Raw genomic sequence first — 54,220 nt, 5'->3', positions numbered from 1 at the left:
TTCGGCGCGGGGCGCCGCGAGCGTGCCACCGGCTGAAGGATCATGGCCGACTGGCCGTCCCGTGTGGCCGGTCGGCACAAGCGTGCGGATCGCGCTGTCCCTAGCGTCGAGCGCATGGCGTGGACACCCTCCTGGCAGGTTTTGAAGGTGCTGGCCGACGCGGTGCGGCAGGCGTCGCGGCTCGAGTCCGGCGTCGTCGGCACCGAGCACCTGCTGATCGCACTGGCGGACTCGATCGGACGGGGGCGCAGGCTGGGCGTCAAGTCGGTGCGGGCACAGGCGATGGCTGGGGACTGGACCGGTGACGAGGGTGGCGCGGCCGAGTCCGATCCGGACGTCATCGCCCTGATGCGCACCGCCCACCACCACACTCACCTCGAGTCCGTGCTGCCGGTGAGTCGTGCCTTGGACGGGTGTGTGCGAGCGGCGATCGCCGAGGCCGGCGACGGCGTGCTGACCACGACCCATCTCGCGGTGGCGTTGCTGTCGCTGCCGTCCGGACGCGCCGCCGACCTGTTCGGCGTTCTGCGCGTGGACGTCGAGGCCACGATCGAAGCCGTGCGGAAGGCCGCGGAACCGGAAGACGCTCCGGCGGTGTGGCTGCTGCGCCAGGCAGGGGCGTTGGTGGGCGAGTCCGGCAGCGGCACCCTGCGGTGGCTCACGCGGTTCTTCCTGCGTCGCCAGAGCACGGGCGGACCGGTGCTGAACGTCGTGCGCATGGAGGCGAAGCGGCTCGCGGTGGCCGCCGGACGTCAGGAAACGGCGGCGGACCTGGTGGCGGCGGTGCTCGCCGTCGACCACCAGCTGACCGCTGCCGGACGACGGTTGCGGCCGGAGTTCTCCTCCGGTGGGGCGGCGGCGCTGCGGGCGGCCGGAGTGGACCCGGCCGCGTTGCCGGCCGCGACCGGCGCCGGGATCGAGCGGTTCATCGAGGGCGCCAAGCTCGTCGCCGCCCGGCGCGGCGACGACGTGGTGGGCACCGCGCACCTCGTGGTCGCGGTGCGCGACGACCTGCTGGACCCCGTCGGCAGGGCACTGCGCGGTCTCGCGGTTGAGACGTAGGTCGCGTCCCTGGGGACTAGGCGGGCCACCTGCGGGTATCCTTCGCGGGTAGTCGCTGAACTCAGGCGGGAGAGACCGGGTTTCGAGCCCGGCGCCGAAGGAGCAAATCCCTCCCCGGGAACCTCTCAGGCATCCAGGACCGCGTGAGTGAGACGCCTCTGGAAAGTGGATCCTCCGGGATCCCGCCGACGGTGAAAGCCCTGGTTCGCACTGGGGTGAACCTCTCAGGCGCCCGTGTAGCGGGTACGGACAGAGTGGGGAGGGCACAGGACACGTGTGCCCGCAGCCCCCCGGAGGCGTTTGATGACGCAGGACCGCATTCCGCTCGCCGCTCTCGAGCACGGCACCCCGTTCGCCGACCGCCACGTCGGTCCGCGCCCCGCCGAACTCGCGCGCATCCTCGACGTCATCGGCGTCGGATCGCTGGAGGAGCTGGCGCAGCACGCGGTGCCGTCGTCCATCCACGAGCGCGATCTCGTGCTGGACCTGCCCGCGCCGGCCACCGAGACCGAGGCGCTCGCCGAGCTGCGCGAGCTCGCGTCCAGGAACCGGCCGATGACGCAGATGATCGGCCTCGGCTACTACGACACCGTGACGCCGGGCGTGATCCTGCGCAACGTCCTCGAAAGCCCGGCCTGGTACACCGCGTACACGCCGTACCAGCCGGAGATCTCGCAGGGCCGGCTGGAGGCGCTGCTGAACTTCCAGACCATGGTCGGCGACCTGACCGGCCTGCCGGTGGCGAACGCGTCCATGCTGGACGAGTCGACCGCCGCCGCCGAGGCGATGACGCTGGTGCGCCGCGCCGGCCGCTCCAAGTCGAACAAGTTCGTGGTCGACGCCGACACGCTGCCGCAGACGCTGGCCGTCATCGAGACGCGCGCCGAGCCGCTCGGCATCGAGATCGTCGTCGCCGACCTGTCGCAGGGCATCGAGGGCCTCGGCCTGGGCGGTGACTTCTTCGGCGTGCTGCTGTCGTACCCCGGCGCGTCCGGTGTCGTGCGCGACCAGGCCGCGTTGATCGAGGAGATCCACGCCGCCGGTGCGCAGGCCGTCGTCGCCGCCGACCTGCTCGCGCTCACGCTGCTGCGCCCGCCCGGTGAGATCGGCGCGGACGTCGTCGTCGGCACCACGCAGCGCTTCGGTGTGCCGATCGGCTTCGGTGGCCCGCACGCCGGGTACATGGCCGTCCGGTCCGGTTTGGAGCGTCAGCTGCCCGGCCGTCTCGTCGGTGTCTCCGTCGACGCCGACGGCTCGCTGGCCTACCGCCTCGCGCTGCAGACGCGCGAGCAGCACATCCGCCGCGAGAAGGCCACGTCGAACATCTGCACCGCGCAGGTCCTGCTGGCCGTGATCGCGTCCATGTACGCCGTCTACCACGGACCCGAGGGTCTGCGGGCGATCGCGACCCGCGTGCACCGCCTGGCCACCGTGCTCGCCACGGGCCTGTGCGAGGCCGGTCTAGACGTCGTGCACGGCGAGTTCTTCGACACCGTCCAGGTGCGCGTTCCCGGTGAGGCCGCCGCTGTCGTCGCGAAGGCCCGTGAGGCCGGCATCAACCTGCGCCTGGTCGACGCCGACGTCGTGGCCATCGCCTGCGACGAGAAGACCACCCGCGCGCACATCGTCGCGGTGTGGGAGGCCTTCGGTGTCACCGGGTCCGATGTGGACGCCATCGACGCCGACACCGCCGACGGCATCCCGGCCGACCTGCGCCGCACGTCGGACTACCTGACCCACCCGGTCTTCCACGCGCACCGCTCCGAGACCGCGCTGCTGCGCTACCTGCGTGCGTTGTCGGACAAGGACGTCGCGCTCGACCGCAGCATGATCCCGCTCGGCTCCTGCACGATGAAGCTGAACGCCACCGCGGAGATGGAGCCCATCACGTGGCCGGAGTTCTCTGGCCTGCACCCGTTCGCGCCCGTCGAGGACGCCGCCGGGCTGCTCAAGATCGTCTCTGACCTCGAGGCCTGGCTGGCAGAGGTCACCGGCTACGACGCCGTGTCGCTGCAGCCCAACGCCGGTTCGCAGGGCGAGTTCGCGGGCCTGCTCGCGATCCGCGCGTACCACCGCGCCAACGGCAACGCCGACCGCGACGTCTGCCTGATCCCGTCGTCCGCCCACGGCACCAACGCCGCGTCCGCCGTCATGGCCGGCATGCGCGTCGTCGTCGTGAAGTGCGACGACAAGGGCAACATCGACATGGGTCACCTGCGCTCCACGATCGCGGAGCACGCGGACGACCTCGCCGCCATCATGATCACCTACCCGTCGACCCACGGCGTGTACGAGGACACCGTCCGCGAGGTCTGCGGCCTGGTCCACGACGCGGGCGGCCAGGTGTACGTCGACGGCGCGAACCTCAACGCGCTGATCGGCCTCGCCCGCTACGGCAAGTTCGGCTCGGACGTCTCGCACCTGAACCTGCACAAGACGTTCTGCATCCCGCACGGCGGCGGCGGCCCCGGCGTCGGCCCGATCGGCGTCCGCGCGCACCTCGCGCCGTTCCTGCCGAACCACCCGCTGCAGCCCACCGCGGGCCCGGAGACGGGCGTTGGCCCGATTTCGGCGGCCCCGTGGGGTTCCGCGTCGATCCTGCCGATCTCGTGGGCCTACGTGCGCATGATGGGCGGCGACGGCCTGCGCCGCGCGACCCTGACCGCCGTGGCGGCCGCGAACTACGTGGCCCGTCGCCTCGACGAGCACTACCCGGTCCTCTACACCGGTGAGGGCGGCTTCGTGGCCCACGAGTGCATCCTCGACCTGCGCCCGATCACCAAGGCCACCGGCGTGACGGTCGACGACGTGGCGAAGAGGCTGGCCGACTACGGCCTGCACGCCCCGACGATGTCGTTCCCGGTCGCCGGCACCCTGATGGTCGAGCCCACCGAGTCCGAGGACCTGGGCGAGATCGACAGGTTCATCGACGCCATGATCGCCATCAAGCGCGAGATCGACCGCGTCGGTGCCGGCGAGTGGCCCGTCGAGGACAACCCGCTGCGCAACGCCCCGCACACCGCGGCCTGCGTGACGGTCGGCGAGTGGAACCACCCGTACACCCGCGAGGAGGCCGTCTACCCGGCCGGCACCTCCGCGCCGAAGATCTGGCCGCCGGTCCGCCGCATCGACGGCGCGAAGGGCGACCGCAACCTGGTCTGCTCCTGCCCGCCGCTCTCGGCCTACAACAGCTGATCCTGTTCTCGATGAAGGGCTCCTTCATCCACGTCAGGTGGATGAAGGAGCCCTTCATCGATTTTCAGGCGCCTGCAGGGCAGACGGGGTCGCCGCAGTCCTCGTCCTCGGCAGCGCCGGGCTTGTGCAGGTCGTGCTCGAACGCGAAGTGGAAGCACTCGAAGTGCATCCGCTCGAAGATCTCGTAGTCTTCCCGGCTCAGCTCGACGGTCTCGCCGCACCGCTGGCAGATCTGGTCACTCACCGGCAGATGGTCTCACCCGCGCCGGGCGAAGACGACCGCGCCGTCCTCGCCGAGCAGCCACTGCGCCTCGACGGTGAACCCGGCCTCCCGCAACCACTCCGCCACCCGTTCCGGTGGTCGCAGGTGGACGTGCACCCGCATCGGATGCCCGCCGTAGCCCTGCGTCTTCAGCCGCGTCTCGTCACCGACGTGGAAGCCGATCTGCAGCAACCCGCCCGGCCGCAACGCTTCCCGGAAGTGCCCGAACACGGTGGGCACCTCGTCGTCCGGCACGTGGATCAACGACCACCAGGCGATGATCCCGCCGACGGACTCGGCGAGCGGCTCGGTCATCGACCCCACCTCGAACCGCAGCCCGGGGTGGGTGCGCCGGGCCAGCTCGATCATCACGGGGGAGAGGTCGATCCCGAACGCGTCCACCCCGAGCTCGTGCAGGCGTGCCGTGATGGTGCCGGGACCGCACCCGACGTCGGCGACCGGCCCGCGCACCTGCTCCGCGAACAACCGCAGCGCCGCCCGCAGATGCGGCAGCCCGTCCAGCAGATCCCTTGTGCGGTCGGCGTAACTGACGGCCACGGTGTCGTAGGAGTCGCGCGTGTCGGTCAGCCAGTCGCCCACAACCGATCAAGCTACTCCTCGAACGGCTCCGGCCGATGCCGCCCGAACAAGGCGAGCGAGGAGATCCAGATGTCCGGATCGCCGTCCCAGTCCAAGGCCTTGATCTGGTCCACCGACCGCCGCCCGCCGATCGCCCGCATGAGCTCGAACGACGTGGTCCGCAACGTCCCCGCCGGTTCACCGTGCCCGAGCACCCGGTCCCCGTGCTCCAGCGAGATCCGCAACGCGGGCACGTCGTTCTCCCGCATCCGCTGATCCAGCTGCTGCAACGGTTTCGTCAGCGCCGCACGCACGGCGACGCCATCGCGATCGCCGGGCACACCGAGCGCCGCACGCAGATCGTGCTCGTGCTGCACGACCTCGGAGATCAGCACGGACCCCATCGGCGTGTCGAACAACGGCTCGGCCAGCTCCCGGTTCGCGTCCCACTCGGCGAACGCGTCGTCCAGCGAGTTGGCCCGCCGGTCGCGGACCTGCCGCTCGCCCCACTCACCCGACTCGACACCGTCGAACCGGCGGTCCACGAAGTCGCGCAGACCGCCGGCGAGGTGCGCCACCACGTCCTTGACCGACCAGCCGGGGGTCGCCGCCACCGGCGTCTGCGGATCTCTGCCCTGAACGAGCTCGGTGATCCGCTGCTTCGTCGCGTCGTAGACGGGGGCGTTGGTCATCGTCAGACCTCGTACTCCAACGTGTAGGTGGCGATGCCATCCTCCGCCCAGACGACCGTCGCCGCACCTCGCGCGCCCGCGTAGGGGCCGGTGCCGTCCAGGATCTCGATCACGGCCTCGACACCCTCGCGGTACGCGCCGACGTGCCGCAGCACGAGCGTGCCGTTGTCGGTCGTGATCTCCTCCAGGGCCGTCGTCCAGCACACGGTGTCGCCGTAGGACATGAGGTACCGGCAGTTCCCGATGCCGTTGACGTCGCCCGCGTAGGCGAACTGCACGTGCGCCTCGGTGAGCTTGCGGCCCTCGACCTCCTGGTAGGGACGGCCGTCCCAGGTGTTCTCGTCCCAGCTCTTCACTTCGATGGTTCCGGTTGCCTTCATGTGGACCACTCTGCTGGCAGATCCTGACAGTTCGTGTCAGGTTTACGAGATGAAGTCCAGCCGCCTCATCCAGGTCCTCCTGCTCCTCCAGTCGAGGGGCCGGATGACCGCGGACGAGCTCGCGAGCGAACTCGAGGTCTCGCCCCGCACGATCTACCGCGACATCGAGTCGCTCAGCGGCGCGGGCATCCCGATCTACGCCGACCGCGGTCCCACCGGCGGCTACCAGCTGATCGACGGCTACCGCACCCGCCTGACGGGCCTCACCGGCGCGGAGGCCCAGTCGCTCTTCCTGGCAGGGCTGCCGGGTCCCGCTGAGGAGCTGGGCCTGCAGGAGTTCGCCGCCGCGGCCCAGCTCAAGCTCCTCGCCGCGCTGCCGACGGAACTGCGCTCGCGGGCCGAGCAGATCCGCCAGCGCTTCCACCTCGACACCCCGACGTGGTTCCGCGGCGACGAACCCACCGGCCACCTCGCCACGATCGCCGACGCCGTCTGGGAGCAGCGCCGCGTCCGCATGACCTACGAGCGCTGGGGCAGCCAGACCGTCGAGCGCGAGGTCGACCCGTACGGCCTGGTGTTGAAGGCGGGCACCTGGTACTTCGTCGGCAGCGGCCGCACCTACCGCGTGGCCCGCGTCCAAGCCCTCCAGGTCCTCGACGACACCTTCGACCGGCCGGAGGACTTCGACCTGGCGCGGTACTGGGCCGAGTGGTCGGAGCAGTTCGAGGCCCGCATGTACGGCGAGCGCGTCATCGTCCGCATGACCCGAGCCGGCCTCGACAAGACCCAGTACCTGCTGAGCGGCCACCAGGCGCGCGTGATCAGGGAGGCCGCGCCGGAACCGGGCGAGGAGTTCGGTTTTCCCACAGAATCGACCCGTCACGCCGTTGCTGACCTGCTCAAATTCGGTGCGGACGTGGAAGTGGTCGCTCCAAACGAGTTGAGACACGACATCATCGAAACCATCAAGGCGATGCAGGACGTCTACAACGATGCCAAGCTACGCGCATGGTTCCGCTGATCTCGTTGAACAACGGAGTACGGATCCCTCAACTCGGCTTCGGCGTCTTCCAGGTGCCGGAGGACCAGGTGGCCGGTGCGGTCACGACCGCGATCGAAGCGGGCTACCGCAGCATCGACACGGCTGCCGCCTACCGCAACGAGTCCGGTGTCGGCGACGCCATCGCGGGCGTCCCCGACCTGTTCATCACGACCAAGCTGTGGAACTCCGACCAGGGCTACGACTCGACGCTGCGCGCGTTCGACGAGAGCATGCGCCGCCTGCGCCGCGACGTGCTCGACCTCTACCTCATCCACTGGCCGACCCCGCAACGCAACCTCTACACCGAGACGTGGCGCGCGTTCGAGAAGCTCTACGCCGACGGCCGAGTGCGCGCCATCGGCGTCTCGAACTTCCACACGCCACACCTGCAGCGGCTCTTCGACGAGTTCCCGACCACCCCGGCGGTGAACCAGATCGAGCTGCACCCGTTGCTGCAGCAGGAGGAGATGCGCAAGGTCCACGTCACCCACCGCATCGTCACCGAGGCGTGGTCACCGCTGGCGCAGGGCGCGTTGCTGGGCAGGGTGGAGATCACCGGCCTGGCCGAGAAGTACGGCAAGACCCCGGCCCAGATCGTGCTGCGCTGGCACATCCAGCTCGGCAACGTCGTGATCCCGAAGTCCGTCACGCCCTACCGGATCAAGGAGAACATCGACATCTTCGACTTCGAACTGGCCCCCGACGACATGACGGTCATCGCCGAACTGGACAACGGCACCCGAACCGGCCCGGACCCGGACCGCTTCAACGTCGCCTGAGCAGCTCCTCGACCAGTTCCGCAGCCCTGGCCGCGCCACCGGCAGCCCTGATCTGCCGTCCCAGCTCCTCCGCACGCTCCCGGTGGCGCGGCTCCGACAGCACCTGATCCACCGTGGTCCCGAGCCCTCTCGGCTTCCGCCTGGTGACTCCGGCTCCCGCCCGCGCCACCCGTCGCGCCACCTGAGGCTTGTCCAGCGACCCCGGCACGACGACGAGCGGCACACCCGCCTCAATAGCGGCGAGCACCCCACCCCAGCCGCCGTTGGTGATCATCACGTCGGTCCGCGGCAGCAACAGGTCGTGCGGGATGAACTCGGCCGCCCTGACGTTGTCCGGCAGCGTTCCGAGCGTGTCGACGGCCGCACCTCCGGTCGTTGCCACCACCAACGCGTCGTGCCCGGCCAGCGCCTCGATCGCGGGCTTCAGCAGGTCGTCCGCGCCGGTTTCCAGCGTCCCCTGCGTCACGTGCACGACAGTGCGGTTGTCGAGGTCCGCCCACCAGCCGGGCAGCACGGCCGCGGGTGGCGGGCTGATCAACCGCCCGACGAACCGCACCTGGTGCGGTGGGTGCACGGTCTCCAGCTCGGGAACCCCTTGCGCTATCACGAGTTCCGGTGAGTAGAAGGCCTCCAGTGCGCCGGGTTTCGGCTTCAGGCCGACTTCCGCGCGCATGCGGTTGAACATCCCGTCTGCGATCAACCCCGACACGACCCTGACCAGCGGTCTGCTGGCCACCAGAGGTGTGACGGCGATGGTCGCCCACGGCACTTGGCGTAGTTCGGCGGCCATCGCGGCCCCGAACGCCAGGTGATCCGTCACGACGAGGTCGAACTCCGCTTCCAGGACGTCCCGTGCCTGTGCGGCTCCCGTGCCGACCAGCACGTCGCGGACGTTCGCGAAGTTGGCCCGCACGCCCTTGCCGTCTTTGACGCTCGGGAACGCCTTGCCGAGCTCGGCGTCGTCGAAGTCCGGTGCGTGCTTCCACGGCAGCCACTCGGCGCTCTCGAACTTGTGGCGGTACTTCGCGCCTGTGTGCGCGATGGCGTGGTGGCCGCGCTTGACGAGTTCGTTGGACACCGCGGCCATTGCGCCGACGTGGCCTGCGAACGGCATCGACGAGACCAGGATCCGTGCATCCCCCATGTTGGGAGCAACGGCCGCCGTGGCCGCGTGGTTCCCCGGTGGCCGTGCACCACGTGTGGCGGCGGCTGGTTCACACATGCGTGGAAGCAACGCCATCCGTGGCAGCACGGTTTCTCGGTGGTCGCGCCGCACGCACGGCGGCGGCTGGGTTCCCACATGCGCGGGAGCAGCGGCCGCTGTGGCCCGCGTGGTTCCCTGCGGCTGCGCACCACACATACAGCGGCGGTCAGGTTCCCAGATGCGGGGAGCAACGGCCGCGCTGGCAGCACGTTTCCCTATTGGCCAAACGCGGTGGCGGCCGGTTGCGATGCCGCGGGGCAACGACCGTCGCAGTGGTGTGGTTCCCCCATGGCTGTGCATCACACACGGCACCTGAGTTCCGGATGCGGGAGCAACGGCCGCCGTGGCCGCGCGGTTCCCCTATGGCCACGCACCACACACACGACGGCGGCCGGGTTCCCCCAATTTCAATTCTAGGGAGCGGGTCTGACAGCGGTCAGGCCTTCGTCGACAGCACCTGCCCGAGAGCCGCATCAACCCCGTCGGCGTTCTCCACCACGGACACCGACCCACCGGTCGTCTGCGCGATGTCGTTCAACGCGTCCTTGTCCACCTCACCACCGATGGCGATGAAGCTGATCGCCAGATCCTTGCCGTGCAGCCGGCTCTTCAACGCCGCCAGGTCGATCCCACCGTCCGAAGCACCGTCGGTGATCACCACAACGCGGTTGATCCGCCCCGCCACGAACCCGTCGTGCGCCGTCTCGTAACAGGCCGCCAGCGACGTGTAGAGCTGCGACCCGTCCGCGGTCTTGAGCCCGTCGATCGACCGGCGCAGCGCATCGCGCTTCTCCGCCACCGGCCCGGTCGCGACCAGCTGCTTGTAGGGCTTGGACCCGTCCAGGTCGCGCGCGAACTCCCAGAGCCCGAACGCGCCGGACACCGATCTGTCGACCTGGCCCCGCAGCGCGGCCTTCACCTTGTCCAGCCGGGGTTTCATCGACGTCGACACGTCGGTCAGCACCGTGACGACCTGACCGCCGCGGTCCGCCGAGGCCCAGGCCGACGAGATCTGCTGCGTGGTGGTCGCATCCGCGGGGACGAGGTTCTCCGTCACGGCGGTCCAGGAGATGCCGGGGGAGGGCGACGGACGGTCCTGAGTGGACTCCACCCGCAGGCCGCCGGACGCCAGGATCTTCTGCTGCGCCGGCTGGGTCATGAACTCGCGGAACGCCTGCGCCGCGCGCACTTCCGCCTCGCCGACCTCGGGGCCGCCCAGGGCGATGTACGGGAAGTCCGCCACCGGCGCCGGTCCGACCGGGAGCACGCCCACGAGCGGCTTCGACGGCGCCTCCTTGCCGGTGTTGTGCTTGTAGAGGTCCACTTCGGACACCGGCGTGACGCTGAAGCCCGCCGCGTTCACCGTCGCGCTGTCGCCCAGGCGCCGCAACGCCTCGCGCGTGGTCGGCGGCACCTCCGGCGGCACCGTGGCCGCGAGCTTGGTCAGCTTGGCCTTCGACGCCTCGGAGCCCAGCGACTCCGCCGTCACCGGGCCCTTGCCGCCTGCCAGTGCCGACTGGATCGCCAGCGCGGAGGCCGTGTTCGCGGACGGGTCGGGCATCGCGACGCTGAACCGGCCCCACGACTGGCCGAACTTGCTCCAGTCCGTCACCTCGGGCAGGTCCGACCAGCGGAAGTCCTTCAGCACGGGTGCCGCCGCCTCCGGGGCCGCGAGCAGCACCGGTGAGGTGCCGACCGACTTGGGCGCCGCGCCGACGAGCTTCGCGTTGAGCGCGCTCAGCCGGTTCGCCCACAGCGTCGAGTCGGGCAGCCACGCGTGCGGCCGCCCACCGAGCTTGTTCGAGTCCCACGTCGTCGTCAGGCCGTCGAGCACGGCCGCCGAGTCCGCCGACGTCACCTCGATGGCGATGCAGTGGTCGTACACGACGGGCCGCGTGGCGCTCCATGCGCGCGCGACGTCCGCAACAGCCCCGGCGACACTCGGCGTGGCGGCGACGCGCAGCACCGAGTCGCCCTCGCTGCAGTTCTGAGCCAGCGCCCTCGCACGGCTGTCGAGCACTCCACCGGCCCACGAGAAGACGAGCCAGCCGAGGCCGATCAGCACGACGAACACGACGATGAGCACGGGCCACTTGGCGATCCCGCGCCGCACCTTCGCCCGCAGCGCGCGGTGTCGAGACATCGATCCCTCACAACTACTCAGCGGCCCCCGACGACCGCCAATCACGCTAACAGGTGAACTCTGTCAGCGAAGTGAAGTCACTGTAAGTATCGACTGGCAAACGAAGATGAGCCGTTCTCGCAACGGCCGCGCCCGCTCGGCGAACGCCGCCTGCCTGCGCACGTACTCCGCGCGGCCGTCCGGCGTCTCGATCGGCACCGGTTCGTACCCGAGCCGCGCCAGGTCGTACGGCGAGGCCTGCATGTCGAGTTCCCGCACGTCAACCGCCAGTTCGAAGCAGTCGGCGACCAGGTCGGACGGGGTGGCGGGCTCCATCTTGTAAGCCCACTTGAACAGGTCCATGTTCGCGTGCAGGCACCCCGGCTGCTCGTTCGCGACCTGGTCCTCACGCGTCGGCTGGATCGTGTTGCGAGGCCGCGCGGGCTGCGTGAAGAACCGGAACGCGTCGAAGTGCCCGCACTGGATCCGGCTGGCCTCCACCACCCGGTCGGTGCCGTCGCTGCCGAGCCGCAGCGGCCACGCGTTGTGCCTGATCTCCTCGGGTTCCTGCCGGTAGACCATCGCCCACTCGTGCAGCCCGAAGCACCCGAGCCGCGCCGGCCTGCTCAGCGTCGCCGTGAGCAGCGCCTGGACGAACTCCAGCGTCTTCCCGCGCTGCTTCAGGAAGCTGTCCACGTCCAGCGCGACGCCGTCCGGCGTGGCCTTGTAGTGCGGAAACTCCAGGTACTCCGCCGCGTCCTCCAGGACGACACCGGGCCCAGGATGCCACCGCTCCAGCCGCACGGGCCGATGGCTGTAGTACGTGAAGAGGAAGTCCATCACCGGATGCTTCTCCTTGCGAAGCTTCCGTTCCTGATGTGGACCCGTGAACCGGCGCATGCGGGCGACGTGTGCGTCGCGCAGTTCGTGCCATTGGGCTCGGGTCAGGACCTCCACGAGCGATTACCGTACGCGCATGGTGCAGAGCAAAGCCTCGACGGTCGCCGACTACCTCGCCGAACTGCCTGCTGAGCGGCGCGCCGAGGTCACCGCTGTGCGCGACGTCATCCTCGCCCACCTCCCCGACGGCTACGTCGAGGGCATGCTGTGGGGAATGATCACCTGGTACGTGCCGCTGGAGGTGAGCGGTCCGACCTACAACAAGCAGCCCCTCAGCTACGTCGCCCTGGCCGCCCAGAAGAACTACTACTCCGTCTACCTCACGACCGTGAACGGTCCCGGCGAGGAGTCGTTCCGCGCCAGGTACGCGGCCACGGGCAAGAAGCTCGACATGGGCAAGTCGTGCGTCCGCTTCAAACGCTCCTCCGACCTGGCTCTCGACGTGATCGGCGAGGAGATCGCCGGCACGCCGGTCAGCGAGTTCCTCGCCTGGCACCGCGCCAACAGCGGCCAGAGCGGCTAGAGCGGCGGCACCAGCCCGTTGAACGTCCGCGCCCCGTTGCAGTGCGGGCACTCCCGCCCGTTGTCCACGGTCCGCGGCGCGCCCCCGATGATCGCCAGCGTGGGCGCGGCGATGTAGCTCGCCCCGCCGCACAGGTGGCAGACCGTGCGCGGTTCGGGCGTGACGGCGAAGAGGTCGTCGGCGTCTTCCTCGTCCTCGAAGTCGTCGTCCTCGGCGAACTCGTCCTCGTCGTCCTCGCTCATGGTGGACAACCTAGTGGGTCGGCCGCCCCGCCCGTGCGCGCTCCGCCCACCGCGGGTCCAGCGAGTTCAGCAGCTCCTCCTGGCGCCGGAACGTGGTGAACCGCTGCTCCTCGCCCTCGACGGGGTGCTGCACGGCCCACGAGTACGCCATCGACCACGTGACCTCGTACGACGCCCAGTACAGGATCTCGTCGAGCTTCGTCGTCTCCTTCGCGAACACCGGCTTTCCGCGCTCGTAGGCCGTGAGCCGGTACGTCGGCCCTTCCAGCACCTCGATGAACGGATGGCCGGCGTCGAAGTTCTCGAACCCGACCATCCACGTCGCGCCGAGCCGCTGCCGCAGCGCCTCCAGCCGGGCGGCCAGGTCCTCCTTCGGCGTCACGACGCCACCGAAGCGCTGGTCAGCGACTCCGAGGTCGCTTCCTCGCCGCAGTGCGCGCACACGACGCGTGGCTCCAGCGTGCGGCCGCACGAGTGCTCCCAGACGAGCGGGAGCGGGCCTTGGGTCACGTGGGTGTCGCCCCACTCCTTGAGCATCAACAGCACGTTGTGCAGCGCACGGCCCGCATCGGTCAGGTGGTACTCGTGCCGCGGCGGGTGGTCGGAGTACTGCCGCTTCTCCAGCACCCCGGCGGCGACCAGCTTCTTCAGGCGTGCGGCGAGCACGTCGCGGGAGGCACCCGTGTTCGCCGCGATCTGGTCGAAGCGGGTGTTGCCGAAGAACACCTCGCGCAACGCCAGCAGCGACCAGCGTTCGCCGACGACCTCCAGCGCGTTCGCCACGGAGCAGGTTCGAGGGGCCATGTGGCCATCCTAGCAGTGAGTTGGCAAATCCAACTCACGTCGCTAAAGTCGGTTGGGAAATCCAACCTAGGAGGCAGTGATGGACTTCAACGGTGCGGCGGTGCTGGTGACCGGAGCCAACCGCGGGCTCGGCCGGGCGTTCGCCCAGGAGTTCGCGAGGCGTGGCGCGAAGGTCTACGCCGGTGCGCGCAACCCGGCGTCCGTGGTGGACGAGGGTGTCAACCCGGTCCAGCTGGACGTGACCGACGACGCGTCCGTGGAGGCGGCGGCGAAGGAGTTGAAGGACGTCTCGATCGTCATCAACAACGCGGGCGTGCTCGTCGGAGGCGAGGACGTTGACAGCATCCGGACAGAGTTCGAGGTCAACTTCTTCGGGATCGTCCGCACGACCGACGCGTTCGCACCCATTCTGAAAGCCAATGGCGGCGGCACCCTCGTCAACGTGCTGAGCATCCTGTCGTTCCTCGGCCGCCCGGCCTGGCGCGGCTACGCGGCGTCCAAGGCCGCGGGCTGGTCGCTGACGAAGTCGACGCGGGAAGCGTTGCGGGAGCAGGGGACCCACGTGATCGCCGTGCACGCCGGTTTCATCGACACGGACATGGCGTCGAGCGTCGACGGCCCCAAGATCTCGCCTGAGGACGTCGTTTCCCAGGTACTGCAGGCGATTGAGAACGGTGATGACGAGGTGCTCGCCGACGAGCTCACGCGCGCGGTGAAGGCAGCACTGGCCTCTTAGGACTAGGTGTTCCCCCTGGATGCCCGGCGTAGGTTTCCGCCGCATTCAGCCGTCGGGCCAAGGGGAACAGCGATGCTCAACAGACGAAGTGTGCTTGCCGCGGGAGGTCTCGCGGCAGGCGTGTTCGGTGTGCCACAACTGCTCGCGCCCGCTCAGGGTCACGAGGACTCGGCGCACGGCGAGCACACGTTCCAGGAGTCGAAGACTTTCACAGGCACAAAACCGGAAATAGTGCCGTGGACACGCCCGATGCCCGTGCCGCCCGTGCTCAGGCCACTGGTGTCCACGGCGAAACAGGAGATCTACCAGCTCTCGATCGAACGCACGACCGCCGAGATCCTGCCCGGCCTGCAGTCGCCGGTCATGGGTTTCGGCGGTCAGTTCGTCGGCCCCACGATCAGGGCGAAGACGGGCCGCAAGACCCTCATCATGGTGCACAACAAGATGGACGAGGCCGCGAACATCCACCTGCACGGCGGCCACGTGGCACCCGAGCACGACGGCCACCCCAAGGACGTGATCGAGCCCGGTCGCACCCGCCTCTACCTCTACCCGAACACCCAGCAGGGAACGACGCTGTGGTACCACGACCACAGCCACGGCACGGAAGCCGCGCACGTCTACTTGGGACTGCACGGCGCGTACGTCATCGAGGACGAGTCCGAACGCGCGCTCAACCTGCCGTCCGGCGCCTACGACATCCCGATCCTGCTGCGCGACATCCAGTTCGACGACAGCGGTAACATCGTGGTCTTCGACGACCCGTCCAAACGCACCGTGGTGCTCGCCAACGGCGTCCCGCAGCCCTACTTCGAGGTCGCCGCCCGCAAGTACCGCTTCCGCCTCGTGAACTCGGCCAACCAGCGCGTCTTCAAACTCAGGCTGACCGGCGACAAGATCACCCGCATCGGCTCCGACGGCGGCCTGCTCGCGAACGCGGTCGAAACGGAGGAACTCGTCCTCTCCTCGGCCGAACGCTCCGACGTCGTCATCGACTTCTCGAAGTACCCGATCGGCTCCAAGGTCGTCCTGACCGACGCCGTGGCAGGCGAGATCCTCCGCTTCGACGTGGTCCGCCGCGCCACCGACCAGAGCCGCGTTCCCGCGGTCCTGCGCCCGCTTCCGGCGATGCCCCTGTCCACAGTGGACCGCGAGGTCGACCTGTCGTTCGTCTTCAAGCCCAACGACCGCCCCGACGGCGTGATCAACGGCAAGGTCTTCGACATGGACCGCGTCGACTTCACCATCAAACGCGGCACCACCGAGACCTGGCTCATCAAGAGCTCCGACCCGACCGGCGTCAAGCACAACTTCCACCTGCACCTGGTCCAGTTCCGCGTCCTGGAGCGCAACGGCGGCCCGCCCCTGCCCAGCGACGCGGGCCTGAAGGACACCATCCCCATCACCGCGGGCGAGACCGTGAAGGTGCAGGCGACGTTCACCGGCTACACCGGCCGCTACGTCTACCACTGCCACTTCCTCGAACACTCGTGGATCGGCATGATGGCGCAGCTGGAGATCGTCCCTTAGCGCCCGTTTCGCGCGGCACCGGCTCGCGATGAACAGCGCATTCGTTCACCCCAGGTGGACGAATGCGCCGTTCATCGGTTGCTCGGGCCACGATGCGGCCGTCTGACTGCGCGGCCTCAGCGCGTCAGCTCCCACACGACGTCCACTCCGGACTCGTTGCCGAACGCCGGTTCGCGCGGCGGCGTGCGGCGGTCGACCTCGGTGAACCCGAGGCGCCGTGGCACTCCGCTGCTCGCGACATTGGCTTCGTCGTGCCAGATCTGCACTCTGCGCACGCCGTCGAGCGCGAACGCGAACTCGACGAGCTCGGCGGCCGCGGCGGTGGCGTGGCCGCGCCCGACGTGGGCCGGGTGCAGCCAGTAGCCGATCTCCACCGAATCGCCCGTGCGGTCCGCGCCGGCCACGCCCACGATGGCGCCGTCGACCGTGATGGCGTGGTTGAACAGCCTCCCGGCCGCCCAGCCTTCCTTCGAGTTGGCGAGGAACCCGGCGACCGACGACTCGTCGTAGTCGTCGGTCGCCCAGGACATCCAAGGCCGCAGGTGCGCGAGCGATTCCGTCACGACCCGCAACAACTCCGCCGCGTCGGCGTCACTCACCCTGCGCAGCCGCATCCCCATACTTGACTTTGTAGCGCAGGTGCGTCACCGACGTGCCCTCGATCACCGACACCGGCCCCTCCAGCTCGTACCCCTTGCCCGGCGCGAAGAACGGCGTGCCCCCGCCGAGGATCACCGGCACCAGGTCGAGGAAGATCTCGTCCACCAGCCCGGCGTCGATGGCCTGCCGGGCCACCTCGCCCGAGTTCAGCCCCACACCCTTGTCGCCGGCCTTCGCCTGAGCGATCTCGATCGCCTTCTCGATGCCGTCGCTGCAGAACGTGAAGTGCTCGGTGTCCTCCAACGGCCGATGGGTGAGCACGACGGTGTGCACGCCCATCGGGTGCTGGCCGCCCCAGCCGTTGGTGAAGTCGTAGAGCTTGCGCCCCACCACCAGCGCGCCGGTTGCCTGGATCAGCCCGCTGAAGTAGGCGGCGCTCGGCGGCGTCAGGTGGACGGTCATCGCACCCGTCGGCACCGTCAACGCCACGTCGCCCACCTGCAACCAGCGGAACAGCTTGTCGAAGCCGGAGAAGTCCGGGCCGGAGACGTAGCCGTCGATCGAGGTGCTGGCGCCCGTGTAGACCTTGCCCATTTCGTGTGCCTCCCTGTGTGTGTCCGTCACCCGTAGGTCGAACAGGGCGACACGGATTTCGACAGGGTTCGGGCGTCACATACCGGACCCGAGGTCGAACACGGCAGGCGACTTCCGGATCGCGTTGCGGTACACGTGCCACGCGATCACAAGATCCTGCATCGGCAACCCGGCCGGGCTGTACACGGTGACCTGATCCTCGCTGGTCCGGCCGGGATGCTCGCCGCGCAGCACCGCGCCTATCGTCGTGTCCGCGGTGACGTGCGCCAGCGCGGGATCGTCCACCACGACCAGCGCGCCCGCCAGCAGCTCCGGCGCGAGCTCGGCCTTGCCCGGCTCGTCGGCACCGAGGCTGGTGACGTGGGTGCCGGGCGCAACCCGGTGCAGCACGGGCTCCCGCGACCACGTGGCCGTCAGCACGATCTCCCCGGCGTCGCCCGAGGTCGTGAGGCCGAGCCGCTCCGCCCACGCCACGAACTCCGCCTCCGCCGCCGGGTTCGTGTCGCGCACCGACACCGACCCGATCGGCCGGAGCGCCGCCAGGGCCTCCAGCTGCGCCCGTCCCTGCACGCCCGCCCCGATCACCGTCACGTGCCGGGCGTCGGCACGTGCCAGCACGTGCGCTCCCAGCGCGCCGCCCAGTCCGGTGCGCACCGCGGTCAGGCCGGCGCTGTCGATCAGGGCCAGCAGGTCACCGGTGGCCAGGTCGTGCAGGCAGATCACGCCGGTGATGGCGGGGGAGCGGTTCGGGTTCTTGGCGTGCACCTTCACCGTGTAGGCGGGGATGCCGGGCGCCAGGCCCGGCACCAGCACCATGGCCGTGACGTCCTCGGTCACCGGCACCCGCACCCGCTGGCCAGGACCCGCCGGGCCTGCCCGCAGCGCCTCCGTCAGTTCCGCGGCCAGCCGGGGCAGGTCGATCTCGACGTCCCCGGCTCCGATCACCACCGCCACGGCTCAGACCCAGCGGACGTGCGTGCCGTCCCGCACGGTGCCGACGTACTCCTCCAGCAGGTCCTCCAACGCCACGACACCCAGCACCGCGCCGTCGGCACCTACCGCACGCGCGAGGTGCGACTGGGCCCGGCGCAACGCCGCCAGCGCCTCGTCCAGGCGAGCGTCCGCCGGCACCTCCGGCAGCCCGCGCACCCGAGCCCGCGGCACCAGGGTGGACGCGCCCTCCAGGTCCAGCACGTCCTTGACGTGCAGATACCCGATCAGCCCTGCATCCGACAGCACCGGGAACCGCGAGAACCCGGTCGCGGCGACCGCGGCCTCGATCTCGCCCACCGTCGGCGAGGCGGACACCGTCGTCAGCCGGTCCAACGGCACCAGGACGTCGGCCACGGTGCGCGCGGCGGAAGACAACGTCTGCGCCAGCCGCCGGTGCTCGGAGTCCTCCAGCAACCCCTCTGACCGCGACTGCCCGATCAGCAACGCCAGCTCGTCGGGCGTGTAGGCCGACTCCAGCTCGTCCACCGGCTCCACGCCGATCCGCCGCAGCACCCACCGGCCGACCGCCGTGAACAACGCCAGCACCGGCGCGATCATCCGCGAGAACCCGTAGTGCACGGGAACCAGCCACACCGCAGCCCGCTCCGGACCGGCGATCGCCAGGTTCTTCGGCACCATCTCGCCGAGGATCGTGTGCAACGCGACGACGATGACCAGCGCCACCGCGAACGCCACACCGTGCACCACGGCCAGTGGCAGCCCGACGGCGCCGAGCGGGCCCTCCAGAACCGAAGCCAGGGCGGGCTCGGCGATCGCACCCAGGCCCAGCGAGCACAGCGTGATGCCCAGCTGCGCGCCGGCGATCAGCAACGGCAACTGCTGCGACGCCTTGATCGCGGTGCGGGCGCGCGAGGAACCCTTGTCCGCCAACGCTTCCAGTCGGTCGCGCCGCGCGGTGATCACCGCGAACTCGGCACCGACGAAGAAGGCGTTGCCCGCCAGCAACAACACGACGACGAGGAAGTTCACGACGACACCACCCGCAGCTCGGCCACGCGGTGCCGGTCCATCCGCATCACGGTCACCCGCCACCCCTCGACGCGGATCTCGTCGCCGACGTCGGGGATTCGCCCGAGCCTGGCCAGCACGAGCCCCGCCAGCGTCTCGTAGTCGCCCGGCGGCATGTGGAACCCGGTCGCCTCGGCCACCTCGTCGTCGCGCAGCAGGCCGGACACGAGCCAGCTGTCCTTGCCCAGCGAGCGCACCGGCGGCGTCTCGCCGCGGTCGTGCTCGTCGCGCACGTCGCCGACGATCTCCTCGAAGACGTCCTCCAACGTCACCATGCCCGCCGTGCCGCCGTACTCGTCGACGACCAGCGCCGTCTGCAGGCCCGAAGCGCGCAAGCGGTCCAGCAGCGCGTCGCCCTCCAGCGTCTCCGGCACCGAGGTGACCGGACGCGTCAGCGCGGACAGAGGAGTCGTCCCACGCAGAGCGGCAGGCACGGCGAAGGCCTGCTTCACGTGCACCATGCCGCGCACCTCGTCCAACGAGCCGTCGTGCACGGGGAACCGGGAGAACCCGGTCTCGCGCGCTTTCAGCACCAGGTCCGCCACCGTCGCGTCGGCCCGCAGCGCCTCGACGCGCACGCGCGGCGTCATGAGCTCGCCGGCGGTCCGGTCGCCGAACCGCAGTGACCGATCGAGCAAAACCGCAGTGCCCTGGTCGAGCGTTCCGTGCTCGGCCGACGTGCGGACCAGCGCGCCCAGCTCCTCCGGCGAACGGGCGGACGCGAGCTCCTCGACCGGCTCGACGCCGAAGCGGCGGACCAGCCAGTTCGCCGAGTTGTTCATCCCGTTGATCAGCCACCGGAAGACGGTGGAGAACGCCGCCTGGAACCCCACGACCAGCCGCGCGGTCTCGAGCGGCTTGGCGATGGCGAGGTTCTTCGGGACCAGCTCGCCGAACACCATCGACAACGCCGTGGCGATCGCCAGCGCCAGTGCCAGCGACAAGCCGCCGGCCACCGCGTGCGGCACGCCCAGCCCGGCGAGGCCAGGCTCGATCAGCGCCGCGATCGCGGGCTCCGCGATGTAGCCGGTGATCAGCGTGGTCAGCGTGATGGCGAGCTGTGCGCCGGAGAGCTGGAAGGACAACGTCCGGTGCGCGCGGTCGATGGTCCGCGCCTTCGCGTCCCCCACCTCCGCGACGTGTCGTTCGACGGTGCTGCGCTCCAGCGCGGTCAGCGAGAACTCCGCCGCCACCGCGATGAACGTGCCCGCGGTCAGCGCCACGACGGCGAGCAGGCCGAGCACGCTCAGAAGGATTCCGGTCACCTCCGCGCTCCGCAGCAGCTAGGGACCGGATTGGTATGCCAGCCTGGGCCAGACCCCATGGGGACGGCTCAACTCCTCATGACTCGGTACGGGGACGGACGAGTCTAATTGTGGGCAGTCGACGCCCTCAGCACCACCTCGCCCGCCACGCGGACGGTGCGGGGCTCGTCACCACCGGCATCCAGCACGAGACCTGCGGCGATCTCGCCCATCTCCTCCAACGGCAGCCGCACGGTCGACAGCGCGGGGACGGTGTCCCGCAGCGTCGGGATGTCGTCGAACCCGGCGATCGACATGTCCTCCGGCACCCGCACGCCACGTTCCCGCAGCGCCGCCATCGCGCCCATCGCCATCACGTCGGTCACGGCGAACACGCAGGTGGCACGCGTCTTCGACGCCAACAGTTCCAACGCGGCCTCGTACCCGCCGTCACGGGTGAACGCGCCGTTGATCACCACGGGCGGCGCGATCCCGGCGTCCGCGAGCCCCGCCTTGAACCCGGCGAGCCGGTCCCTCGCCACGAAGAGGTCGGAAGGTCCACCCAGAACGGCGAACTTCTTGTGCCCGAGCTCGGTCAGGGCACGCGCCAGCGCTCGCCCTCCCGCCCGGTTGCCCGGCACGACAGTGTCGGTGCCGAGCTTCGCCTGCGACACGCACGCGACCCGCCCGCCCTGCTCGGTGAACGCGTCGATCTCCGCTGCCAGCCGCGACTGCGCCGAACGATCGGTGGTCCGCGAACCGGCCAGCACCACCGCGCGCGCCCGATGCGCGCGCAGCGTGGACAGCAGCTCCACCTCGCGCTCCGGCCGCCGCCCGGTCGTGCCCAGCACGACCACGAGCCCGGCCTCCTCTGCCACCCTGGTCACGCCCGCCGCGATGCACGAGAAGTACGGGTCGGTGATGTCGTGGACGACCAGGCCGACGAGCGAGCTCGAGTTGCGGGCCAGCGCCTGCGCGGACGCGTTCGGCACGTAACCGAGCTGCTCCGCTGTGCGCAGGACGCGGTCGCTCAGCTCCTCGCTCACCTGCCGCGTGCTGCCGTTCAGCACGCGCGAGGCGGTCGCCAGCGACACACCTGCCTGCTTGGCCACCTCGGCAAGTGTCACCTGTCGGGCGGACACGACCACCTCCGTCAACGTGCATGTGAGCGCTGAGACTAACTCGCGCGGAGGTTGACGGCCGTCAAGTGCCGCAACTAGCGTGGCGGGAAAGCGCTTTCCAGCGCTCCTACCAGGGAGGTGTGATGGCGGTTCGGACCATCGGAGTGGCGGTCAACGGCGTCACCGGGCGGATGGGGTATCGCCAGCACCTGGTCCGGTCCCTCCTCCCGCTGCGCGAAGAAGGCGTGCGGTTGCCGGACGGGACCGTGATCAAGGTCGAACCCGTGCTCGTCGGGCGCAACGCCGACAAGCTCAAGGAGATCGCGGAACGGCACGACCTCGCGCGCTGGACCACCGACCTCGACGCGGCGCTCGCGGACCCGTCGGTGGAGATCTACTTCGACTCGCAGGTCACGTCGAAGCACGTCGAGTCGATCACCAAGGCGCTCGAGGCCGGCAAGCACGTCTACACCGAGAAGCCGGTCAGCGAGACCGTCGACGAGGCGCTGCGGCTCGCGCAGCTCGCCGACGACAAGGGCCTCAAGCACGGAGTCGTCGCCGACAAGCTCTACCTGCCCGGCATCCGCAAGCTCAAGCGGCTGCTCGACGGCGGCTTCTTCGGCCGCGTCCTCAGCGTGCGCGGGGAGTTCGGCTACTGGGTCTTCGAGGGCGACTGGCAGCCCGCGCAGCGCCCGAGCTGGAACTACCGGGCGCAGGACGGCGGCGGCATCGTCTCGGACATGTTCTGCCACTGGAGCTACCTGCTCCACGACCTCTTCGGCCGGGTCGAGGCGGTCACGGCGAAGGCCGTCACGCACATCCCGACGCGCTGGGACGAGCAGGGAGCCGAGTACGCGGCGACCGCCGACGACGCCGCCTACGGCATCTTCGAGATCGAGAACGGCGTCATCGCCCAGATCAACTCGTCGTGGTGCGTCCGGGTGCGCCGCGACGAGCTCGTCGAGTTCCAAGTGGACGGCACCGAGGGGAGCGCGGTCGCGGGACTGCGCGAGTGCTTCGTGCAGCCCCGCGCCGTCACGCCGAAGCCGGTCTGGAACCCGGATCTCCCGGTCACGCACCCGTTCCGCGACCAGTGGCAGCAGGTGCCGGACAACGAGGACTTCGACAACGGCTTCAAGGTGCAGTGGGCCGAGTTCCTGCGGCACGTCTACCAGGGCACGCCGTTCCCGCACGACTTCCGCGCCGGCGCACGGGGTGTCGCACTCGCCGCCGCCGGTCTGCAGTCCTCTTCGGAGGGTCGTCGCGTGGAGATCCCCAATGTTTAACAGGACCGTGTTCGCGGCAGCACATGTTGTCGCCACAGACGAACGCACGGTGGACTGGGATGCCACGCTGAAGTTCCGGCACCACCTGTGGTCGCACGGCCTCGGCGTCGCGGAGGCGATGGACACCGCGCAACGCGGCATGGGCCTCGACTGGCCCACCGCGGCCGAGCTGATCCGCCGCAGCGCCGCCGAGAAGGCCGGACGGATCTGCGCGGGCGTCGCCACCGACCACCTCACCGGCGAGCCGAGCCTGGACGACGTGCTGAAGGCCTACCTGGACCAGCTCGACGTCGTGCAGGAGGCGGGCGCACAGCCCGTGCTGATGTGCTCCCGGCAGCTCGCCGCGTGCGCGAAGGGCCCGGAGGACTACGAGAAGGTCTACGGCACGCTGCTCGACAACGTCAGCGAACCGGTGATCCTGCACTGGCTCGGCACGGCGTTCGACCCGAAGCTGGCAGGGTATTGGGGCGCGAAAGAGGTCGACCGCGCCACCGACGCCTTCCTGGAGATCATCGCGGCCCGCCCGGACAAGGTCGACGGCGTGAAGGTGTCGCTGCTCGACGCGAACCACGAGATCGGCCTGCGCCGCAGGCTTCCGCCAGGCGTCCGCTGCTACACCGGCGACGACTTCAACTACCCGGAGCTGATCGCGGGCGACGAGCACGGCCACAGCGACGCGTTGCTCGGCATCTTCGACCCGATCGCGCCCGTGGCGGCCAAAGCGCTCGCGAAACTCGCCGAGGGCGACACCGACGAGTTCCACCGGATCATGGCGCCGACGGTTCCGTTGTCGCGCCACCTGTTCAGCACACCGACCTACTACTACAAAACCGGCGTGGTGTTCCTGGCGTGGCTGGCCGGGCACCAGGAACGATTCCTGTTGCTGGGCGGCCTGGAATCCGCCCGCGGCGTCGAGCACCTCGCCGAGGCGAAACGGCTCGCCGAGATCGCCGGCGTGATCGACCCCGATTTCGCGGAACGGCGGTGGCAGCAGTGGCTCGCCTCTCGCTGAACCAGGCGACGATCAAACGCGCGACGGTCGTGGAGGCCGTCGAGGGCTGCGTCCGGCACGGCATCTCCTCCATCGGGCTGTGGCGCGAACCGGTCGCGGACCACGGCCTGGAGCGCACCGCGAAGCTCGTCGCGGACGCGGGCCTGCGGGTGTCGTCGCTCTGTCGCGGCGGGTTCCTGACGGCGGTCGACAACCGTGCCGCGATGGACGACAACCGGCGCGCGATCGAGGAGGCGGCGGCGCTGCGCACCGACACGCTGGTGATGGTCGTCGGCGGTGTCGCGGGCGACAAGGACCTCGTCGGCGCACGTCAACGGGTCGCGGACGCCATCGCCGAACTGTCCGTCGAGGCGAAGTCCGCGGGCGTGACGCTCGCGCTGGAGCCGATGCACCCGGTGTTCTGCGCGGACCGCGGTGTGCTGTCGACGTTGTCGCAGGCGCTGGACATCGCGGAGAAGCACGATTCGGTCGGCGTCGTCGTGGACGCGCTGCACGTGTGGTGGGACCCGGACCTCGACGCGCAGATCGTGCGCGCGGGGGAGCGCATCGCGTCGTACCAGGTGTGCGACTGGCTCACACCGGTGCCGGCGGACGTGCTGCTGGGCCGCGGTTATCCGGGTGACGGCGACATCGACCTCGACCGGCTGACCAGACAGGTCGCCGCGACGGGATATGCGGGGGACGTCGAGGTGGAGATCTTCAACGCCGACATCTGGGCGGCGGACTTCGACGAGGTGATCGCGGAGGTTTCGCGGCGGTACCACTCCATTGTGGAACCGGCGCTGTAACACCGACGGCGGGGAAGCCGGTCGTCGACGGCGGCGACGACCGACCCCGGCGTTGGTTATGTATATATCTGAAAACCAGACGTCTTTGGTGCGGTTTCGAGGATGAATCTCAGGAATCAACCGCCGTTGAAGAACCTGTAAACCTTTGCACGGTGTTTCGGCTTCGTGGTCGTGATCTTGATGACCGCGTCGAACATCGACCGGCCGAGCTCGGCACGCGCTGCGACAGCGGGGTGCGTGGTGCTGAAGTCCTGGTCGTTCTGCGCCTTGTCACCGGCGAACGTGCCGGACGCGAACATCGAGTAGATGAGGATCGCCCGATTGTCCTCGCTGAACATGATCCCGGCCTCGTTTCGGCCGTCCTCGAACCAGCCCGCCTTCGTGGCCACGCGCAGGCGCTCGTTCGTCGTCAGGTTCAGCCGCACGCCGTCGGTGAAGCTCGCCGTCGCCCGCAGGATGTTGAGCAGGTAGGCCGTCGAGGCAGCGGACAGCAGCTGGCCGTCGACCAGCTTCTGCAGCAGCGTGTGCGTCTCGCGCGCCGTCGTGGTGCCGAGGAAGAACCGGTTCGGGTTCGCGACCGGCACGACCTGCGTGTGCACGAAGCCCTTGTCCCGCAGGATCTGGTTCAGCTCGAGCGCCGGCACGACCAGGCCGCACAGGCGGACCGCGGTGTTGTCCGAGACGGTGAGCAGGTTCGCGAGCGCGTGGCCCACGGTGACCTCGCTCGGGTACGCGCCGTCGAGCGCGAAGATGCCGTCGGTGTCCTGGATGACGATGCCGGCCGACACCGTGACGGTCTGGTCGAGCTTGATCAGCCCGCGGTCCACCTTGTCCAGGACGGCGACGGCGACCGCCACCTTGTTGACGCTGTAGGCCTCGACGACCCTGTCCGCGTTCTCGTCCACCGCGGACTTCGTGGTGCCGTCGAGGTCGGCGATCGTGATCAGCGACGACCAGTCGCCCCGCGCCCTGCGGGTCTGCCGCCGGTAGATCTGCGCCACGCGCTTGCGTGACCGGTCCGCGGTGGTCGGGAAGCGTTCGATCTCGACCTCCGCGTCTTCCTGAGCCTGCGCTGCACCGGTGGAGCCGAGCACGGCCGTCGCGGCCGCGACGGATCCCAGCCCGAACACGGACCTGCGGTTCAAAGTCATGCGCGACATCAAAACAGGCGGCACTGACAGTTCCCTGACTAGGGTTCGATCATGGAGAACGTCTTCGTGGTGACCGGCGCTTCCCGCGGCATCGGGGCGGCGACCGCCGCGCTGGCAGCCGACGCGGGCTATCGCGTGGTCAGAGCCTCGCGCACGGCCGAAGAATCTGTCGGGGACCGCGGGTGGGACGCCAAATGTGACGTTTCCTCGTGGGATTCCGTGCAGGAACTCATGTCCCGAGTGGAGTCGCGGTGGGGCCAGATCGACGTGGTGTTCGCGAACGCCGGCGTTTCCGTCGACACGTCGTTCGTTTCCGCCGCGGGCGCCGAACCGGAGGAATGGACCGGCATGGTCGTCACGAACGTCTGCGGTCCGGCGTTCACGGCACGTGCGGCGATGCCCGCGCTGATCCGGTCCGGCGGGCACCTGGTGCTCACCGGCTCCGCCGCCGGTCGCGGCGTGCGGCCGGGAAACCTCTACTCGGCGACGAAGTGGGCGGTCACCGGCCTGGCGCAGGCGATCCGGGCGGAAGCGGTGGGGACCGGGGTGCGGGTCACCGTGGTTCAGCCCGGACTCGTCGACACCGACGCGATCCCGGCGTCTCGGGCGGACGATCCCAAGCTGGCGCCGGAGGACGTGGGCAGGGCGGTGCTCTACGCCGTCTCGCAACCGTCCACGGTGGACGTGAACGAGATCCTGATCCGGCCCACCGGGCAGGCGGCGCACCGCTGAGCCTCAGGTGCTGACAGCGGGCTTCCTGGGCACGATGTTGTGCCAGAGGTTGAAGAGGTTGCCGGGATCGTACTCGGCCTTGATCGCGGCGAGCCGGTCGTAGTTATGCCTGCCGTAGCCCGCGACGACCCGGTCGGCGCCCTCGTCACCGATGAAGTTCAGGTAGACCGCGCCCGTCGTCCACGGCGCGAGCACGTCACGCAGGTGGTGCGCCCAGTCCCGCGCCCGCTGGTCGTCCGCCGGGTCCTCCCACAGCCCCAGCGGGTGTGCGACCCAGGGCGTGTCGCGGTTGGCCATCGGCCAGTCGTCCGCGTTGCGGGCGACCGCGCCTCCCCACGGGATCATGCCGTGCTGGGACGGCGACGGGGTGATCATCAGGCCGGCGGCGGCGCAGAACGCGTGCACCGCCTCGTCGGGCAGCGACCGCAGGTACTCGGCGGACCAGTAGTTCCGGAAGCCGGGCGGATCGTCCAGCATGGACTGGAAATCGGCGTAGGGGATGTCGGTGATCACCAGCGCCCGCGGCTCCAGCGCGGCGAGCGGGGCGACGAGGCCGGGCAGGTCCGCGGAGTTGCCCAGGTACGTCACGAGGACCGCGCAGCAGAGCTTGCCGACGAGTTCGGCGGGCACGAAGTCCTCCGGCGGCCCGGTCAGGTAGATCGCGCCACCGCCGACCTCCTCCGGCGCGGTCTCCATGAAGTCGCGGTAGGCGAGCGTCGCCGCCTCTCCCTCCTCGGCGGGCCACATCAGCAGCGCGAACGAGAACTCCGGCAGCGGGTGCAGCCGGAACGTGAACGACATGGCCACCCCGAAGTTCCCGCCACCGCCGTGCAACGCCCAGAACAGGTCGGGGTGTTCGGTCTCGCTCGCGGTCACGGTCCTGCCGTCGGCGAGCACCAGGTCGACGGCCAGCAGGTTGTCGCACGCCAGCCCGCACTTGCGTTCCATCCAGCCGGACCCGCCGCCCAGCGTCAGCCCGGCAACGCCCGTGGTGGAGACCCTGCCCCCGGTCGTGGCGGCGCCGAAGGGCTGCGCGGCCCGGTCGAACGCGCCCCACGTGGCCCCGCCGCCCACCACGGCGCTGCGCGCGTCGGGCGAGATCGAGACGGCGTTCATCCGGCGCATGTCGAGCACGAGCCCGTCCTGCACGAGGCTCGCCCCCGCCACGCTGTGGCCACCGCTGCGCACGGCCACCGGCATCCCGGACCGCTGGGCGAAGGCGAGCGCCTCCCGCACGTCCGCCGGGTTCTCGCACTGGGCGATCACCGCGGGTCTCGTCTCGATCGCGCTGTTGAACACGGCTCGCGCGTCCTCGTACGCCTGGTCGTGCGCGGTGAGCAGCGTTCCGGAGAAGGCAGCGCGCAGGCTCTCCAGGTTTGTCATGACCGAACCTCCCTGTGTGACTGGTGTCACACAGGTTGCGCCACTCGGGCGCTAGTCGCGCGTCCGGTAAGAACTCCCTAAGACCTCGGAACACCGCTGCAGGAGTGCTCGCAGCTGGGCGCGCTCCTCGTCGGTGAACGCGTCCGCGAGCTTCTGCTCCACCGCCACGGCACCCTTGTCCGCCTCGCGGAACTTCGCGTATCCGGCCTCGGTCAGCCGGTTCTCCAGCACGTTGCGCTGCCACTGGTGCGGTGTGCGCTCCACGAGCCCCATGGCGACCAGGTTCTGCAGGATCGTCGTCATCGTCTGCGGCGTGACCAGGCACAACCGCGCGAGTTCCGCCGCGGGCGCGCCGGGGTGGTCGCTCAACGCGAGCAGGGCCGAGTACTGCGGCACGGTCAGGCCCGCCGGCTTCACCGCCGCCGCCTTCGCGGTCATCAGCTCGAGCTCGGCGCGCTTGATGTCACCGCCGATCCGATCACCGCTGCGCATCCGTCCATCGTAGAAGTGTGATAAGAGTATTGATAGTTATCAGAACTCTGATAGCCATCAGTGCTCTTACTGGAGGGAAGCAATGCGCGTCGCGCTTGCCGTCATGGCGGCGTTGTTGCTGGTCACGGGCACAGCGGAAGCAACGCCGAGGCACATCGGAGGGGTCGCGGAGTCGCTGCACCCCGAGGGCGTGCAGTGGGATCCGACCCGCGGCCAGTTCCTGGTCAGCTCACTGCGCCACGGCACGGTGTCGCTGGTCAGCCAGACCGGCAGGGTCCGCACGCTGGTCAGCGGCACGAAGATGGTGTCCACGTTCGGCATCCAGGTCGACCGCGGCCGGCTGCTCGTCGCGTTCGGCGACATCGGCCTCGGCGACCGGCAGGAACTCGGCCAGTCCGGCCTCGGGATCTTCGACCTGCGCACCGGCCGCACGATCAGCCTGATCGACATCCCCAACGGCGCCAACGACGTGGCCGTCGACCCGGCCGGCAACGCCTACGTCACCGGCACGAAGGGCGACACGATCTTCAAGGTCGACCGCGCTGGCACCGTCACGGCGTTCGCGAAGGACCCGCGGCTGGGCGGGGAGTCGTTCGGCAACAACGGAATCGCCTGGGACCCCAGGGGATTCCTCATCACCGGCCACTACACGACCGGCACGCTGTTCAAGGTCACGCAGGACCACGTCGAGGAACTGCCCGCGCCGAAGCTCCCCGGCGCGGACGGCCTCACGCTCACCCCGCAGGGCCTGACGGTCGTCACGAACAGGCTGAGCGCGCCCGGCAAGAACGCCGTCACCGTGCTCGACACCCGCACGTGGCAGATCAGGTCCCAGCGCGAGTGGAGGACCGCGCCGACCACGGCGGCCCGCACGCCGCACGGAACCTACGTGCTGAGCGGGTACCTCGACGTGCTGATCGCCGGGTCGACCACCGACGAGTTCAGCCTCGACCGATGAACTCGACGAGCAGCCGGTTGACCTCGTCCGGCCGCTCCAGGTAGCCGATGTGCCCGCAGTCGGCGACCTCGGCGTAGCGGGCACCGGGGATCGCGTCCGCCACCTCGCGCGACAGGCGGGGTGGCAGGACGAGGTCGTCGGCGAACCCGATCACCAGCGACCGCACGGAAATCCGCCGGTACGCCTCGACGCGGGGCTCGTAGTCGCTCAACGCGAGCTGCGCACGTTCACCGGGGCTCAGCGACGAACCGGCGAACTCGTACATCTGCACCCAGTCGCGGGCGATGATCGGATCCGCCAGCGTCGCGGGGGAGAGGTTGCGGACCACCGCGGCCGCCGCGTAGAAGGACGGCGGCACCTCGACGCCCTTGTCGTACAGGTCCATCAGGCTGCGCGACCACGCCTGCTGCACCGGGTGGGGACGCGCGGCGGTCGCCATCATCACCGCGCTGCGCAGCAGGTCCGGCCTGGCCAGCGCCAGCTCCTGCGTGACCCGCGCACCCAGCGACGTGCCGATCACGTGCGCCGGCCGCCCAGGTGCTCGATCAGCGCCGCGGTGTCGGCGACCATGTCGTCGATCGTGAAGCCGTCCGCGCACTCCGACGACGGTCGGATGCCCCGGTTGTCGAAGAAGGCGACCCGGTAACCGGCCTTGACCAGCGCGGGCACCTGGTACGTGCGCCAGACGCGGCCGGGGCTGCCGGTGCCCATGACCAGCACGACGAGATCACCGGAGCCCTCGGTCTGGACGTTCAGCTCGATGCCGTTGAGCGGGACGATCGCCATTCCGAAGATCCTAGAAGCGGCACAGCGGCCTGATCTCCGCCGCGTGAGACGGATAACGCGCGCACAGCTCGTCCGCGTGCCCGAACGAGACGATGTCGTCGGTGTACGGCGGCACCACCACCGTGCCGACCAACGACCAGTCACCGGCCGGCGAGCTGCCCTGCCACACCCCCGCGGGCACCACGACCTGCGGGTTGGCCGCCGACAACACCGGCTGCGTGACCGAACCGTCCGGGTGCAGCAACAGCATCCGCAACGGCGACCCGGCGTGGAAGTGGTAGATCTCCAGGTGCTTCAGCACGTGCATCCCGGAGAAGTCCGGCGCGCGCAACAGGTACGCGATCGCGGACGCCTCCTCGGAGCGGTGCGTCTGCGCGAAGTAGCCGCCCTCGACGGGAAGCTCCTGCATGCCCAGCGAGGCGATCAGCTGCTCTGGGGTCACGTCATCTCCGGAAGCGGGGAACCGTGCACGACGACCATGCCCTTGCCGAGCCGTTTCGCCGTGTACATCGCGGCGTCCGCGGCACCGAGCACCTCGTCGGCTGTCACTGTCGGGTCGTACGAAAACCGTTGTGCCACACCGATGCTGGCGTGCACGTGGTGCACCCGGCCGTGCACCTCGTGCGGGTGCGCCAGCGCATCCAGCAGCCGTGCGCCGATGTCGTCCGCGTCGCCGCCGTCGACCAGCACGCCGAACTCGTCGCCGCCCAGCCGCGCCACGGTGTCCTCCGGGCGCACGCTGTTCTCCAGCCGTGCCGCGACGTTGCGCAGCAGGACGTCGCCCTCGGCGTGGCCGTAGTTGTCGTTGACGGCCTTGAACCCGTCCACGTCGATGAACAGCAGGATCAACGGCCGCGAGCGATCCCTCACCGCCAGCGCGCGCTCCAGCCGTTCCCGGAACAGCGAACGGTTCGCGACACCGGTCAACGGGTCGTGCGTCGCCTCGTGCCGCAGTTGTTCACGGGAGACGCGGAGCTGGTCCATCAGCCGGACGTTGTCCACCATCGTCCGCAGCTGTCGCACGATCACCAGGCACACCACGGAAAGCCCGACGTAGATCTCGACCGGGTTGAGGCGGCCGCCGGTCGCGGTGTTCCAGCCGACGAAGAGGCCGGTGATCGCGAGCGGCAGGTACGGCACGAACAGGTGCAGCAGGTCGGCCATGCGCATCCGGCCGGACGACGGCTGCAGGTTCCGCGCCGGTGCGAGCGCGCTGAGGAAGAAGAACGCCGGGCACAGCATGAAACCGACGTCCGCGGTCGCCGGGATCGCCGTGATCCCCTTGGAGATGTAGAACGCGAACACCCAGCCCGACGACGACTGCGCGACCCCGGCCAGCGCTATGAACACCATCGGCCACTGACGCACGGACTGATGCGTCCACGACATCACCACGATGGCCACGAGCAGCACGAGGTACGCGGCGGGATGTGCGACCACCGTGGCGAAACCGGGCCCTTCGGTCGCCCACGCGCGGGTCAGCGACTCCAGCGCCGACACCCACGTCAGCACGAACAGCGACCCGATCACGATCAGCCCGTCGAGCACCACGACCGTGCGGCTGCGGTAGTTCGGCAGCAGGTCGTCCGCGCGCCGCTGCTGGGCCTTGACGACCACCGCGGCCAGGCACAGCACCGGCACCAGGGTGAACCCGAGCGGCGCGATCGTCGTCGTCGGCAGTTGCACACCCAGGATCTGCTGACCCCAGATCCACGCCGAGAGCGCGACGGTCAGGCTCGTCATGGCCGCCGTCATCCAGCCGTTGCGCTGCCGGGCGTAGACGACGAGCGCCGCGACGGCGAACACCAGCTGCACGACCTTGTCGATCGCGAGGCCGATCTCCCGCGGTGCGGCCAGCGCGGTGAGGATGGTGATCGCCATGAAGGTGCCGACGCACCCCACAACGAGCCAGAACCTCTTCACCGCGTCTCCCGTGATCGAAACCCGACCACCGTAGTGACGGCGGTGTGGACTTGTCGAACCGTGTCGGTGCGAGTCCCCCTTCGGTGCACCGGATATGGTTCGAACGGTTGTTCGTTCGGCGATCCGGGGAGCTGTTGTGCGGGTGTTCGGGGTCGACCCCGGTCTGACCAGGTGCGGCTTCGGCGTCGTCGACGGCGGGCCTGGCCGGACCGTGCGCGCGGTCGCCGTCGACGTCCTGCGCACGCCCGTGGACGCTCCTCTGTCCGTGCGTCTGCACGAGCTGTACGTCGGCGTGTGCGAGTGGCTGGACCGCTACGAACCTCAGGTCGTCGCCATCGAACGGGTCTTCGCGCAGCACAACGTCCGCACCGCGATGGGGGTCGCGCAGGCGTCCGGCGTGGTGGCTCTGGCGGCGGCGCAACGGAGTCTGCCGGTCGAGTTCCACACGCCGTCCGAGGTGAAGGCCGCGGTCACGGGGTCGGGGCGCGCGGACAAGGCGCAGGTCACGGCGATGGTCACGAAGCTGCTGGGGTTGAAGACGGCGCCGAAGCCGGCGGACGCGGCGGACGCGCTGGCGCTGGCGATCTGCCACCACTGGCGCGCGCCGATGCGTTCGCGCATGGAAGAGGCACAGGCGAAAGCCGCGGAGCTGGCGCGTGTGCACAAGGCCCGGCTGGCCGAGGCCGCCAAGCGAACTGTCTAAGGTCGGAGCACGTGAAGTCCGGAGGAACCAGGTGATCTCGTCACTGCGCGGCCAGGTGCAGCACGTCGGCCTCGACCACGCCGTCGTCGAGGTGGGCGGCGTCGGGTTCGCCGTCCAGATGACCCCGAGCACGCTCGCCACCCTGCGCCGCGGCGAGGAGGCGAGCCTCGCCACCACGCTGGTCGTCCGCGAGGACAGCCTCACCCTGTTCGGGTTCGCCGACGCCGAGGCCCGCGAGCTGTTCGGCCTGCTCCAGACCGTGAGCGGCATCGGCCCGCGCATCGCGCTGGCCACCCTCGCCGTGCTGGAACCGGACAAGCTCCGCCACGCGCTCGCCGAAGGCAACATCACGGTGCTCACCCAGGTCCCGGGCATCGGCAAGAAGGGCGCGGAACGCCTCATCATCGAGCTCCGCGACAAGGTCGGCGCACTCCCGGCGCCCGCCACGCCCGCGCACAGCCAGACCCGCGACCACGTCGTCGAAGCGCTGCTCGGCCTGGGCTTTCCCGCGAAGGCCGCGGAGGCCACCGTCGACGGCGTCCTCGCCGACAACCCGGACCAGTCCACCTCCGCCGTCCTGCGCCGTGCGCTCGCGACCCTGGGGCGCAAGTGACCGAGGACGAGCTCAGCCCCTTCGCCGCGCCGGCCGAGCGCGACGTCGAGACCACCCTGCGGCCCCGCGACCTGCACGAGTTCGTGGGTCAGCAGCGGGTGCGCGAACAGCTCGAACTCGTCCTGCACGGCGCCATGCGCCGCGGCACCGCTCCGGACCACGTGCTGCTCAGCGGCCCTCCCGGCCTCGGCAAGACCTCCCTCGCCATGATCATCGCGAAGGAGCTGAACAGCGCCATCCGCATCACCAGCGGCCCGGCGCTGGAGCGCGCGGGCGACCTGGCGGCCATGCTGTCCAACCTGGTCGAGGGTGACGTCCTGTTCATCGACGAGATCCACCGCATGGCCAGGCCCGCGGAGGAGATGCTGTACCTCGCCATGGAGGACTTCCGCGTCGACGTCGTCGTCGGCAAGGGCCCGGGAGCGACCAGCATCCCGCTCGACATCGCCCCGTTCACGCTGGTGGGAGCCACGACGAGGTCGGGAGCGCTCACCGGCCCGCTGCGCGACCGCTTCGGCTTCACCGGCCACATGGAGTTCTACAGCGCCGACGAGCTCGACCTCATCGTGAAGCGCAGCGCCAAGATCCTCGGCGTCGACCTCCACGACGACGGCGCCATCGAGATCGCGAGCCGCAGCCGCGGCACACCCCGCATCGCGAACCGGCTGCTGCGCCGGGTCCGCGACTTCGCGGAGGTCAGGGCCGACGGCAGGGTCACGGAGGAGATCGCCAAGCAGGCGCTCGAGGTCTACGACGTCGACCAGCTCGGCCTCGACCGGCTCGACCGCGCCGTGCTGACGGCCCTGGTCAAGAGCTTCAACGGCGGCCCTGTCGGCGTGTCCACCCTCGCGGTCGCGGTCGGTGAGGAACCGACCACCGTGGAAGAGGTGTGCGAACCGTATTTGGTGCGGGCTGGCATGCTGGCCCGTACACCGCGCGGCCGAGTGGCGACGCCAGCCGCGTGGCACCACCTGGGGCTCGAACCGCCCGCCGGTGATCAACTGTGGTGACCTGGCACAATCGGTGAAAGCACCTGGACATATCGGACGTGCGTCGAGCCACGTCCACTTGATCGGAGAATGATGGGCAGCCTTGGCAATTTGATGTTCCCGTTGCTGCTGGTTCTGCTGGCGGTGCCGCTGTTCCTCAGCGCGCGCAAGCAGAAGCGGGCGATGGCCGAGCAGCAGCAGCTGCAGAACTCGCTCCAGCCCGGTGACAAGGTGATGACGACGTCGGGCCTCTACGGCACCGTCGCCGACGCCAGCCACGACACCACGATCGACATCGAGATCTCCGAGGGTGTCGTCACGCGCTGGCTGCGCGCCGCGATCCGCGAGAAGGTCGTCGACACGGACGAGGCCGTGACCGAGACCGACGCCGACGAGGCCGAGGAGCAGGTGACCACCGCACAGGTCGCCGAGCCTCTGGACCACAACGCCAAGAAGTAACGGCATAAGCTCGCACTCCTGGAGTTGGCAACTGTGAACACCGCCAACTCCAGGTAGTGACGCGCAGCTCACGCGGCGCGCGTTACGCTGCGCGCTCGGAAACCATCGCTACTAGGAGACGGACGGATCGTGGCACCTCCGGCCGGGCAAATTCGCCCTGCGAAGTACTTGGCGAGTTTTGTCCTCATCGTGGTCGCGCTTTACGCCCTGGTGTTCTTCACCGGGAACGGTTCGGCCAAACCCAAGCTCGGTATCGACCTCCAGGGCGGCACCATCGTCACCCTGACCGCGCGTCAGGAAGACGGTGCCCAGCCGAGCGAGGAAGCGCTGACCCGTGCACGTGACCTCATCGAGGTGCGCGTCAACGGACTCGGCGTCTCCGGTGCCGAGGTCGTGCGCGACGGCAACAACCTGACGATCACCGTGCCCGGCGCGGACAGCGAGGGCGCGAAGGGCCTCGGCCAGACCGCCCGCCTCGCGTTCCGCAAGGTCATGGGTCAGCCGATCCCGGCCGGTGCGGCACCGAACACCGAGGCGCCGTCGTCGAGCACCCCGCCGTCGAGCAACGCGAGCACGCCGCCGTCGCCGAGCCAGTCCGCCTCGCAGCCGTCGTCGAGCAACGCCCCGCAGGGCCGTCCCGCTCCGAACCTGGCCGCGCAGCCGTCGAGCACGCCGCCGTCCTCCAGCTCCGCGCCGTCCAGCACGCCGTCCAGCACGCCGTCCGCCCCCTCCAACGTCGACCCGAAGGTCGCGAAGGAGATCCAGGAGGCCAAGGCGCTGCGCCAGAGCACCGACCAGCAGGTCCTGCAGCAGGCCGCGCTCATGCTCGACTGCTCCAAGCCCGACCCGCTGCGCGGCAACGACGACCTGGACAAGCCGCTCGTCACCTGCGGCGAGAAGGGCGCGTACAAGTACATCCTCGCGCCGGTCAACCCGCCGAAGGACGACACGCAGACCAAGCCGGACGACTACAGCATGTACTCCCGCCTGACGGGTGAGGACATCAGCAACGCTGTGGCGAACAAGAACCCGAACGGCACCGGCTACGTCGTCAACCTCGACTTCAAGAGCGACGGCGGCACGAAGTGGGGCAAGTTCACCTCGGCCAACGTGCAGCAGGCCGTCGCCGTGGTGCTCGACGGTGAGGTCATGTCCGCGCCGACCATCCAGTCGGCCATCACCGGTGGCTCCACCGAGATCAGCGGCAAGTTCACGCTGGCGGAGGCCCAGAACCTCGCGAACACCCTGAAGTACGGCGCGCTGCCGCTGTCCTTCGACGCCTCCGAGGCGCAGACGATCTCCCCGACGCTCGGCCTGCAGTCGCTCAAGGCCGGCCTCATCGCGGGTGGCATCGGCCTCGCGCTGGTCTTCGTCTACTGCATGTTCTACTACCGACTGCTCGGCATCCTGACGATCCTGTCGCTGGGGCTGTCCGGTCTGATCATCTACGCGGTGCTCGTGCTGCTGGGCCGCTGGATCGGGTTCACGCTCGACCTCGCGGGCATCGCCGGTTTCATCGTCGCCATCGGTATCACCGCCGACTCGTTCATCGTCTTCTTCGAACGACTGAAGGACGAGGTGCGCGAGGGCCGCACGTTCCGCTCGGCCGTGCCGCGCGCGTGGGTCCGTTCCCGCCGCACGATCCTCTCCGCCGACGCGGTCAGCTTCATCGCCGCCGCCGTGCTGTACATCATCGCGGTCGGCCAGGTGAAGGGCTTCGCGTTCACCCTGGGCATGTCGACGGTCCTCGACCTCGTGGTCGTGTTCCTCGTGACGCACCCGCTGGTCGCGATGGCGTCGAAGTCCAAGTTCCTGTCCAAACCGAACCTGTCCGGCCTGGGCGGCGCCGCCCGCGAGGGCGCCGCACACCGCGCCGCCGTGACCGGCAAGACCGCTGCCGTGAAGGAGGCCTGACATGGGCAACGTGTTCACGCGCCTCTACGTGGGCAACGGCGCTTTCGACATCGTCGGCAAGCGCATCCGCTGGTACATCGTCTCCGGCGTGATCCTGCTGGTGTGCATCGGCTCGATGGTGTTCAACGGCTTCAACCTGGGCATCGACTTCAAGGGCGGCACGAAGATCTCGATGCCGTCCGTCGCGGAGTCGAGCCAGGCCATCCCGACCTCGGCCGTCGAGGACTCGTACGCGAAGGCCCTGCCCGGCAAGAAGCCCAACGCCGTGCAGGCCGTCGGCACCGGTGCCAGCGCGACGATCCAGATCAAGTCGCCCGCGCTGACCATCCAGGAGGTCGCGACCCTCAAGACCGCGCTGGCGAACGACACCAAGCCGAGGGGCGGCCAGGGGGCGATCTCCGACAGCGCCGTGTCCGCGTCGTGGGGTGGCGAGATCAGCTGGAAGGCCCTGTGGGCCCTGGTCTGGTTCTTCGTGGCGGTGACGCTGTTCCTGGCGCTCTACTTCGAGTGGCGCATGGCCGTCGCGGCGCTCATCGCCGTGTTCCACGACGTCATCATCACCGCGGGCGTGTACTCGCTCGTCGGGTTCGAGGTGACGCCGGCGACGGTCATCGGTCTGCTCACCATCCTCGGTTTCTCCCTGTACGACACGGTCGTCGTGTTCGACAAGGTCAAGGAGAACACCCGAGGCTTGCTGGGCCTGACCCGCCGCACCTACGCCGAGGCCGCGAACCTGGCGCTCAACCAGACCCTGATGCGCTCGATCAACACCTCGCTGATCGCGTTGCTGCCGGTCGTGGGCCTGCTGGTCGTCGGCGTCGGCATCCTGGGCGTCGGCACGCTCCAGGACCTGGCGCTCGTGCAGCTCGTCGGCATGTTCGTCGGTGCCATGTCGTCGATCTTCATCGCGACCCCGGCACTGGTGGACCTGAAGATGCGCGACCCGAAGTACATCGCGCAGGCCAAGCGCGTGGCCGCCCGCCGCGCCAAGGCCGCGTCGTCCGGCGCCGTCGTGGCCGAGGGCATCGAGTCGGCCGACGACGACGCGCTCGCCGCCGACCTGCGCAAGGAAGAGGCGCTCGCCGCCGCCGCGTCGGTGCCGCACCGCACCGCCAAGGCGTCGGACTCGCGCCGCCGCCCGACCGGAAAGCGTCAGCGTTGAAGTTGGACCGTGCTCTGGGCTTGATGCGTGAGGTCCCGGACTTCCCCCAGCCGGGGGTCGTCTTCCGGGACCTCACGCCCGTTCTCGCCGACCCGGACGCCCTCCGCGCCGTCGTCGACGCCCTCCAGGACAAGATCGACGACAGCACCCAGGTGATCGCCGCCATCGAGTCGCGCGGCTTCCTCCTGGGCGCCGCCCTGGGCTACGGCTGGCGCTACGGCGTCGTGCCGCTGCGCAAGCCGGGCAAGCTGCCGGTGGTCGCCGACTCGGTGTCGTACGACCTCGAGTACGGCACGGCCTCGCTGGAACTGCCCGCGGAGGCCATCCAGCCGGGCCAGCGCGTGGTCGTGGTCGACGACGTGCTCGCCACCGGCGGCACCGCCGAGGCCGCCTGCCGGCTCGTGGAGCGTGCGGGCGGCATCGTGACCGGCGTGTCCGTGGTGATCGAGATCGCGGCGCTGGGCGGTCGTTCGCGGCTGGCGGGCCGCGAGGTCAGCGCACTGCTGGCGGTCTAGGCGGTTCGGCCGTCGTCTCGCAGTACCCGGTGATCAGCCACTCGACGTGGCTGATCACCTGTTCCAGCTCGATCGACTCCGCGCCGATCAATTCGCCGGTGTCCTGGTCGAAGACGAGCAGGTTCCGCACCTGACGGGCCCGGTCGACGTGGGTGACGGCGACCTGGCCTGCGAAACCCCGAGGAGCTGTGTCCGTCGAGAGGTCGGCGCACTCCGCCAGGCTTTGCAGGAGCAGGCGCTGCCGACTCGGCGGCACGACCTGCGTCGACCAGATCTCGCGGAACGCCTTGATCACCGAGGGCGTGTTCCCCGGCCCCGGGACGTTGTCGACGAACGGGAGCACCAGCTCGCCGGGCCCGTAGTCACCGCTGGGCTGCACGAGTTCGCCGTCCTTCATCACCTCGATGCGCCCCGATCCGTCGGCGGCGATCCACTGCCTGCGCTCGAACGGTTCGATGCTGCTGGTCACCACGCTGTCTCCTGACCGGCTCAGGAACCGCTTGGTGCGGCGATGCGAACCGCGGGTGTGCACGTAGTGGTACGCGCCGGTGCCCAGCGGCTCCGGCGCGGACCTCGTCCTTTCCGCGAGCTCGCGCAGCAGTTCGGCTGCCGTCATCTCGGCATCACGAAACCCACGACGAACAAGAACGCCACGACGTGGAGCACGAACCAGATCACGCCGAAGATCGGCAACGCGATCACGATCAGCAGCCACGGCTGGATCCGCGCCCTGACCGCCAGCAGGAACGCCCACACGAGCGTCGAGGTGATCGCCCACGCGACCGCACCGACGATTCCCTCGACGATCGTGACCTGCACTTCCGTCCCGGTCCGCAGCTCCGCGATGCCGTAGGCGACTACGACCGCGATGTACCAGATGAGGGCTCCGGCCGCGCAGTGCAGGAACGGCGTTCTCTGTCGAACAGGTGCGTACATGACGTCCCCCAGACGTTGTTCGTTGCGCCGGATCAGCCGGTGATCGGCGTGACGAACCGGTAGGCGAAGACGACGGTCAGCGCCCACAGGAAGTAGAAGGTCGGCAGGCCCAGCAGGATCAGCCGCCACGCCTTCACCCCGCCGTGCGCGACCCGCCACAGGACGACCGAGGTGCCCAGCCACGGAACGACGCCGAGAAGCAGCGCGCGCAGCGGGTCGACCTGCAGGTTGAACAGCACGATCGCGGCGTACCAGATGGCGGCGAACGCCATGGGCTGCCAGAACGGCCGGTGTTCGGCGTGCGTGTGCATCGGGGTCCCCCCAGACCTGCGCTCACTTGGAGCGGTCAAGCATGTCAGGCGGGTGGTGGCGGCGCTACGAAGGCAGCCCCGATTGAGACGAACACCAAAGTCACGAGCGATGCCGGTGCCGTCACCACCGCGATCTCCCACAGCTGCGGGGACTCGGCGCGGCGGAGCAGCAGGTAGCTGATGGCGGTGGCGAGGATCCAGCCCACCACCGAGCCGATGATCGACCTCGGGTCGATGTAGTTCCGGTCGTCCAGCGCCAGGTACGCCATCGTGCCCAGCCAGACGGCGGTCATGCCGGCGCACCACAGGAGTGTCCTCACGTTCGGGAGTCTGTCAGGCGCCCGCGCCGGCCCGGCAGATGCGTCAGGTTCTAATTCTTTGGCCGTTTTCTGTGTCGAGAGAGATGCGCAGTAACGGTGCCATGTGCGCCGCTTTGTTCACCCGAATGTGTGGCCTCTGAAGTGCAGTTTTGCCGTGATCTTGCGGTACGGTCGAACACGTGAGCGAACAAGAATTCCGTCTCAAAGTCCCCGTTTTCACCCGAATGAGCTGGTTCGTGGAGGAGGTTCAATGCCTACCGTCGGAGCAATGACTGCGATCACCTCCACCGCCTACAGTCGCGACCTCGGCGACGAGCTGCGCCGCCTCCGCGAGAAGTTCACGAACCTGACCGGGTTCGCCTTCGCCGAGCAACTCGGCTGGGACCCGAGCAAGGTTTCCAACATCGAGAACGGCAAGGCGCGTGCGAGCGAGATCGACCTCGTCCAGTACCTGATGACGTGCGGCCGCGACAGCGCCTTCTTCGAACGCTTCCGGGGCCGTTACCGCTACGCCTTCGACCCGTACGTGGTGCTGGTGCCCGACAACCTGCGCACCCTCGCGATGACGGAGGCGCAAGCCAAAACGATCACGACCTATGACGCCCTCACCATGCCCGGCCTCATTCAGACACCGGAGTACGCACGGGCGCTGTTCACGGAGGGTGGCCACGCCGCCCTGGAGGACATCGAGAAACACGTCCAGCTGCGTATGGACCGTCAGGCGATCCTGAGGCGCCCCAAACGGCCGGAATGTCTCTTCTACGTCCATGAGCTTGCTTTGCAGATCCGGGTTGGGGACGCGCGGATCATGGAAGAGCAGTACCTGCGCCTGCTCTTCAACTCGCACATCCTCCGCATCGTCCCGATGTCGGCTGGTGCGGCCATCGCGACGCGATCTGCCCGCATGCTGTTCAAGTTCGAAAAGCACATACCAGTGGCGTATGCGGAGACCGACGTGGCCCAGGTCTTCGCACACGACGGCAAGGCCATCGCGGACAGTCGGGAGTTCTTCAAGTGGTTGGAAACGCACGCTTTGGATGAGGGACAATCGCGGAGCCTGCTGACGAGGTACGTCAGTGGACTGCGAGAGGACTTCCATGAACAGCCCCGAGCGGAGCTGGCGTAAGAGCACGTACAGCGGTGACACGGGCAGCGGCTCGTGCGTCGAGGTGTCCCTCTCTCACGACGCTCTCGTGCGTGACTCGAAGGCCACTCGCGGTGACGCCCTGGTCTTCTCGATTCAGGCGTGGCGCGCGTTCGTGGCGAGCGTCGCCTGATCGGCTCAGCAAAAGTTCGGGTGGCGTTCACCGTGTGAGCTGCGCCGCTCGTCGAGCGTCCGGAAGTTTCGTCACCGTAAACGCGTTATCCTCGGTACTCGCGAGACCCGAGGAGCGTGGGGTTGAGTCAAGACACCGAACCCGCTGCGACGGTTGTTCAACCGTCGGCTACCCGGCGCGTGCGCGCCCGCCTCGCGCGGCGCATCACCGCCCAACGTGCGGCCCCGGTGAAGCAGGTCCTCGAACCTCTCGCCGCCGTGCACCGTGACCTACATCCCAAGGCCGATCTGGCGCTTCTGCAGCACGCGTACGACGTTGCCGAGGAGAAGCACCGCCCGCAGCGCCGCAAGTCCGGCGACCCGTACATCACCCACCCGCTCGCCGTGGCGACGATCCTCGCCGAGCTGGGCATGGACACGACGACGCTGGTCGCTGCGCTGCTGCACGACACCGTTGAAGACACCGACTACTCGCTGGGGCAGCTGAAGGACGACTTCGGCGAGGAAGTTGCTCGCCTCGTCGACGGCGTCACGAAGCTGGACAAGGTCAAGCTGGGGGCAGCGGCCGAGGCGGAGACCATCCGCAAGATGGTCATCGCGATGGCGAAGGACCCGAGGGTCCTCGTCATCAAGCTCGCCGACCGGCTGCACAACATGCGCACCATGCGGTTCCTGCCGCCGGAGAAGCAGGCCCGCAAGGCCCGTGAAACGCTCGAAGTGCTCGCACCGCTGGCCCACCGGCTGGGCATGGCGACCGTCAAGTGGGAGCTGGAGGACCTCGCGTTCGCGATCCTGCAGCCGAAGAAGTACGACGAGATCGTGCGGCTGGTCGCCAAGCGCGCACCGAGTCGCGACACGTACCTGAGGACCGTCGTCGACGAGCTGAACGCCCAGCTGGAGAGCGCGCGGATCGTCGCGAAGGTCGAGGGACGGCCGAAGCACTACTACTCGATCAACCAGAAGATGATCGTCCGCGGCCGGGATTTCGACGACATCCACGACCTCGTGGGTGTGCGGATCCTGGTCGACGAGGTGCGCGACTGCTACGCGGCGATGGGCGTTGTCCACGCGGCGTGGCAGCCGATGCCGGGGCGGTTCAAGGACTACATCGCGCAGCCGCGGTTCGGCGTGTACCAGTCGCTGCACACGACCGTGATCGGTCCCGACGGCAAGCCTCTCGAGGTGCAGATCCGCACCCACGAGATGCACCAGCGGGCCGAGTACGGCATCGCGGCGCACTGGCGCTACAAGGAGACCAAGGGCACGCACAACGGCAAGTCCGTCGAGATCGACGAGATGGCGTGGATGCGCCAGCTCCTCGACTGGCAGCGGGAAGCCGCGGACCCCGGTGAGTTCCTCGAAGGGCTGCGCTGGGACCTCGCCGCGCGCGAGATCTTCGTGTTCACCCCCAAGGGCGACGTGCAGACGCTGCCGACGGGCTCCACGCCGGTCGACTTCGCCTACGCCGTCCACACCGAGGTTGGTCACCGCTGCATCGGCGCCCGTGTCAACGGTCGCCTGGTCGCTCTCGAACGCAAGCTCGAGAACGGCGAGGTCGTCGAGATCTTCACCTCCAAGGCGGAGGGCGCGGGCCCGTCCCGCGACTGGTTGAGCTTCGTCGCGTCCCCGCGCGCCAAGGCGAAGATCAAGCAGTGGTTCGCCAAGGAGCGCAAGGAAGAGGCGATCGAGCAGGGCAAGGACGCGATCACCAAGGAGGTCCGCCGCGTCGGGCTGCCGATCCAGCGCCTGGTCAGCGTCGACTCGATGCAGGCCCTGGCGAAGGAACTGCACTACCCGGACATGAGCGCGCTGTACGCGGCGGTCGGCGAGGGCCACACCTCGGCCCGGCACGTCGTGCAGCGGCTCGTCGCGCAGCTCGGCGGCGTCGAACACGCCGAGGAGGAACTGGCCGACCGCGCCACCCCGTCCACGGTCACCCGGCGCCGCCCCACCGGCGACGCGGGCGTGATCGTCAAGGACGCGGGCGACGTGTGGGTGAAGCTCGCCCGCTGCTGCACCCCGGTGCCGGGCGACGACATCCTCGGCTTCGTGACGCGCGGCGGCGGTGTCTCCGTGCACCGCACCGACTGCACGAACGCGGACGAGCTGCTGAAGTCGCCGGAGCGGCTGCTCGACGTCGAGTGGGCGCCGTCGGCGTCCAGCGTCTTCCTGGTGGCCATCCAGGTGGAGGCGCTCGACCGGCACCGGCTGCTGTCGGACGTCACGAAGGTGCTGGCCGACGAGCGCGTGAACATCCTGTCGGCGTCGGTGACGACGTCGCGCGACAGGGTGGCCGTCAGCCGGTTCTCGTTCGAGATGGGCGACCCGAAGCACCTCGGGCACGTCCTGAAGGCCGTGCGGAGCGTGGAGGGCGTCTACGACGTCTACCGCGTGACGTCAGCCTCGTAGATCAGCATCAACACTGGAGCCCCCGGCCTGCCCAGGCCGGGGGCTCCACGTGCAACTGAGGCCCGTTCGTCCCTCGCGGCTGGCATGGTGGCGACCGCCAGAACAAGATCAACCTCTCGGGGGACGAACATGAGGAAGCTGGTCGGGGCCGCTGCTGCCGCGATGGCGGTGGCGGCGGTGCTGCTGCCCGGCGCCGCGGTCGCGGACGACAGGGTCTGCGAGGCCTGGGTCGAGTCGGAGCGGAACATGGGTCACGCCATCTGCCGCGGGGGCGGCGGCAACTACCACTACGTGATCCTGAAGTGCCAGAAGGGCGCCGACTCGTTCTACAAGGCCGGGTCGCACGTGCCGCCCGGCTTCCGGTCGTCCGCGCAGTGCGACAAGTCGCAGGGCTGGATCGCCGTGGAAGCCAAGGCCCAGGTCGCCTGACGCAGCGCGAAAAGGGCCTGCACGCAAACGATGAACGGCGCTTTTGTCCACCTCAAGTGGACAAAAGCGCCGTTCATCGTTTCAAGCGTTAGTTCGCGACCGTCGCCGACTTGATGTCGACCGGGGTCTTCGGCTTGCCGTCGCCCTGGCCGGGCGTCGTCGAGATCGTGCCGGTCTTCGCGACCTCGTCGATCTTCTTCAGCGACTCCTCGTCGACCGTGCCGAACACGGTGTAGTCCGGCTTCAGCTGCGTGTCGCCGTAGACGATGAAGAACTGCGAGCCGTTGGTGTTCGGGCCCGAGTTGGCCATGGCGAGCACGCCGCGGCCGTAGGTGAGCTCCGGGTAGGTCTCGTCCTTGAACGAGTAGCCGGGGCCGCCCCTGCCGTCGCCACCGGGGTCGCCGCACTGCAGGACCTGGATGCCCTTCACCGTGAGGCGGTGGCAGGTGGTGTTGTCGAAGTACTTCTGCTTCGCCAGGTTCACGAAGTTGTTGACCGTGCACGGCGCGAGCGAGCGGTCGAGGTTCAGCTTCAGGTCGCCGATCGAGGTGCCGAGCGTGACCGCGACGGTGCCGGTGGCGGGCTGCTCGCCGTTCGCGGGCGGCGTGTTCTCCTTGGCCGCCGGCTCCTGGCCCTTCGTGTATTCACAGTTCACCTTTTCCGGCAGCGCCTGCGGGCGCTTCGGAATCTGGTGCAGGGCGGTGGGGATGTTCTCCGCCTTGTCCACCGACTCGTTCTGCGGAGTCTCCGACGCGGAGGCGTCACCGTTGCCGAAGTCGTGGGTCGCGAGCCACCACACACCACCTCCGACGAGCGCAACAACGACGACCGTCGACACGACGGCGATGATGCGACGCTTCTTGGCCCGCTGCTGGCGGTAGACCATCTGGCGCTCAAGCTTGCGCTTGGCTGCCGCGCGTCGCTGCTCGTTGGTGGGCACGTGCTCCCTCCCCAGGGACTCATGCGAATAGGGCGGACGGCTCGGGAGTCTAGGGCCTGGGCATATGAGCTTTGTGTGGTGGCTAGGCTGTGGTTGAACAGGGAGGTCATTTCGTGCTCGTGATCGGGTTCCCCACTGGCGCGCTGCAGGCGAACTGCTTCGTCCTCGCGGCCGGTGAGGGCGAGCCCTGCGTGATCATCGATCCCGGTCAGGACGCGGTCGAGCCGATCGAGCAGGCCTTGCGCAAGCACCGGCTCGCGCCTGTCGCCGTGCTGCTCACGCACGGGCACTTCGACCACACGTTCTCCGTCACCCCGGTCTGCGACGGCAACGACATCCCCGCGTACATCCACCCGGACGACGTCGAGATGCTCGCCGATCCGCTCAAGGGCATCAGCCGCGAGTCGGCCGCGTTCTTCGGGGGCAACCTCGAGATGCGCGAGCCGAGCGAGGTCCGCTCGCTCGCCGACGGCACCGAGCTCGACCTCGCCGGGTTGCGGATCACCGTCGACCACACGCCGGGCCATACCGGCGGGTCGGTGATGTTCCGCTCCGGCGTGCAGGAAGGGGGTCGCCTGGTGATCTCGGGTGACACGCTCTTCGCCGGTTCCATCGGACGCACCGACCTGCCAGGCGGCGACCACTCGCGCATGCTGTCGTCTCTGCAGAACAAGGTCCTGACCTTGCCCGACGACACGGTGGTGCTGCCCGGCCACGGCCCGACGACGACCATCGGCCGCGAGCGTGCGACGAACCCCTACCTGCTCCAGCTGCAGGACGCACCAGCTGCCCCGCACCGAGGACTCTGAGAAACGTGTTTTCCGCTCCCAAAGGCGTTCCCGACTACATCCCGCCGACGTCCGCCGCATTTCTGCACGTCCGGTCGACGCTGACCCGTGCCGCCGAGCTCGCGGGCTACGGCTACATCGAGCTGCCGGTCTTCGAGGACACGGCGCTGTTCTCGCGCGGCGTCGGCGAGTCGACCGACGTCGTGACGAAGGAGATGTACACCTTCCTCGACCGCGGCGACCGCTCCATCACGCTGCGGCCGGAGGGCACCGCGGGCGTGATGCGGGCCGTGATCGAGCACAGCCTCGACCGCGGCCAGCTGCCGTCGAAGCTCTACTACGCGGGCCAGTTCTTCCGCGCCGAGGCCCCGCAGGCAGGCCGGTACCGGCAGTTCCACCAGGTCGGCATCGAGGCGATCGGCGTCGACGACCCGGCCCTGGACGCCGAGGTCATCGCGGTCGGTGACGCGGGCTTCCGCGCGCTGGGCCTCACCGGCTACCGCCTGGAGCTCACGTCGCTGGGCGACGCGAACTGCCGTCCCGCGTACCGAGAGAAGCTGCAGGCGTTCCTCGCGAAGCTGCCGCTCGACGAGCCGACCCGCCGGCGCGCCGAGCTGAACCCGCTGCGCGTCCTCGACGACAAGCGGCCGGAGGTGCGCGCCCTGGTCGCCGAGGCGCCGCTGATGGTGGACCACCTGTGCGACGAGTGCCGGGCGCACTACGAGCTCGTCAAGGGCTACCTGACCGAGCTGGGCGTGAAGTTCGTCGAGAACCCGCGCATGGTCCGCGGCCTCGACTACTACACGAAGACGACGTTCGAGTTCGTCCACGACGGCCTGGGCGCGCAGTCGGGCATCGGCGGCGGCGGCCGCTACGACGGCCTGATGGCACAGCTCGGCGGCCAGGAGCTGTCCGGTGTCGGCTTCGGCCTGGGCGTCGACAGGGCGCTGCTCGCGGCGCAGGCCGAGGGCGTGCTGCCGGAGTTCAGCCGCGTCGACGTGATCGGCGTGCCCCTGGGCGAGGCCGCACGAGCCCGCCTGGTGGCGATCGCGGGCGAGCTGCGCGCGGCCGGCGTGCGGACGGACCTGGTCTACGGCGGCAAGTCGATGAAGGCGGGCTTCAAGGTCGCGGACAAGTCCGGTGCCCGGCTGGCGCTGGTGCTCGGCGAGCGCGACCTGGAGGCCGGCAGCATCGGCGTGAAGACCCTCGCCACGGGCGAGCAGGTGACCGTGGCGCTGACCGACGTGGTCGAGGCGGTGCGGAAGGCGCTGTGAGCCCAGACGACAAGAGCGACAAGCTCTCGCTCGACCTGCTGGACAGGGACACGGTCCGCAAGCGTGCGCGCATGGTGGCGATCGGCGGCGTGATGGTCGCCCTCGCCTTCGGCGCGATCGTGGGCTTCATCGGCGGCCGCTGGGCGGGCATCATCGCCGCCCTGATCGTGGCGCTGCCGGTGGTGCTGCTCGCGCTGTCCGAGGCCCGTCGCACGACGTGGCTGGAAGGCACGCGCGTGCACGTGCGCGCCTTCGGCACACGAACCGTCGACCTCGCCACCGCCGACGCGCTCGACCTCCTGGTCACCGACATGCGCAACGCCAGGACCGTCGGCCTGTTCGTGCGCGGCGACAAGAAGGCGATCAACATCGGCCTGTCGATGTACTCCGGCATGGGCGGCCGCGAGCTGGGCATCTACCAGCTGCGCCGCCTGGCCGACGCCCTCGCCGCGCGCGGCGACACGCCGGGCCTGGTGTTCTCGGAACTGCTCGTGGCCCAGCTGCGGGCCGAGGCGCGCGGGCTGGCCGCCCCGGAACGTCCGCTGTACCGGCTGGGGTCGCTGGCGCCGTCCGGGCGGATGGCGCAGAAGCTCCATCCGGACGCCGTGTCGAAGTTCGTGACGTCGCTGGACTGAGTGCCGCCGGACGACCCCGTCCGGCGGCACGCGGCTCGTCTGCTGGACGGGACCGCCTGGTCACGTGCCCCAGAGGCCGGACGGCGGCGCGGGGGAGAGGGTCGCGGTCTCGTCGGTGATGACCGGCGCGCCACCGATGAACTTCGTCAGCCCCGTGCCGTGCTCCACCCGCCCGGGGAACGGATCACCCGCCGTCGCCCGCGTGAGCTGCTGCATCGGCAACCCGATGTGCGACGCGAAGATCACGAAGTTGCCGAACCGGCGTCCCCGGAACACGCCGGGCTCGGCGAGCACGCAGACGTGTTCGAACACCGCCCGCACGGTCGCGCACTGGGAGCGGGCGAACTGCAGGCCGTTGCCGTCGCCGATGTTCGCCGTGTAGACCCCGTCCTCCGCGAGCGCCGCCGACGCCTGCCGCACGTACTCGACCGACGTCAGGTGGGCGGGCGTGCGGGCGCCCGCGAAGCAGTCGCTCACGATCAGGTCGAACGAGCCGGGGCGTGCCTTCACCAGCACGGCGCGGGCGTCACCCGTGGTGATCTTCACCCGAGGAGGTGGCGGGAGCTCGCGGCGGACGAACGCGATCAGGCCCGCGTCGATCTCGGCCACCTGCTGAGACGCGCGGGGCAGGAGGTTTGCCACGTAGCGCGCTAGCGTGAGAGCGCCACCACCGAGGTGCAGCACACGTGAGGGCGCGGTGAGGTCGACGATGTGACCCAGTCTGCGGACGTACTCGAACTCGAGGTACGTCGGGTCGTCCAGGTCCACATGCGACTGTGGGGTTCCGTTGACCCGCAACGTCCACGAGTTACGTCCGCCGAGATCGGGGACCAGCTCTGCAACGCCTGAGTCGATCGACTCGGTGATCGCCTCTGTGTCGGGCCGCTGTCTTCCCACTGCTCTATTGTCTCATCGGGTGTGTCAGTCCAGAGGAGGACCTAAGTGCAGGTTGTCGCCAACATCTTGATCGCCCTCGTGGCGCTGATTCACCTCTACATCGTGGTGCTGGAGATGTTCCTCTGGACGACTCCGCGCGGCCGGAAGGCGTTCGGGCTCACGCCCGAGTTCGCGGAGGCGTCCAAGGCGCTCGCCGCGAACCAGGGCCTCTACAACGGTTTCCTCGCCGCCGGCCTGATCTACGCGCTCGTCCGGCAGGACTTCGGCGCGTCGGTGCTCTTCACGGTGTTCGTGATCGTCGCCGGCGTCTACGGCACGTTCACGGCGAGCCGGAAGATCTTCTTCGTGCAGGTGGTGCCTGGCGCCCTGGCGCTGCTCTTCGTGCTGCTGGCCGGGTAGCGGGGCGTTCCCACGGCCCCTTGTCGGGGTCGTAGCCGATGAAGAGGTCGCCCTCGATCCGGTTCCGCTTCGGCGGTTCCGGCTTCGCGCGCTTCACGGTCTTGGGTTCCGGAGGCTCTGGAGCCTCTGAAACCTCTGCGGCGGGGGCGACCTCCTGGCGCACGGCGACGAGCGCGGCCAGTGCCGTCGTCACCGGGATCGCCGCGACCAGACCGATGCTGCCGACCAGCGTGCGCACGATCTCCTGGGCGATCTGCTGGGCGGACAGGATCTCGCCCATCGACCGTCCGGCCAGCGAGATCGCGAGCAGCAACGGCAGCGCCGCGCCCGCGTAGGCCATGACGAGCGTGTTGACCACCGACGACATGTGGTCGCGCCCGATCCGCGAGCCGGCCGCGAACAGCTCGCGCCACGTCAGCTTGTCGTTGGCGCGGCGCAGCTCCCACACCGCGCTGGTCTGCGTGACGGTGACGTCGTCGAGCACGCCCAGCGCACCGATGAGCGTGCCCGCGAGCAGCAGTCCGCGCGTGTCGATGTCGGTGCCGAGCACGGTGACGAGGTTGATCGTGTCCTCGTCCAGACCGGTCAGCTTGGACAGCGCGGAGAACAGCGCGCCGAGCACACCGATCAGCGCGAGGCTGACCAACGTGCCGAGCACCGCCGTCGAGGTTCTCGCCGAGATGCCGTGTGTCAGGTACAGCACCACGAACATGATCAGCCCGGCGCCGACCACCGCCACCATCAGCGGGTTCTCGCCCGCCAGGATCGACGGCATGATGAACAGCACCAGCACCACGAAGCTCAGCAGCAACGCGCCCAGCGCCGCGAGACCCTGCCATCGGCCGAGCAGGAGCACCGCCGCCGCGAACAGCACCGCGAGCACTACGAGCGACCAGCCGCGCTGGAAGTCGACGATCTGGTACGACTCGGGCGCCTGCGGCTGACTGCCCGAATAGGACAGAACGACCTCGTCGCCGATCTGGAAGTGCGGCGCTCCCGGCCCGTGCGGGCTCGGGATCGTGATGCTCTGCCCGCTCGCGTCGCCGTCGGTCATCCGCACGGTCACCGCGATGCACTTCTCGCCGCAGTTTTCCTGCACGCCCGTCACGACCGCGGCGACCGGCTTCTGGTGCAGCCCCACGGCCGCGCCGGTCTTCTGCTCGTGCCCGAACGGGTAGAGCAGTGCTGCGCCGATGATCGTGGCCAGTGCCAACGGCACCAACAGCCACATCAGCAACGTGCGCACGCGCTGCGATGCCGGTTCCTCGTTCAGCGCATGACCGTGCCCGTGACCGTGACCCACGTGAGACATCCTGCCTGAACGGGTGACAGCCGGCCTCCTTGACCGTCGTTCGAACATGTGTTCGAATCGATGGTGTGCGATGGGACGGACAGAAACTCGAGGCAGAGCCGCAGCAGGCACTACCGGGGCTACCGGGACTGGTGCGCAGCGTACGAACTCCTGAGTTCGCGGACGTGGTGTTCCACGAGGTCCGCGCCAAATCCGTGCTCAACGGAGTACCGGGGTCGTCGCTGCCCTTCTCGTGGACGGTGAACCCGTATCGCGGCTGCTCACACGCCTGCACCTACTGCCTGGCGGGCGACACCCCGATCCTCATGGCCAACGGGCGCACCAAGCCGTTGTCGTCGTTGCGGGTCGGCGACCAGATCTACGGCACCGAGCTCGTCGGCAACTACCGGCGCTACAAGCTCACGACGGTCCTCGCGCACTGGGAGACGCGCAAGGTCGCGTACCGGCTGACCCTGGAGGACGGCACCTCGGTGGTCGCCTCCGGTGATCACCGCTTCCTGACCGACCGCGGCTGGAAGCACGTCACCGGCGAAACGGCGGGCGCGGGCCGCCGTCCGCACCTCACGACCGGCAACAAGCTGATGGGCACGGGGGCTTTCGTCGAGCAGCCCACCGTGACCGACGACTACCGCCGCGGTTACCTGCGCGGCATGGTCGACGACGAGAACGAGTTCCGGATTCCGTTGGCCGACATAGAGGCCATGGACCGCACACAGGAGTATCTCGACTACTTCGGTGTGCGAGAGGGGAGGGGATTTCTGCACCACGTGCGCGAGCTCGCGCAGTGGCAGATAGCCCCGAACCCCGACTGGCTCAAGGGATTCCTGGCCGGCGCGTTCGACTACCTCGGGACCTGCTCGCGCAGCATCCTGCGCATGTCGACGCGCAACGCCACCGTTCTCGAAGCGATCTGCCTGGCGCTCAAGCACTTCCACTTCGACTTCGCGATCGAGGAGCTGCGCCGCCGCCGTGGCGTGCGGGTCGTGCGGCTGCGCGGCGGGCTGCGCGAGAACCTCCGCTTCTTCCACACCGTGGACCCGGCGATCACGCGCAAGCGCGACATCGACGGCGTGGCGATCAAGTCGCAGCAGCCGCTGGGCGTCGTTTCCGTTGAACCGCTTGAGGAAATGACGCTGTACGACATCACCACCGGCACCGGTGACTTCATCGCGAACGGTGTGGTGTCGCACAACTGCTTCGCCCGCAAGACACACTCCTATTTGGACCTCGACACGGGCCGCGACTTCGACAGCCAGCTGATCGTGAAGGTCAACGCGGGCGAGGTGCTGTCGCGTCAGCTGCGTTCGCCGCGGTGGAAGCAGGAGCACGTCGCGCTCGGCACCAACACCGACCCGTACCAGCGGGCCGAGGGGCGGTACGCCTTGATGCCAGGGATCATCGAGGCCCTGACCGCCTCTCGCACGCCCTTCTCGATCCTGACGAAGGGCACGCTGCTGGCGCGCGACCTGCCGCTGCTCGCCGCGGCGGCGGAGGTCGTGCCGGTCGGCATCGGGGTGTCGCTCGCGTTGATGGACCGCGACCTGCACAAGTCGCTGGAGCCCGGCACACCGACTCCGGCCGCCCGGCTCGAACTCGTGCGCAAGGTGCGGGAGGCGGGCTTGCCGTGCGGCGTCTTCGTGGCGCCCGTGCTGCCGGAGCTGACGGATTCCGTTGAGCAGCTGGACTTCCTGCTCGAACAGATCGCGGCTGCTGGAGCCACCGGCGTGACGGTGCTGCCGCTGCACCTGCGTCCTGGCGCTCGCGAGTGGTTTGCGGCGTGGTTACGCCGTGAGCACCCGGATCTCGTTGAGACGTACCGGTATCTGTACGGTTCCGGGTCCTATGTGGACAAGCGGTATCGCGCTCGGCTGACGGCGCGCGTTGTTCCGCTGATCGAGAAGCACGGCCTGGCGCCGCGTGGCCGTTCCACCGACGCCGTCACCGGTGTGCCCGGCGACGACGACGGCGTGTGGCCCGACGGCAGCCTGCCCAGCGGTGTGCCGGCTCAGCGCGTCGACCAGGAACAGCTCACCCTGCTGTGATCCGGTCGAGCTCCGGCTCGCTGAAGTGGAGGACTTCGTAGACACCCTCTTCCCCGGGGTGTTCCTCCCACAGTTCGAAGCGCACGACCTCCCACGTGCGCGGATCCACGCCGACGGCCGCGGAGTGCAGGCCGGGCGTCTTCTTCAGCTCGATCTCTCCCACGACGTCCATCGGGTTCGCTTCCGGTGCGAGCCGCGTGATGGTGCGCGTCGCGTAAGCGGCCTTCGCCGCGTCGCCCCTGAGGAACGCGACACCGGGCCAGTGCTGGACGACGGGTCGCCAGAAGTCGGCGAGAATTCCCTGGAAACCGCCGCCGCGGTAGAGGAAGTCAGCCATGCCGGCCGTCGTGTTCCAGACGTAGAACGGCGCGTACTGCGTGCCGCGGATCAGGTATGCCTTGAAGCCGAGGCCTTCGCGGTCGTCGAGAGCGTGGCCACGGGTGCGGACCCGCTCGCGGATGATCCCCATGTCGTAGTTGGACGGCAGGGTGATCTCGTACTGCATTGCGATCATGTTCGTAGTTGTACCTAGGCCCAGCCGCCCTGGACCATGGTTTGGAACTTCCACTCCTCGCCGACCTTCACGAGCAGATCGCCGTAGCGCACGGTGTGACCGTTGATCGTCCCGTCGGTGATCACGAAGACCAGGTTGTCGTTGATGAAGTGCGGCGTCCTGGTGGACTCCATCTGCACGTCACCGCCGAGCTGTGCGCTCATCTCTGCGAGGAACTTCTCCCGGTCCCACGACGTGGCCGAGCCGTCGGTGACCGTGTTGATCGGGAACAGCGCCATGTCGGCCATCTTCTCGACGTCGCCCTTGACCGCGAGCTCGTCCCATTGCGCGAACCACTGCATGACCTCGTCGTACGACATACCGTACATTGTACGGAGTCGCGTCAAGCAGGTTTGACGCCTGTGACCGCGGTGGCGTCTTCGCTGGTCACGAGCTTGGCCTCGAAGCCGGCGGCGCTGAACGCCGCCAGTGCCGCGGCTGCTTGGCGGGCGCTCGTCTCGCTCATCAGGTGGCCGCCTGGGCGCAGCCAGTCCGCGGCTTGTGCTGCCACGCGTCGCATGACCTCCAGGCCGTCCGCGCCGCCGTCGAGGGCAACCCTTGCCTCGTAGTCGCGCGCCTCGGTCGGCATGAACTGGATGTCGTCGGTGGGCACGTACGGCACGTTCGCGACTACTACGTCGATGTGTCCTCGTAGGTGCGTGGGGAGTGCGTCGAACAGATCGCCTTCGAAGACGTTCGTGAGGTTCTTGCGCGCGCACGCCACGGCCACGGGGTCGATGTCGGCCGCGTAGACCGTGGCCTTCGGCAGTCTGTGTTGCAGTACCGCGCCCACCGCTCCCGATCCGCAGCACAGGTCGACGACGGTTGCGGGGTTCAGGTCGGTCGCGAGGTCGACCAGCAGCTCGGTGCGGTGGCGCGGGACGAACACGCCCTTGGTGATCGTGATCCGCTGGCCGCAGAACTCGGCCCAGCCCACGACGTGTTCGAGCGGCAGGCCGCTGACCCGCTGCGTGACCAGCTCTTCCAGGTGTTCGGGGGAGGTGGCGGCTTCGTGCAGCAGTGCGGCCTCGTCCTCGGCGAACACGCAGCCCGCAGCCCTGAGTCGATCGACGGTGCTCATCGCGGTGGACGCTAGCAGTCACCCGGACGGGTGAACTCTGTCCGGTTTCACGCCTGGCGCCGTCTAGACCCGCGTTCCGCACGTGGGGGTTGATCAACTCTGGTGATCATTTCTGAGGC

At 69.1% G+C, this 54,220-nt stretch carries 61 protein-coding genes and 1 riboswitch; of the genes, 28 read left to right on the top strand and 33 right to left on the bottom strand.

All coding sequences use genetic code 11. From position 1 onward, the window contains the following. Positions 1–114: 114 nt before the first annotated feature. Together IEZ09_RS30020 and gcvP are read left to right on the top strand one after the other, a co-directional pair. Positions 115–1,062, top strand: a complete 948-nt coding sequence (locus IEZ09_RS30020; protein WP_189257161.1) for a Clp protease N-terminal domain-containing protein — start codon at positions 115–117, stop codon at positions 1,060–1,062. 56 nt (positions 1,063–1,118) lie between these two features. Beyond that, positions 1,119–1,214: riboswitch (glycine riboswitch) on the top strand. A gap of 151 nt (positions 1,215–1,365) precedes the next feature. Continuing rightward, a complete protein-coding gene (gcvP, locus tag IEZ09_RS30015; RefSeq protein WP_189257160.1) occupies positions 1,366–4,257 on the top strand; it encodes an aminomethyl-transferring glycine dehydrogenase in 2,892 nt (963 codons plus the stop codon). A gap of 64 nt (positions 4,258–4,321) precedes the next feature. On the opposite strand, the gene IEZ09_RS30010 is transcribed toward gcvP, so the two are convergent. From IEZ09_RS30010 to IEZ09_RS29995, 4 genes are read right to left on the bottom strand one after another with little or no spacing between them, the layout of a single operon-like run. Continuing rightward, positions 4,322–4,501 (bottom strand): hypothetical protein, encoded by a 180-nt coding sequence (locus tag IEZ09_RS30010; RefSeq protein WP_189257159.1) that lies wholly within the window; start codon positions 4,499–4,501, stop codon positions 4,322–4,324. Positions 4,502–4,513: 12 nt separating this feature from the next. Then, the gene (locus IEZ09_RS30005; RefSeq protein ID WP_189257158.1) at positions 4,514–5,119 is read right to left on the bottom strand and encodes a class I SAM-dependent DNA methyltransferase; all 606 of its coding nucleotides are present in this window, start codon (positions 5,117–5,119) and stop codon (positions 4,514–4,516) included. 11 nt (positions 5,120–5,130) lie between these two features. Then, positions 5,131–5,790, bottom strand: a complete 660-nt coding sequence (locus tag IEZ09_RS30000; RefSeq protein WP_189257157.1) for a maleylpyruvate isomerase family mycothiol-dependent enzyme — start codon at positions 5,788–5,790, stop codon at positions 5,131–5,133. Positions 5,791–5,792: 2 nt separating this feature from the next. After that, positions 5,793–6,170: a DUF3224 domain-containing protein gene (locus IEZ09_RS29995; RefSeq protein WP_189257156.1), complete on the bottom strand. Its 378-nt coding sequence runs from the start codon at positions 6,168–6,170 to the stop codon at positions 5,793–5,795. 49 nt (positions 6,171–6,219) lie between these two features. On the opposite strand from IEZ09_RS29995, the gene IEZ09_RS29990 reads away from it, so the two are divergent. After that, positions 6,220–7,191, top strand: a complete 972-nt coding sequence (locus tag IEZ09_RS29990; protein WP_189257155.1) for a helix-turn-helix transcriptional regulator — start codon at positions 6,220–6,222, stop codon at positions 7,189–7,191. Next, complete coding sequence (locus IEZ09_RS29985) at positions 7,179–7,991, top strand: aldo/keto reductase (RefSeq protein ID WP_189257154.1); 813 nt, start codon at positions 7,179–7,181, stop codon at positions 7,989–7,991. The genes IEZ09_RS29990 and IEZ09_RS29985 overlap by 13 nt, the downstream gene beginning before the upstream one ends. On the opposite strand, the gene IEZ09_RS29980 is transcribed toward IEZ09_RS29985, so the two are convergent. The 3 genes from IEZ09_RS29980 to IEZ09_RS29970 form a co-directional block, all read right to left on the bottom strand. Then, a complete protein-coding gene (locus IEZ09_RS29980; RefSeq protein WP_189257153.1) occupies positions 7,978–9,135 on the bottom strand; it encodes a glycosyltransferase in 1,158 nt (385 codons plus the stop codon). The genes IEZ09_RS29985 and IEZ09_RS29980 overlap by 14 nt on opposite strands. A 496-nt stretch (positions 9,136–9,631) precedes the next feature. Then, positions 9,632–11,338 (bottom strand): substrate-binding domain-containing protein, encoded by a 1,707-nt coding sequence (locus IEZ09_RS29975; protein ID WP_189257152.1) that lies wholly within the window; start codon positions 11,336–11,338, stop codon positions 9,632–9,634. A 63-nt stretch (positions 11,339–11,401) separates the two neighbouring features. Then, a complete protein-coding gene (locus IEZ09_RS29970; RefSeq protein ID WP_229813086.1) occupies positions 11,402–12,217 on the bottom strand; it encodes a 3-methyladenine DNA glycosylase in 816 nt (271 codons plus the stop codon). Positions 12,218–12,293: 76 nt separating this feature from the next. On the opposite strand from IEZ09_RS29970, the gene IEZ09_RS29965 reads away from it, so the two are divergent. Then, complete coding sequence (locus tag IEZ09_RS29965; protein ID WP_189257150.1) at positions 12,294–12,740, top strand: iron chaperone; 447 nt, start codon at positions 12,294–12,296, stop codon at positions 12,738–12,740. Here IEZ09_RS29965 and IEZ09_RS29960 read toward each other — a convergent pair. From IEZ09_RS29960 to IEZ09_RS29950, 3 genes are read right to left on the bottom strand one after another with little or no spacing between them, the layout of a single operon-like run. Beyond that, positions 12,737–12,982, bottom strand: coding sequence for a hypothetical protein (locus IEZ09_RS29960; protein WP_189257206.1), 246 nt, complete (start codon positions 12,980–12,982; stop codon positions 12,737–12,739). The genes IEZ09_RS29965 and IEZ09_RS29960 overlap by 4 nt on opposite strands. 10 nt (positions 12,983–12,992) lie before the next feature. Next, complete coding sequence (locus tag IEZ09_RS29955) at positions 12,993–13,364, bottom strand: Imm63 family immunity protein (protein ID WP_189257149.1); 372 nt, start codon at positions 13,362–13,364, stop codon at positions 12,993–12,995. Then, on the bottom strand, positions 13,361–13,786 hold the full coding sequence (locus IEZ09_RS29950) for a winged helix-turn-helix transcriptional regulator (RefSeq protein WP_189257148.1): 426 nt from the start codon (positions 13,784–13,786) through the stop codon (positions 13,361–13,363). Before IEZ09_RS29950 ends, IEZ09_RS29955 begins: the two co-directional genes overlap by 4 nt. 79 nt (positions 13,787–13,865) lie before the next feature. Here IEZ09_RS29950 and IEZ09_RS29945 point away from each other — a divergent pair, with 79 nt between their 5' ends. Beyond that, positions 13,866–14,522: an SDR family oxidoreductase gene (locus tag IEZ09_RS29945; protein ID WP_189257147.1), complete on the top strand. Its 657-nt coding sequence runs from the start codon at positions 13,866–13,868 to the stop codon at positions 14,520–14,522. A 72-nt stretch (positions 14,523–14,594) separates the two neighbouring features. Next, positions 14,595–16,052 (top strand): multicopper oxidase family protein, encoded by a 1,458-nt coding sequence (locus tag IEZ09_RS29940; protein WP_189257146.1) that lies wholly within the window; start codon positions 14,595–14,597, stop codon positions 16,050–16,052. A gap of 116 nt (positions 16,053–16,168) precedes the next feature. Here IEZ09_RS29940 and IEZ09_RS29935 read toward each other — a convergent pair whose 3' ends face one another. The 6 genes from IEZ09_RS29935 to IEZ09_RS29910 all read right to left on the bottom strand — a co-directional run bounded on the left by IEZ09_RS29935 (position 16,169) and on the right by IEZ09_RS29910 (position 21,654). Continuing rightward, positions 16,169–16,672, bottom strand: a complete 504-nt coding sequence (locus tag IEZ09_RS29935; RefSeq protein ID WP_189257145.1) for a GNAT family N-acetyltransferase — start codon at positions 16,670–16,672, stop codon at positions 16,169–16,171. Then, complete coding sequence (locus IEZ09_RS29930; RefSeq protein ID WP_189257144.1) at positions 16,644–17,246, bottom strand: dihydrofolate reductase family protein; 603 nt, start codon at positions 17,244–17,246, stop codon at positions 16,644–16,646. Before IEZ09_RS29930 ends, IEZ09_RS29935 begins: the two co-directional genes overlap by 29 nt. A 75-nt stretch (positions 17,247–17,321) precedes the next feature. Continuing rightward, a complete protein-coding gene (locus tag IEZ09_RS29925; protein WP_189257143.1) occupies positions 17,322–18,200 on the bottom strand; it encodes an ornithine cyclodeaminase family protein in 879 nt (292 codons plus the stop codon). Between the two features lie 3 nt (positions 18,201–18,203). Beyond that, complete coding sequence (locus IEZ09_RS29920) at positions 18,204–19,229, bottom strand: hemolysin family protein (protein WP_189257142.1); 1,026 nt, start codon at positions 19,227–19,229, stop codon at positions 18,204–18,206. Then, a complete protein-coding gene (locus tag IEZ09_RS29915) occupies positions 19,226–20,533 on the bottom strand; it encodes a hemolysin family protein (protein ID WP_189257141.1) in 1,308 nt (435 codons plus the stop codon). Before IEZ09_RS29915 ends, IEZ09_RS29920 begins: the two co-directional genes overlap by 4 nt. Before the next feature lie 104 nt (positions 20,534–20,637). After that, the gene (locus IEZ09_RS29910; RefSeq protein ID WP_189257140.1) at positions 20,638–21,654 is read right to left on the bottom strand and encodes a LacI family DNA-binding transcriptional regulator; all 1,017 of its coding nucleotides are present in this window, start codon (positions 21,652–21,654) and stop codon (positions 20,638–20,640) included. Positions 21,655–21,776: 122 nt separating this feature from the next. Between IEZ09_RS29910 and IEZ09_RS29905 the strand changes: the two genes are divergently transcribed. Genes IEZ09_RS29905 through IEZ09_RS29895 form a run of 3 tightly spaced genes read left to right on the top strand, consistent with a single transcriptional unit; the run spans position 21,777 to position 24,719 of the window. Further along, on the top strand, positions 21,777–22,919 hold the full coding sequence (locus IEZ09_RS29905; RefSeq protein ID WP_189257139.1) for a Gfo/Idh/MocA family protein: 1,143 nt from the start codon (positions 21,777–21,779) through the stop codon (positions 22,917–22,919). After that, the gene (locus IEZ09_RS29900; RefSeq protein WP_189257138.1) at positions 22,912–23,931 is read left to right on the top strand and encodes a dihydrodipicolinate synthase family protein; all 1,020 of its coding nucleotides are present in this window, start codon (positions 22,912–22,914) and stop codon (positions 23,929–23,931) included. The genes IEZ09_RS29905 and IEZ09_RS29900 overlap by 8 nt, the downstream gene beginning before the upstream one ends. After that, positions 23,913–24,719 carry a sugar phosphate isomerase/epimerase family protein gene (locus IEZ09_RS29895; RefSeq protein ID WP_229813075.1) on the top strand — a complete coding sequence of 269 codons (807 nt, stop codon included), beginning with the start codon at positions 23,913–23,915 and terminating at the stop codon, positions 24,717–24,719. Before IEZ09_RS29900 ends, IEZ09_RS29895 begins: the two co-directional genes overlap by 19 nt. Positions 24,720–24,835: 116 nt before the next feature. Here IEZ09_RS29895 and IEZ09_RS29890 read toward each other — a convergent pair whose 3' ends face one another. Next, a complete protein-coding gene (locus IEZ09_RS29890) occupies positions 24,836–25,870 on the bottom strand; it encodes a serine hydrolase (RefSeq protein ID WP_189257137.1) in 1,035 nt (344 codons plus the stop codon). 48 nt (positions 25,871–25,918) lie between these two features. Between IEZ09_RS29890 and IEZ09_RS29885 the strand changes: the two genes are divergently transcribed. Beyond that, positions 25,919–26,602: an SDR family oxidoreductase gene (locus IEZ09_RS29885; protein WP_189257196.1), complete on the top strand. Its 684-nt coding sequence runs from the start codon at positions 25,919–25,921 to the stop codon at positions 26,600–26,602. 3 nt (positions 26,603–26,605) lie between these two features. Here the strand turns inward: IEZ09_RS29885 and IEZ09_RS29880 are convergent, their stop codons facing one another. Next, positions 26,606–27,985, bottom strand: a complete 1,380-nt coding sequence (locus tag IEZ09_RS29880) for an FAD-binding oxidoreductase (protein ID WP_189257136.1) — start codon at positions 27,983–27,985, stop codon at positions 26,606–26,608. Positions 27,986–28,036: 51 nt separating this feature from the next. Next, complete coding sequence (locus IEZ09_RS29875; RefSeq protein WP_189257135.1) at positions 28,037–28,477, bottom strand: MarR family winged helix-turn-helix transcriptional regulator; 441 nt, start codon at positions 28,475–28,477, stop codon at positions 28,037–28,039. An 82-nt stretch (positions 28,478–28,559) separates the two neighbouring features. Between IEZ09_RS29875 and IEZ09_RS29870 the strand changes: the two genes are divergently transcribed. Further along, the gene (locus tag IEZ09_RS29870) at positions 28,560–29,435 is read left to right on the top strand and encodes an SMP-30/gluconolactonase/LRE family protein (protein WP_189257134.1); all 876 of its coding nucleotides are present in this window, start codon (positions 28,560–28,562) and stop codon (positions 29,433–29,435) included. On the opposite strand, the gene IEZ09_RS29865 is transcribed toward IEZ09_RS29870, so the two are convergent. From IEZ09_RS29865 to IEZ09_RS29855, 4 genes are read right to left on the bottom strand one after another with little or no spacing between them, the layout of a single operon-like run. Continuing rightward, positions 29,419–30,033 carry an alpha/beta fold hydrolase gene (locus IEZ09_RS29865; protein WP_368856200.1) on the bottom strand — a complete coding sequence of 205 codons (615 nt, stop codon included), beginning with the start codon at positions 30,031–30,033 and terminating at the stop codon, positions 29,419–29,421. The genes IEZ09_RS29870 and IEZ09_RS29865 overlap by 17 nt on opposite strands. Then, positions 29,952–30,221 carry an alpha/beta fold hydrolase gene (locus IEZ09_RS47750; protein WP_308202437.1) on the bottom strand — a complete coding sequence of 90 codons (270 nt, stop codon included), beginning with the start codon at positions 30,219–30,221 and terminating at the stop codon, positions 29,952–29,954. Before IEZ09_RS47750 ends, IEZ09_RS29865 begins: the two co-directional genes overlap by 82 nt. Before the next feature lie 10 nt (positions 30,222–30,231). Further along, positions 30,232–30,663, bottom strand: coding sequence for a cupin domain-containing protein (locus tag IEZ09_RS29860; protein ID WP_189257133.1), 432 nt, complete (start codon positions 30,661–30,663; stop codon positions 30,232–30,234). Further along, positions 30,660–32,144 carry a GGDEF domain-containing protein gene (locus tag IEZ09_RS29855; protein ID WP_229813074.1) on the bottom strand — a complete coding sequence of 495 codons (1,485 nt, stop codon included), beginning with the start codon at positions 32,142–32,144 and terminating at the stop codon, positions 30,660–30,662. The genes IEZ09_RS29860 and IEZ09_RS29855 overlap by 4 nt, the downstream gene beginning before the upstream one ends. Before the next feature lie 136 nt (positions 32,145–32,280). Here IEZ09_RS29855 and ruvC point away from each other — a divergent pair, with 136 nt between their 5' ends. The 7 genes from ruvC (at position 32,281) to IEZ09_RS29820 (ending at position 38,499) form a co-directional block, all read left to right on the top strand. Then, the gene (gene ruvC / locus IEZ09_RS29850; RefSeq protein ID WP_189257132.1) at positions 32,281–32,847 is read left to right on the top strand and encodes a crossover junction endodeoxyribonuclease RuvC; all 567 of its coding nucleotides are present in this window, start codon (positions 32,281–32,283) and stop codon (positions 32,845–32,847) included. A gap of 31 nt (positions 32,848–32,878) precedes the next feature. Beyond that, positions 32,879–33,460: a Holliday junction branch migration protein RuvA gene (gene ruvA, locus IEZ09_RS29845; protein ID WP_189257131.1), complete on the top strand. Its 582-nt coding sequence runs from the start codon at positions 32,879–32,881 to the stop codon at positions 33,458–33,460. Then, positions 33,457–34,470: a Holliday junction branch migration DNA helicase RuvB gene (ruvB, locus tag IEZ09_RS29840; RefSeq protein ID WP_189257130.1), complete on the top strand. Its 1,014-nt coding sequence runs from the start codon at positions 33,457–33,459 to the stop codon at positions 34,468–34,470. Before ruvA ends, ruvB begins: the two co-directional genes overlap by 4 nt. A 93-nt stretch (positions 34,471–34,563) precedes the next feature. Next, on the top strand, positions 34,564–34,908 hold the full coding sequence (gene yajC / locus IEZ09_RS29835) for a preprotein translocase subunit YajC (RefSeq protein ID WP_189257129.1): 345 nt from the start codon (positions 34,564–34,566) through the stop codon (positions 34,906–34,908). Between the two features lie 129 nt (positions 34,909–35,037). Beyond that, entirely contained in the window at positions 35,038–36,822 is a 1,785-nt protein-coding gene (gene secD / locus IEZ09_RS29830; protein WP_189257128.1) for a protein translocase subunit SecD, read from the top strand. Between the two features lies 1 nt (position 36,823). Further along, positions 36,824–37,984 carry a protein translocase subunit SecF gene (gene secF, locus IEZ09_RS29825; RefSeq protein ID WP_189257127.1) on the top strand — a complete coding sequence of 387 codons (1,161 nt, stop codon included), beginning with the start codon at positions 36,824–36,826 and terminating at the stop codon, positions 37,982–37,984. 23 nt (positions 37,985–38,007) lie between these two features. Next, the gene (locus IEZ09_RS29820; RefSeq protein ID WP_189257126.1) at positions 38,008–38,499 is read left to right on the top strand and encodes an adenine phosphoribosyltransferase; all 492 of its coding nucleotides are present in this window, start codon (positions 38,008–38,010) and stop codon (positions 38,497–38,499) included. On the opposite strand, the gene IEZ09_RS29815 is transcribed toward IEZ09_RS29820, so the two are convergent. Genes IEZ09_RS29815 through IEZ09_RS29800 form a run of 4 tightly spaced genes read right to left on the bottom strand, consistent with a single transcriptional unit; the run spans position 38,477 to position 40,066 of the window. Further along, positions 38,477–39,115, bottom strand: a complete 639-nt coding sequence (locus IEZ09_RS29815; RefSeq protein ID WP_189257125.1) for a hypothetical protein — start codon at positions 39,113–39,115, stop codon at positions 38,477–38,479. The two genes, IEZ09_RS29820 and IEZ09_RS29815, sit on opposite strands and share 23 nt — an antisense overlap. Beyond that, entirely contained in the window at positions 39,112–39,435 is a 324-nt protein-coding gene (locus tag IEZ09_RS29810) for a hypothetical protein (RefSeq protein ID WP_189257124.1), read from the bottom strand. Before IEZ09_RS29810 ends, IEZ09_RS29815 begins: the two co-directional genes overlap by 4 nt. Positions 39,436–39,467: 32 nt before the next feature. Then, complete coding sequence (locus tag IEZ09_RS29805) at positions 39,468–39,746, bottom strand: hypothetical protein (protein ID WP_189257123.1); 279 nt, start codon at positions 39,744–39,746, stop codon at positions 39,468–39,470. Between the two features lie 44 nt (positions 39,747–39,790). Further along, positions 39,791–40,066 (bottom strand): hypothetical protein, encoded by a 276-nt coding sequence (locus IEZ09_RS29800; protein ID WP_189257122.1) that lies wholly within the window; start codon positions 40,064–40,066, stop codon positions 39,791–39,793. Positions 40,067–40,334: 268 nt separating this feature from the next. Here IEZ09_RS29800 and IEZ09_RS29795 point away from each other — a divergent pair, with 268 nt between their 5' ends. From IEZ09_RS29795 to IEZ09_RS29780, 4 genes are all read left to right on the top strand, one after another. Then, positions 40,335–41,192: a helix-turn-helix domain-containing protein gene (locus tag IEZ09_RS29795; protein ID WP_189257121.1), complete on the top strand. Its 858-nt coding sequence runs from the start codon at positions 40,335–40,337 to the stop codon at positions 41,190–41,192. Further along, on the top strand, positions 41,164–41,343 hold the full coding sequence (locus tag IEZ09_RS29790) for a DUF397 domain-containing protein (RefSeq protein ID WP_189257120.1): 180 nt from the start codon (positions 41,164–41,166) through the stop codon (positions 41,341–41,343). The genes IEZ09_RS29795 and IEZ09_RS29790 overlap by 29 nt, the downstream gene beginning before the upstream one ends. 122 nt (positions 41,344–41,465) lie before the next feature. Beyond that, positions 41,466–43,751 carry a RelA/SpoT family protein gene (locus IEZ09_RS29785; RefSeq protein ID WP_301325971.1) on the top strand — a complete coding sequence of 762 codons (2,286 nt, stop codon included), beginning with the start codon at positions 41,466–41,468 and terminating at the stop codon, positions 43,749–43,751. A 129-nt stretch (positions 43,752–43,880) separates the two neighbouring features. After that, positions 43,881–44,180, top strand: a complete 300-nt coding sequence (locus IEZ09_RS29780) for a hypothetical protein (RefSeq protein ID WP_189257118.1) — start codon at positions 43,881–43,883, stop codon at positions 44,178–44,180. 88 nt (positions 44,181–44,268) lie between these two features. On the opposite strand, the gene IEZ09_RS29775 is transcribed toward IEZ09_RS29780, so the two are convergent. Continuing rightward, positions 44,269–45,120 carry a peptidylprolyl isomerase gene (locus tag IEZ09_RS29775; protein ID WP_189257117.1) on the bottom strand — a complete coding sequence of 284 codons (852 nt, stop codon included), beginning with the start codon at positions 45,118–45,120 and terminating at the stop codon, positions 44,269–44,271. A gap of 113 nt (positions 45,121–45,233) precedes the next feature. Here IEZ09_RS29775 and IEZ09_RS29770 point away from each other — a divergent pair, with 113 nt between their 5' ends. Genes IEZ09_RS29770 through IEZ09_RS29760 form a run of 3 tightly spaced genes read left to right on the top strand, consistent with a single transcriptional unit; the run spans position 45,234 to position 47,817 of the window. Beyond that, complete coding sequence (locus tag IEZ09_RS29770) at positions 45,234–45,929, top strand: MBL fold metallo-hydrolase (RefSeq protein ID WP_189257116.1); 696 nt, start codon at positions 45,234–45,236, stop codon at positions 45,927–45,929. After that, positions 45,926–47,182: a histidine--tRNA ligase gene (gene hisS / locus IEZ09_RS29765; RefSeq protein WP_189257194.1), complete on the top strand. Its 1,257-nt coding sequence runs from the start codon at positions 45,926–45,928 to the stop codon at positions 47,180–47,182. The genes IEZ09_RS29770 and hisS overlap by 4 nt, the downstream gene beginning before the upstream one ends. After that, entirely contained in the window at positions 47,179–47,817 is a 639-nt protein-coding gene (locus IEZ09_RS29760; RefSeq protein ID WP_189257115.1) for a hypothetical protein, read from the top strand. Before hisS ends, IEZ09_RS29760 begins: the two co-directional genes overlap by 4 nt. Before the next feature lie 60 nt (positions 47,818–47,877). On the opposite strand, the gene IEZ09_RS29755 is transcribed toward IEZ09_RS29760, so the two are convergent. Beyond that, a complete protein-coding gene (locus tag IEZ09_RS29755) occupies positions 47,878–48,714 on the bottom strand; it encodes a spermidine synthase (protein WP_189257114.1) in 837 nt (278 codons plus the stop codon). Between the two features lie 45 nt (positions 48,715–48,759). Here IEZ09_RS29755 and IEZ09_RS29750 point away from each other — a divergent pair, with 45 nt between their 5' ends. Further along, the gene (locus IEZ09_RS29750) at positions 48,760–49,113 is read left to right on the top strand and encodes a DUF1304 domain-containing protein (protein WP_189257113.1); all 354 of its coding nucleotides are present in this window, start codon (positions 48,760–48,762) and stop codon (positions 49,111–49,113) included. On the opposite strand, the gene IEZ09_RS29745 is transcribed toward IEZ09_RS29750, so the two are convergent. Then, the gene (locus IEZ09_RS29745) at positions 49,034–50,416 is read right to left on the bottom strand and encodes a YibE/F family protein (protein ID WP_440590336.1); all 1,383 of its coding nucleotides are present in this window, start codon (positions 50,414–50,416) and stop codon (positions 49,034–49,036) included. The two genes, IEZ09_RS29750 and IEZ09_RS29745, sit on opposite strands and share 80 nt — an antisense overlap. 74 nt (positions 50,417–50,490) lie before the next feature. Between IEZ09_RS29745 and IEZ09_RS29740 the strand changes: the two genes are divergently transcribed. Next, a complete protein-coding gene (locus IEZ09_RS29740) occupies positions 50,491–52,467 on the top strand; it encodes an intein-containing Rv2578c family radical SAM protein (RefSeq protein WP_189257111.1) in 1,977 nt (658 codons plus the stop codon). Here the strand turns inward: IEZ09_RS29740 and IEZ09_RS29735 are convergent. The 3 genes from IEZ09_RS29735 to IEZ09_RS29725 are packed head-to-tail and all read right to left on the bottom strand — an operon-like array spanning position 52,454 to position 54,101. Continuing rightward, positions 52,454–52,981, bottom strand: a complete 528-nt coding sequence (locus IEZ09_RS29735) for a DUF4865 family protein (protein ID WP_189257110.1) — start codon at positions 52,979–52,981, stop codon at positions 52,454–52,456. The two genes, IEZ09_RS29740 and IEZ09_RS29735, sit on opposite strands and share 14 nt — an antisense overlap. 14 nt (positions 52,982–52,995) lie before the next feature. Next, positions 52,996–53,340, bottom strand: coding sequence for a nuclear transport factor 2 family protein (locus tag IEZ09_RS29730; RefSeq protein WP_229813073.1), 345 nt, complete (start codon positions 53,338–53,340; stop codon positions 52,996–52,998). 23 nt (positions 53,341–53,363) lie between these two features. Beyond that, positions 53,364–54,101, bottom strand: coding sequence for a putative protein N(5)-glutamine methyltransferase (locus IEZ09_RS29725; protein ID WP_189257108.1), 738 nt, complete (start codon positions 54,099–54,101; stop codon positions 53,364–53,366). Positions 54,102–54,220: the final 119 nt, after the last annotated feature.

It is taken from the genome of Lentzea flava (assembly GCF_014648475.1).
Lineage (GTDB): Bacteria > Actinomycetota > Actinomycetes > Mycobacteriales > Pseudonocardiaceae > Lentzea > Lentzea flava.
This window is presented reverse-complemented; position numbering and strand designations above follow the sequence as displayed.

Excerpts from the sequence above, each read along its gene's own strand:
- IEZ09_RS29890 (WP_189257137.1), bottom strand. The coding sequence starts at position 25,870 with ATGACTTTGAACCGCAGGTCCGTGTTCGGGCTGGGATCCGTCGCGGCC.
- IEZ09_RS29880 (WP_189257136.1), bottom strand. The coding sequence starts at position 27,985 with ATGACAAACCTGGAGAGCCTGCGCGCTGCCTTCTCCGGAACGCTGCTC.
- IEZ09_RS30000 (WP_189257157.1), bottom strand. The coding sequence starts at position 5,790 with ATGACCAACGCCCCCGTCTACGACGCGACGAAGCAGCGGATCACCGAG.
- IEZ09_RS29985 (WP_189257154.1), top strand. The coding sequence starts at position 7,179 with ATGGTTCCGCTGATCTCGTTGAACAACGGAGTACGGATCCCTCAACTC.
- IEZ09_RS29935 (WP_189257145.1), bottom strand. The coding sequence starts at position 16,672 with ATGGGGATGCGGCTGCGCAGGGTGAGTGACGCCGACGCGGCGGAGTTG.
- IEZ09_RS29820 (WP_189257126.1), top strand. The coding sequence starts at position 38,008 with ATGCGTGAGGTCCCGGACTTCCCCCAGCCGGGGGTCGTCTTCCGGGAC.
- IEZ09_RS29810 (WP_189257124.1), bottom strand. The coding sequence starts at position 39,435 with ATGTACGCACCTGTTCGACAGAGAACGCCGTTCCTGCACTGCGCGGCC.
- IEZ09_RS29960 (WP_189257206.1), bottom strand. The coding sequence starts at position 12,982 with ATGAGCGAGGACGACGAGGACGAGTTCGCCGAGGACGACGACTTCGAG.
- secF (WP_189257127.1), top strand. The coding sequence starts at position 36,824 with ATGGGCAACGTGTTCACGCGCCTCTACGTGGGCAACGGCGCTTTCGAC.
- IEZ09_RS29795 (WP_189257121.1), top strand. The coding sequence starts at position 40,335 with ATGACTGCGATCACCTCCACCGCCTACAGTCGCGACCTCGGCGACGAG.
- IEZ09_RS29815 (WP_189257125.1), bottom strand. The coding sequence starts at position 39,115 with ATGACGGCAGCCGAACTGCTGCGCGAGCTCGCGGAAAGGACGAGGTCC.
- IEZ09_RS29990 (WP_189257155.1), top strand. The coding sequence starts at position 6,220 with ATGAAGTCCAGCCGCCTCATCCAGGTCCTCCTGCTCCTCCAGTCGAGG.
- IEZ09_RS29730 (WP_229813073.1), bottom strand. The coding sequence starts at position 53,340 with ATGTCGTACGACGAGGTCATGCAGTGGTTCGCGCAATGGGACGAGCTC.
- IEZ09_RS29900 (WP_189257138.1), top strand. The coding sequence starts at position 22,912 with ATGTTTAACAGGACCGTGTTCGCGGCAGCACATGTTGTCGCCACAGAC.
- IEZ09_RS29965 (WP_189257150.1), top strand. The coding sequence starts at position 12,294 with ATGGTGCAGAGCAAAGCCTCGACGGTCGCCGACTACCTCGCCGAACTG.
- IEZ09_RS29995 (WP_189257156.1), bottom strand. The coding sequence starts at position 6,170 with ATGAAGGCAACCGGAACCATCGAAGTGAAGAGCTGGGACGAGAACACC.
- IEZ09_RS29975 (WP_189257152.1), bottom strand. The coding sequence starts at position 11,338 with ATGTCTCGACACCGCGCGCTGCGGGCGAAGGTGCGGCGCGGGATCGCC.
- IEZ09_RS29970 (WP_229813086.1), bottom strand. The coding sequence starts at position 12,217 with ATGCGCCGGTTCACGGGTCCACATCAGGAACGGAAGCTTCGCAAGGAG.
- IEZ09_RS29735 (WP_189257110.1), bottom strand. The coding sequence starts at position 52,981 with ATGATCGCAATGCAGTACGAGATCACCCTGCCGTCCAACTACGACATG.
- IEZ09_RS29945 (WP_189257147.1), top strand. The coding sequence starts at position 13,866 with ATGGACTTCAACGGTGCGGCGGTGCTGGTGACCGGAGCCAACCGCGGG.
- IEZ09_RS29875 (WP_189257135.1), bottom strand. The coding sequence starts at position 28,477 with ATGCGCAGCGGTGATCGGATCGGCGGTGACATCAAGCGCGCCGAGCTC.
- IEZ09_RS29940 (WP_189257146.1), top strand. The coding sequence starts at position 14,595 with ATGCTCAACAGACGAAGTGTGCTTGCCGCGGGAGGTCTCGCGGCAGGC.
- IEZ09_RS29870 (WP_189257134.1), top strand. The coding sequence starts at position 28,560 with ATGCGCGTCGCGCTTGCCGTCATGGCGGCGTTGTTGCTGGTCACGGGC.
- IEZ09_RS29930 (WP_189257144.1), bottom strand. The coding sequence starts at position 17,246 with ATGGGCAAGGTCTACACGGGCGCCAGCACCTCGATCGACGGCTACGTC.
- IEZ09_RS29805 (WP_189257123.1), bottom strand. The coding sequence starts at position 39,746 with ATGCACACGCACGCCGAACACCGGCCGTTCTGGCAGCCCATGGCGTTC.
- IEZ09_RS47750 (WP_308202437.1), bottom strand. The coding sequence starts at position 30,221 with ATGGCGATCGTCCCGCTCAACGGCATCGAGCTGAACGTCCAGACCGAG.
- IEZ09_RS29950 (WP_189257148.1), bottom strand. The coding sequence starts at position 13,786 with ATGGCCCCTCGAACCTGCTCCGTGGCGAACGCGCTGGAGGTCGTCGGC.
- IEZ09_RS29725 (WP_189257108.1), bottom strand. The coding sequence starts at position 54,101 with ATGAGCACCGTCGATCGACTCAGGGCTGCGGGCTGCGTGTTCGCCGAG.
- yajC (WP_189257129.1), top strand. The coding sequence starts at position 34,564 with ATGTTCCCGTTGCTGCTGGTTCTGCTGGCGGTGCCGCTGTTCCTCAGC.
- IEZ09_RS30020 (WP_189257161.1), top strand. The coding sequence starts at position 115 with ATGGCGTGGACACCCTCCTGGCAGGTTTTGAAGGTGCTGGCCGACGCG.
- IEZ09_RS29790 (WP_189257120.1), top strand. The coding sequence starts at position 41,164 with ATGAACAGCCCCGAGCGGAGCTGGCGTAAGAGCACGTACAGCGGTGAC.
- IEZ09_RS29780 (WP_189257118.1), top strand. The coding sequence starts at position 43,881 with ATGAGGAAGCTGGTCGGGGCCGCTGCTGCCGCGATGGCGGTGGCGGCG.
- IEZ09_RS29980 (WP_189257153.1), bottom strand. The coding sequence starts at position 9,135 with ATGGGGGATGCACGGATCCTGGTCTCGTCGATGCCGTTCGCAGGCCAC.
- gcvP (WP_189257160.1), top strand. The coding sequence starts at position 1,366 with ATGACGCAGGACCGCATTCCGCTCGCCGCTCTCGAGCACGGCACCCCG.
- IEZ09_RS29905 (WP_189257139.1), top strand. The coding sequence starts at position 21,777 with ATGGCGGTTCGGACCATCGGAGTGGCGGTCAACGGCGTCACCGGGCGG.